At 69.4% G+C, this 55,037-nt stretch carries 54 protein-coding genes and 2 pseudogenes (2 of these 56 cut by a window edge); 23 read left to right on the top strand and 33 right to left on the bottom strand.

Annotation, left to right across the window (positions count from 1 at the left end; genetic code table 11):
• Window positions 1-469, top strand: the 3' portion of a protein-coding gene (locus NKJ07_RS16155) for a 23S rRNA (uridine(2552)-2'-O)-methyltransferase (RefSeq protein ID WP_318567819.1). Its footprint begins 311 nt before the window's first position; only the last 469 of its 780 coding nucleotides appear in the window; its start codon lies off the left edge, out of view; the stop codon is at window positions 467-469.
• Window positions 470-551: 82 nt separating this feature from the next.
• Here NKJ07_RS16155 and NKJ07_RS16150 read toward each other — a convergent pair whose 3' ends face one another.
• The 4 genes from NKJ07_RS16150 to tatC (NKJ07_RS16135) form a co-directional block, all read right to left on the bottom strand.
• Window positions 552-764, bottom strand: a complete 213-nt coding sequence (locus NKJ07_RS16150; RefSeq protein WP_318567818.1) for a hypothetical protein — start codon at window positions 762-764, stop codon at window positions 552-554.
• Window positions 765-872: 108 nt separating this feature from the next.
• A complete protein-coding gene (locus tag NKJ07_RS16145; protein WP_318567817.1) occupies window positions 873-1,583 on the bottom strand; it encodes a queuosine precursor transporter in 711 nt (236 codons plus the stop codon).
• Window positions 1,576-1,749: a ribbon-helix-helix domain-containing protein gene (locus NKJ07_RS16140; protein WP_318567816.1), complete on the bottom strand. Its 174-nt coding sequence runs from the start codon at window positions 1,747-1,749 to the stop codon at window positions 1,576-1,578. Before NKJ07_RS16140 ends, NKJ07_RS16145 begins: the two co-directional genes overlap by 8 nt.
• 108 nt (window positions 1,750-1,857) lie before the next feature.
• The gene (gene tatC, locus NKJ07_RS16135; protein ID WP_318567815.1) at window positions 1,858-4,029 is read right to left on the bottom strand and encodes a twin-arginine translocase subunit TatC; all 2,172 of its coding nucleotides are present in this window, start codon (window positions 4,027-4,029) and stop codon (window positions 1,858-1,860) included.
• Between the two features lie 106 nt (window positions 4,030-4,135).
• Here tatC (NKJ07_RS16135) and tatC (NKJ07_RS16130) point away from each other — a divergent pair, with 106 nt between their 5' ends.
• A complete protein-coding gene (gene tatC, locus NKJ07_RS16130; protein ID WP_318567814.1) occupies window positions 4,136-5,545 on the top strand; it encodes a twin-arginine translocase subunit TatC in 1,410 nt (469 codons plus the stop codon).
• A gap of 182 nt (window positions 5,546-5,727) precedes the next feature.
• Here the strand turns inward: tatC (NKJ07_RS16130) and NKJ07_RS16125 are convergent, their stop codons facing one another.
• Window positions 5,728-6,210, bottom strand: coding sequence for an SRPBCC domain-containing protein (locus NKJ07_RS16125; protein WP_318567813.1), 483 nt, complete (start codon window positions 6,208-6,210; stop codon window positions 5,728-5,730).
• Between the two features lie 103 nt (window positions 6,211-6,313).
• Here NKJ07_RS16125 and NKJ07_RS16120 point away from each other — a divergent pair, with 103 nt between their 5' ends.
• Complete coding sequence (locus NKJ07_RS16120) at window positions 6,314-6,958, top strand: histidine phosphatase family protein (protein WP_318567812.1); 645 nt, start codon at window positions 6,314-6,316, stop codon at window positions 6,956-6,958.
• Window positions 6,959-6,987: 29 nt separating this feature from the next.
• Here NKJ07_RS16120 and larE read toward each other — a convergent pair whose 3' ends face one another.
• Complete coding sequence (larE, locus tag NKJ07_RS16115) at window positions 6,988-7,872, bottom strand: ATP-dependent sacrificial sulfur transferase LarE (RefSeq protein ID WP_318567811.1); 885 nt, start codon at window positions 7,870-7,872, stop codon at window positions 6,988-6,990.
• Window positions 7,873-8,002: 130 nt separating this feature from the next.
• On the opposite strand from larE, the gene NKJ07_RS16110 reads away from it, so the two are divergent.
• Entirely contained in the window at window positions 8,003-9,973 is a 1,971-nt protein-coding gene (locus tag NKJ07_RS16110) for a MutS-related protein (RefSeq protein WP_318567810.1), read from the top strand.
• 36 nt (window positions 9,974-10,009) lie between these two features.
• Here NKJ07_RS16110 and NKJ07_RS16105 read toward each other — a convergent pair whose 3' ends face one another.
• The 3 genes from NKJ07_RS16105 to NKJ07_RS16095 all read right to left on the bottom strand — a co-directional run bounded on the left by NKJ07_RS16105 (window position 10,010) and on the right by NKJ07_RS16095 (window position 12,121).
• On the bottom strand, window positions 10,010-10,342 hold the full coding sequence (locus NKJ07_RS16105) for a DUF7521 family protein (RefSeq protein WP_318567809.1): 333 nt from the start codon (window positions 10,340-10,342) through the stop codon (window positions 10,010-10,012).
• 1 nt (window position 10,343) lies between these two features.
• Window positions 10,344-10,703 (bottom strand): ArsR/SmtB family transcription factor, encoded by a 360-nt coding sequence (locus tag NKJ07_RS16100; protein WP_318567808.1) that lies wholly within the window; start codon window positions 10,701-10,703, stop codon window positions 10,344-10,346.
• 92 nt (window positions 10,704-10,795) lie between these two features.
• Entirely contained in the window at window positions 10,796-12,121 is a 1,326-nt protein-coding gene (locus tag NKJ07_RS16095) for a hypothetical protein (protein WP_318567807.1), read from the bottom strand.
• 193 nt (window positions 12,122-12,314) lie between these two features.
• Between NKJ07_RS16095 and NKJ07_RS16090 the strand changes: the two genes are divergently transcribed.
• Window positions 12,315-13,439, top strand: a complete 1,125-nt coding sequence (locus tag NKJ07_RS16090; protein ID WP_318567806.1) for an ORC1-type DNA replication protein — start codon at window positions 12,315-12,317, stop codon at window positions 13,437-13,439.
• Window positions 13,440-13,709: 270 nt separating this feature from the next.
• Here NKJ07_RS16090 and NKJ07_RS16085 read toward each other — a convergent pair whose 3' ends face one another.
• From NKJ07_RS16085 to NKJ07_RS16075, 3 genes are read right to left on the bottom strand one after another with little or no spacing between them, the layout of a single operon-like run.
• Complete coding sequence (locus NKJ07_RS16085) at window positions 13,710-14,414, bottom strand: SDR family NAD(P)-dependent oxidoreductase (RefSeq protein ID WP_318567805.1); 705 nt, start codon at window positions 14,412-14,414, stop codon at window positions 13,710-13,712.
• Between the two features lie 54 nt (window positions 14,415-14,468).
• Entirely contained in the window at window positions 14,469-14,981 is a 513-nt protein-coding gene (locus tag NKJ07_RS16080) for a DUF7965 family protein (protein ID WP_318567804.1), read from the bottom strand.
• Window positions 14,974-15,489, bottom strand: a complete 516-nt coding sequence (locus NKJ07_RS16075; protein ID WP_318567803.1) for a hypothetical protein — start codon at window positions 15,487-15,489, stop codon at window positions 14,974-14,976. Before NKJ07_RS16075 ends, NKJ07_RS16080 begins: the two co-directional genes overlap by 8 nt.
• Before the next feature lie 93 nt (window positions 15,490-15,582).
• Between NKJ07_RS16075 and rpiA the strand changes: the two genes are divergently transcribed.
• Window positions 15,583-16,266 (top strand): ribose-5-phosphate isomerase RpiA, encoded by a 684-nt coding sequence (rpiA, locus tag NKJ07_RS16070; RefSeq protein WP_318567802.1) that lies wholly within the window; start codon window positions 15,583-15,585, stop codon window positions 16,264-16,266.
• Window positions 16,267-16,323: 57 nt separating this feature from the next.
• Here the strand turns inward: rpiA and NKJ07_RS16065 are convergent, their stop codons facing one another.
• The gene (locus tag NKJ07_RS16065) at window positions 16,324-16,491 is read right to left on the bottom strand and encodes a DUF1931 domain-containing protein (protein ID WP_318567801.1); all 168 of its coding nucleotides are present in this window, start codon (window positions 16,489-16,491) and stop codon (window positions 16,324-16,326) included.
• Window positions 16,492-16,794: 303 nt separating this feature from the next.
• Here NKJ07_RS16065 and larB point away from each other — a divergent pair, with 303 nt between their 5' ends.
• The 6 genes from larB (at window position 16,795) to NKJ07_RS16040 (ending at window position 21,687) form a co-directional block, all read left to right on the top strand.
• Window positions 16,795-17,550, top strand: a complete 756-nt coding sequence (gene larB / locus NKJ07_RS16060) for a nickel pincer cofactor biosynthesis protein LarB (RefSeq protein ID WP_318567800.1) — start codon at window positions 16,795-16,797, stop codon at window positions 17,548-17,550.
• 177 nt (window positions 17,551-17,727) lie between these two features.
• Window positions 17,728-17,877 carry a DUF7563 family protein gene (locus NKJ07_RS24455; protein WP_425504674.1) on the top strand — a complete coding sequence of 50 codons (150 nt, stop codon included), beginning with the start codon at window positions 17,728-17,730 and terminating at the stop codon, window positions 17,875-17,877.
• An 82-nt stretch (window positions 17,878-17,959) separates the two neighbouring features.
• Window positions 17,960-18,241, top strand: coding sequence for a GIY-YIG nuclease family protein (locus NKJ07_RS16055; RefSeq protein WP_318567799.1), 282 nt, complete (start codon window positions 17,960-17,962; stop codon window positions 18,239-18,241).
• A gap of 94 nt (window positions 18,242-18,335) precedes the next feature.
• The gene (locus tag NKJ07_RS16050; protein ID WP_318567798.1) at window positions 18,336-18,500 is read left to right on the top strand and encodes a hypothetical protein; all 165 of its coding nucleotides are present in this window, start codon (window positions 18,336-18,338) and stop codon (window positions 18,498-18,500) included.
• A gap of 100 nt (window positions 18,501-18,600) precedes the next feature.
• On the top strand, window positions 18,601-19,974 hold the full coding sequence (locus NKJ07_RS16045; protein WP_318567797.1) for a phosphoglucomutase/phosphomannomutase family protein: 1,374 nt from the start codon (window positions 18,601-18,603) through the stop codon (window positions 19,972-19,974).
• A 195-nt stretch (window positions 19,975-20,169) separates the two neighbouring features.
• Complete coding sequence (locus NKJ07_RS16040) at window positions 20,170-21,687, top strand: PAS domain-containing response regulator (RefSeq protein ID WP_318567796.1); 1,518 nt, start codon at window positions 20,170-20,172, stop codon at window positions 21,685-21,687.
• An 87-nt stretch (window positions 21,688-21,774) separates the two neighbouring features.
• Here the strand turns inward: NKJ07_RS16040 and NKJ07_RS16035 are convergent, their stop codons facing one another.
• From NKJ07_RS16035 to NKJ07_RS16025, 3 genes are all read right to left on the bottom strand, one after another.
• Entirely contained in the window at window positions 21,775-22,155 is a 381-nt protein-coding gene (locus NKJ07_RS16035; protein WP_318567795.1) for a GNAT family N-acetyltransferase, read from the bottom strand.
• Entirely contained in the window at window positions 22,152-22,811 is a 660-nt protein-coding gene (locus NKJ07_RS16030; RefSeq protein WP_318567794.1) for a class I SAM-dependent methyltransferase, read from the bottom strand. The genes NKJ07_RS16035 and NKJ07_RS16030 overlap by 4 nt, the downstream gene beginning before the upstream one ends.
• Window positions 22,812-22,875: 64 nt before the next feature.
• Window positions 22,876-23,892, bottom strand: a complete 1,017-nt coding sequence (locus NKJ07_RS16025; RefSeq protein WP_425504673.1) for an alcohol dehydrogenase — start codon at window positions 23,890-23,892, stop codon at window positions 22,876-22,878.
• 137 nt (window positions 23,893-24,029) lie between these two features.
• On the opposite strand from NKJ07_RS16025, the gene NKJ07_RS16020 reads away from it, so the two are divergent.
• The gene (locus NKJ07_RS16020) at window positions 24,030-25,205 is read left to right on the top strand and encodes an Ig-like domain-containing protein (protein ID WP_318567793.1); all 1,176 of its coding nucleotides are present in this window, start codon (window positions 24,030-24,032) and stop codon (window positions 25,203-25,205) included.
• Window positions 25,206-25,218: 13 nt separating this feature from the next.
• Here the strand turns inward: NKJ07_RS16020 and NKJ07_RS16015 are convergent, their stop codons facing one another.
• Together NKJ07_RS16015 and samp2 are read right to left on the bottom strand one after the other, a co-directional pair.
• Window positions 25,219-25,596, bottom strand: coding sequence for a CBS domain-containing protein (locus tag NKJ07_RS16015; protein WP_318567792.1), 378 nt, complete (start codon window positions 25,594-25,596; stop codon window positions 25,219-25,221).
• Window positions 25,597-25,905: 309 nt separating this feature from the next.
• Entirely contained in the window at window positions 25,906-26,112 is a 207-nt protein-coding gene (gene samp2 / locus NKJ07_RS16010; protein WP_318567791.1) for a ubiquitin-like small modifier protein SAMP2, read from the bottom strand.
• Window positions 26,113-26,199: 87 nt separating this feature from the next.
• Here samp2 and NKJ07_RS16005 point away from each other — a divergent pair, with 87 nt between their 5' ends.
• Window positions 26,200-27,183, top strand: coding sequence for a replication factor C small subunit (locus NKJ07_RS16005; RefSeq protein ID WP_318567790.1), 984 nt, complete (start codon window positions 26,200-26,202; stop codon window positions 27,181-27,183).
• Window positions 27,184-27,295: 112 nt separating this feature from the next.
• Here the strand turns inward: NKJ07_RS16005 and NKJ07_RS16000 are convergent, their stop codons facing one another.
• The 4 genes from NKJ07_RS16000 to NKJ07_RS15985 form a co-directional block, all read right to left on the bottom strand.
• Window positions 27,296-29,047, bottom strand: coding sequence for a BCCT family transporter (locus NKJ07_RS16000; protein ID WP_318567789.1), 1,752 nt, complete (start codon window positions 29,045-29,047; stop codon window positions 27,296-27,298).
• 581 nt (window positions 29,048-29,628) lie between these two features.
• The gene (locus NKJ07_RS15995) at window positions 29,629-30,180 is read right to left on the bottom strand and encodes a hypothetical protein (protein ID WP_318567788.1); all 552 of its coding nucleotides are present in this window, start codon (window positions 30,178-30,180) and stop codon (window positions 29,629-29,631) included.
• A 90-nt stretch (window positions 30,181-30,270) separates the two neighbouring features.
• The gene (locus NKJ07_RS15990; protein ID WP_318567787.1) at window positions 30,271-33,207 is read right to left on the bottom strand and encodes a PAS domain S-box protein; all 2,937 of its coding nucleotides are present in this window, start codon (window positions 33,205-33,207) and stop codon (window positions 30,271-30,273) included.
• A 318-nt stretch (window positions 33,208-33,525) separates the two neighbouring features.
• Window positions 33,526-36,564 carry a GAF domain-containing protein gene (locus NKJ07_RS15985; protein WP_318567786.1) on the bottom strand — a complete coding sequence of 1,013 codons (3,039 nt, stop codon included), beginning with the start codon at window positions 36,562-36,564 and terminating at the stop codon, window positions 33,526-33,528.
• A gap of 145 nt (window positions 36,565-36,709) precedes the next feature.
• Between NKJ07_RS15985 and alaS the strand changes: the two genes are divergently transcribed.
• Window positions 36,710-39,478 carry an alanine--tRNA ligase gene (alaS, locus tag NKJ07_RS15980; RefSeq protein WP_318567785.1) on the top strand — a complete coding sequence of 923 codons (2,769 nt, stop codon included), beginning with the start codon at window positions 36,710-36,712 and terminating at the stop codon, window positions 39,476-39,478.
• Window positions 39,479-39,489: 11 nt separating this feature from the next.
• Here the strand turns inward: alaS and NKJ07_RS15975 are convergent, their stop codons facing one another.
• Window positions 39,490-39,759 carry an SHOCT domain-containing protein gene (locus NKJ07_RS15975; protein WP_318567784.1) on the bottom strand — a complete coding sequence of 90 codons (270 nt, stop codon included), beginning with the start codon at window positions 39,757-39,759 and terminating at the stop codon, window positions 39,490-39,492.
• 242 nt (window positions 39,760-40,001) lie between these two features.
• Between NKJ07_RS15975 and NKJ07_RS15970 the strand changes: the two genes are divergently transcribed.
• From NKJ07_RS15970 to NKJ07_RS15955, 4 genes are all read left to right on the top strand, one after another.
• Window positions 40,002-40,778: an alpha/beta fold hydrolase gene (locus NKJ07_RS15970; RefSeq protein ID WP_318567783.1), complete on the top strand. Its 777-nt coding sequence runs from the start codon at window positions 40,002-40,004 to the stop codon at window positions 40,776-40,778.
• Window positions 40,779-40,848: 70 nt separating this feature from the next.
• Window positions 40,849-41,553, top strand: coding sequence for a type 1 glutamine amidotransferase (locus NKJ07_RS15965; protein WP_318567782.1), 705 nt, complete (start codon window positions 40,849-40,851; stop codon window positions 41,551-41,553).
• A gap of 50 nt (window positions 41,554-41,603) precedes the next feature.
• Entirely contained in the window at window positions 41,604-42,767 is a 1,164-nt protein-coding gene (locus tag NKJ07_RS15960; protein ID WP_318567781.1) for an acyl-CoA dehydrogenase family protein, read from the top strand.
• A 478-nt stretch (window positions 42,768-43,245) separates the two neighbouring features.
• Window positions 43,246-43,533, top strand: a complete 288-nt coding sequence (locus tag NKJ07_RS15955; RefSeq protein WP_318567780.1) for a DUF7853 family protein — start codon at window positions 43,246-43,248, stop codon at window positions 43,531-43,533.
• Window positions 43,534-43,566: 33 nt separating this feature from the next.
• On the opposite strand, the gene NKJ07_RS15950 is transcribed toward NKJ07_RS15955, so the two are convergent.
• Window positions 43,567-44,064, bottom strand: coding sequence for a cupin domain-containing protein (locus NKJ07_RS15950; RefSeq protein ID WP_318567779.1), 498 nt, complete (start codon window positions 44,062-44,064; stop codon window positions 43,567-43,569).
• A gap of 143 nt (window positions 44,065-44,207) precedes the next feature.
• Here NKJ07_RS15950 and NKJ07_RS15945 point away from each other — a divergent pair, with 143 nt between their 5' ends.
• Both NKJ07_RS15945 and NKJ07_RS15940 read left to right on the top strand, forming a co-directional pair.
• A complete protein-coding gene (locus NKJ07_RS15945; protein ID WP_318567778.1) occupies window positions 44,208-44,660 on the top strand; it encodes a ferritin-like domain-containing protein in 453 nt (150 codons plus the stop codon).
• Window positions 44,661-44,839: 179 nt separating this feature from the next.
• Window positions 44,840-45,022 (top strand): annotated as a pseudogene (locus NKJ07_RS15940) (alcohol dehydrogenase catalytic domain-containing protein); the annotation flags it as partial.
• 51 nt (window positions 45,023-45,073) lie between these two features.
• On the opposite strand, the pseudogene NKJ07_RS15935 reads toward NKJ07_RS15940, so the two are convergent.
• The 6 genes and pseudogenes from NKJ07_RS15935 to NKJ07_RS15910 form a co-directional block, all read right to left on the bottom strand.
• Window positions 45,074-45,352, bottom strand: a pseudogene (locus NKJ07_RS15935) (VOC family protein); the annotation flags it as partial.
• A gap of 44 nt (window positions 45,353-45,396) precedes the next feature.
• Window positions 45,397-47,508 (bottom strand): (Fe-S)-binding protein, encoded by a 2,112-nt coding sequence (locus NKJ07_RS15930; protein WP_318567777.1) that lies wholly within the window; start codon window positions 47,506-47,508, stop codon window positions 45,397-45,399.
• 171 nt (window positions 47,509-47,679) lie between these two features.
• Window positions 47,680-48,354, bottom strand: coding sequence for a helix-turn-helix domain-containing protein (locus NKJ07_RS15925; RefSeq protein ID WP_318567776.1), 675 nt, complete (start codon window positions 48,352-48,354; stop codon window positions 47,680-47,682).
• 75 nt (window positions 48,355-48,429) lie between these two features.
• The gene (locus NKJ07_RS15920; protein ID WP_318567775.1) at window positions 48,430-49,137 is read right to left on the bottom strand and encodes an energy-coupling factor transporter transmembrane component T family protein; all 708 of its coding nucleotides are present in this window, start codon (window positions 49,135-49,137) and stop codon (window positions 48,430-48,432) included.
• Between the two features lie 43 nt (window positions 49,138-49,180).
• Entirely contained in the window at window positions 49,181-49,882 is a 702-nt protein-coding gene (locus tag NKJ07_RS15915; protein WP_318567774.1) for an energy-coupling factor ABC transporter ATP-binding protein, read from the bottom strand.
• A gap of 8 nt (window positions 49,883-49,890) precedes the next feature.
• A complete protein-coding gene (locus NKJ07_RS15910) occupies window positions 49,891-50,475 on the bottom strand; it encodes a biotin transporter BioY (protein WP_318567773.1) in 585 nt (194 codons plus the stop codon).
• Between the two features lie 175 nt (window positions 50,476-50,650).
• Between NKJ07_RS15910 and NKJ07_RS15905 the strand changes: the two genes are divergently transcribed.
• Window positions 50,651-51,253 (top strand): conditioned medium-induced protein 4, encoded by a 603-nt coding sequence (locus NKJ07_RS15905; RefSeq protein WP_318567772.1) that lies wholly within the window; start codon window positions 50,651-50,653, stop codon window positions 51,251-51,253.
• Window positions 51,254-51,278: 25 nt separating this feature from the next.
• On the opposite strand, the gene NKJ07_RS15900 is transcribed toward NKJ07_RS15905, so the two are convergent.
• The 3 genes from NKJ07_RS15900 to NKJ07_RS15890 all read right to left on the bottom strand — a co-directional run bounded on the left by NKJ07_RS15900 (window position 51,279) and on the right by NKJ07_RS15890 (window position 53,256).
• Window positions 51,279-51,401, bottom strand: a complete 123-nt coding sequence (locus tag NKJ07_RS15900) for a hypothetical protein (protein WP_318567771.1) — start codon at window positions 51,399-51,401, stop codon at window positions 51,279-51,281.
• An 81-nt stretch (window positions 51,402-51,482) separates the two neighbouring features.
• On the bottom strand, window positions 51,483-52,013 hold the full coding sequence (locus NKJ07_RS15895; RefSeq protein WP_318567770.1) for a hypothetical protein: 531 nt from the start codon (window positions 52,011-52,013) through the stop codon (window positions 51,483-51,485).
• 64 nt (window positions 52,014-52,077) lie between these two features.
• Window positions 52,078-53,256 carry a pyridoxal-phosphate-dependent aminotransferase family protein gene (locus tag NKJ07_RS15890; protein ID WP_318567769.1) on the bottom strand — a complete coding sequence of 393 codons (1,179 nt, stop codon included), beginning with the start codon at window positions 53,254-53,256 and terminating at the stop codon, window positions 52,078-52,080.
• Window positions 53,257-53,483: 227 nt separating this feature from the next.
• Between NKJ07_RS15890 and ligA the strand changes: the two genes are divergently transcribed.
• Window positions 53,484-55,037, top strand: the 5' portion of a protein-coding gene (ligA, locus tag NKJ07_RS15885; protein WP_318567768.1) for an NAD-dependent DNA ligase LigA. It continues 552 nt past the right edge of the window; 1,554 of the gene's 2,106 nt are visible here — the first part of the coding sequence; its start codon is at window positions 53,484-53,486; its stop codon lies off the right edge, out of view.

Genomic DNA, 55,037 nt, shown 5'->3' with positions numbered 1-55,037 from the left:
CGAGGAGGGCGCCGACGCCGTCGTCTCGGACATGGCACCGAACATGACCGGCGAGTACTCGCTGGACCACGCCCGCTCGGTCTACCTCGCACGACAGGCGTTCGAGACCGCCCTGGAACTGCTCGCGACCGGCGGCGACCTCGCGGTGAAGGTGTTCGACGGCCCCGACGTGGCCGCGCTCAGAGACGAGATGGACGCCGAGTTCCAGTACGTCCGCTCGATCCGTCCCGACGCCTCCCGGGACGCCTCCTCCGAGCAGTACCTCGTCGGCAAGCACCGCATCACCGCACCCGTCCGCGCCGGCGACGAACTCGAGGTCGACATCGAGGACGTCGGGAGCGAGGGCGACGGCGTCGCCAAGGTTGAGGGCTTTACCCTGTTCGTCGACGGGGCGACGGCGGGCGAGACGCTTCGAGTGCGCGTGACGGACGTGAAACCACGGTTCGGCTTCGCCGAACGGATCGACTGATCGGAACGCCGTCCACGCTCCCGACGCTCCCGGGACTGCCAGGAGTTACAGAGACGCATCCGGAGTCGGTATCGAGAACCGGCTACCCGTCGACGTCCACGTCGACCGTCCCGGTGCCGTGTTCGACGACGAGATCGAGCGACAGCCGCGTCCCGCAGGCGGCCGTCCACGCCCCCCGACACCGTTCGGTCGCGAGGATGTCGACGAAGGAGGTGTAGCTCCCGCAGTTCGGACACCGTACCCCGCCTTCCATCGCGTCGCGTTCGGAGAGACGGATCCGATGGCGGTCGGTCATACGTGGCCTACGGTAGCACTGTTCATAAACTAGGACGACTGTGTGGCGACACGACGGCCGAGACCCGATTCGATCACCTGACGGGGCCACAGGGCGACGCGACGGGAGTCACTCGACCGCCCAGGGGTTAGTCGACCCCGCCACCCTGTCGTCGTCCACGAACCGCACCACCGCGTAGACGAACGGGGTGTCGATGAGCGCGATGAGCAGTTTTAGGAGGTACTGCCCGACGATCAGCGCGAGGACGACCGCCACGTCGAGTGGTTGGCCCGTGCCGAGGAGCGTCGGCGCGACGAGGAAGGCGACGGAGACGAAGATGACCGTGTCGAGCGCCTGGGAGGTCGCCGTCGAGCCGATGTTGCGGAGCCACAGATATCGCCCGTTCGTACGCTCGCGGAGCGCGTGGAAGACGAGGACGTCCCAGTTCTGGCTGACGACGTACGCCAGGAGGCTCCCGACGACGATGTTCGTGCTCGACCCGAGCACCGTGGCGAACTGGTCGGGGTCGACGCTGGTCGGGGCCGCGGGCGCGAGGATGGTGCTCCACACCAACGCGAGGAGGACGAAGTTCATCGCGAGGCCGACGTTGACGAGCACCTGCGTCTCGCGTCGCCCGTACAGTTCCGCGTAACAGTCCGAGGCGAAGAACGTGAGCGCGTACGCCAGCGCCGCCCCGGGGAGGAACACGGTCGCACCGACGACCGGAAGCCCGGTCGGGAGCGGGATCGCGAGCACCTTCGACGCCGTCAGCTGGGCGGTGACGAGCGCGGTGACGAACAGCGCGACCAGCGCGATCCGACCGATCTCGCGCCTACTCATCGTCGAGTCGGCCGTGGCGTCTGTCGATCTCGTCGAGGGTGTCGAGCGTCTTCCTGATCGACGCGCGGATCGCGTCCGAGCGGTTGACGAACTTCTTGTCGTCGCCGACGTGTTCGTCGAGGTCCGCGAGGAGTTCGTCGGGGATCTCCACGCTTATCTTGGTCATACTCGGGGGTTCTCACGCGAATACTTACGCCTTTTCAGACCGGGGAACGGGTCGGGCGGCGTGTCGGGGTCGTAACAGCGGGTCGCGCGCTCTGGCGATCACGACGGCTCACACGTCCGCCGTCCGTGGCTTGGCGAGGTTGCGCCGGCCGCCCAGCGTGATGACGAACAGGATCCCGAGGCCGGCGCCGTAGGCGGCCATCAGCGGGACCGTGACGAGGAACATCGTGATGACGTCCGCGGGGGTAAACAGCGCGGCGATCGTGAGGATCCCGACCGTGACCTCCCGCCAGCGGTCGCGCATCGTCCGGTAGCTCACGCCGGCGGTGTTCAGAAGCACCATCAGGACGGGGACGTCGGCGAGGAGGCCGATTCCAGCCGTCGTGAAGAAGATGAGCCAGAAGAAGTTGGTGATGCGGTAGGCGATGATCATGTTCGACTGGACCGCGTCGGCGACGAGGAAGGAGATGATCGTGGGGGCGACGTAGCCGTAGCCGAGGGCGAACCCGCCGAGGAGCCCGGCGGTGAGCGCGCCGGCCCAGCCGAACACCGCCCGGCGGCGGTGACGGACGATGTTGCGCTCGCGCAGTGCGGGCCACGCGTAGTACGCGATCACCGGGAGCGTCACGAGCGCGGCGATCAGGGTCGAGAACTTCACCTCGAAGATCAGCGCCTCCATCGGGTGGAGCGCGACGACGGTGACGTTCTCGTCGGGCGTCACCTGCGCGGGGAGTTGCGAGAGGAACTGGTCGAAGACGTCGCCCATGCCGCCCGTGTAGAGCCAGCCGAACACCGCCGCGAGCGTGATCCCGAAAACGGCGGCGATGCGGAACGACTTGGAGGTGATGGAGTCGAAGACGAACACGATCTCGTCGTAGTAGCCGCCGACGTCGTCCTCGTCTTTCTCGCCCTCCGTGAGTTCCGAGAGGAACGTGCCGGTCGCCCGCTCGGTCCGGTCCGTGACGTCCTCGACCGGGTCCTGGGGGCCCTCGGCTTCCGCGGCCTCACCGCCCTCCCGGTCGGCCTCGGCGGCGTCGAACCGATCGAGGATGGCGCGGGCTTTCTGCTTGTCACCCTCCTGCATCGCCTCGCTCGACAGGCGGAGCGCCTCGTTCTCCTCCATCGCGGCGAACGCTTCCGGTGGGGCCGCCCGTACGCCCGTCGCGTCGAGTGCGCCGACGTCGATGTCCGCCGGGTCGCCGATCGTGCCGGGGGTGGCGCTCCCCGCGAGCGCGATGATGTCGACGTAGACGAAGTACATCGCGGCGAGCACGCCACCGAGCACCCCCGCGACGGCGGCGTAGCCGTACAGGAGCGTCGGTCCCGGGGCGACGGCCCGGTAGTCGGAGCCGAGGGCGACGAGGAGGTCGTTCGCCACCGCGACGCCCCCGTACGAGAAGAAGGCGTAGAGTGCGAGTCCGCCGACGACGGCCGCCCCGGCAAGGAGGTTCCAGCGGGTCGTGAGCGTCCGGCGGAGGTCGAGTCGGTCCGACCCGCGGCGGGCGGTCACGACGACTCGTGCGAGGTACAGCGAGAACCCGTACAACACGATGACGGGCATCGCCCACAGCACCTGCGTGAATGGGTCCGGCGGAGTGAACAGCGCGCCGGCGAGGAAGATGCCGGCGATGGCGTGCCGCCATTTGTCCCGGAACGTCTCGTAGGGGACGATCTCGGCGTACGACAGCCCGGTCATCACCAGCGGGAGCTGGGTGGCGAAACCGAACGAGACGGTGAGGAGGAAGATGAACTGCGCCCACTTGACGATTGAGTACGTCGGGGCGAACCCCGCCGCGATGGCGTTGTTCGCGAGGAAGGCGAACGTGAAGGGGAAGAAGACGAGGTAGCCGTACGCGACCCCGAGGGCGAACAGCACGACCATCCCGAGGAGGAGGACGACGAGTTTCCACACCGGGACCGGCGACTGCGGCCAGAGGTCGCGGGCCCGCAGCGCGTCACGAGAGAAGTAGAGGAACGGGGGCACGGCGAAGATGATCCCGACGACGAGGCCGATCTTCGCCTGGAGGAGGATGACGTCGAACGGCGTCTGGGCGATGATCTCGACGCTCTCGGCCGTGAGCGAGTTCATCTTCGCCTCGGTGATGCCCTTGAAGAAGTCCCAGACGTACAGCCGGAGCGCGTAGAACGTCCCCAGGAAGCCGACGAGGAAGACGATGAACACCTTCTGCATGTCCTTCTGCGCCGCTCGCAGCATCGCACCCGCCGTCTCCCGGCCCTGTGCGATGGTCCGGCGGGTGTCCTCGTCGAGCGCGCTAGACATACGTGATGGGAGTCGGTTAGTCGTTATCAACCTTTTTCATCGTGACTCGTTCTCGGTGAGCCGATGGAAAAAGGCCTATAATGGCCGGGTGGCCTATTCCGAACGAATGGCTGACGATCCGGAGCCGCGCGGGTCTCGATCCGGTGACAACACGGACGTCGCAGCGGACGCCGAGTCCGAGGCGACAGCCGACTCGTCGCCGGACGTTACACGCGGTGACGACCCCGACTCCGACGCCGTAGTCGAAACCGGCGGTGTCGAATCGGGGGACGAGAGCGAAGCCGATGAGCCGGCGAGCGAGAGCGCCGACGGGGACACCGGAACCGACCCCGACGCAACGGGAGCCGACCGGTTCGAGGCCGCGGTCGGCGATCGAGTCGAAGACGGAACACCGGCGGACGGGAGCGGCGACGTCGACATCGACGGCACGGAGGCCGCCACCTCGGAGTTCGAGTTCGGATCGTCAGTGAGCGATGGAACCGCGGCCGACGCCGACACGGACGACGGGGCCGAGACGACTGTCGAGAGCGAGCCGGCCGAGCCAGCCGAGCAGGATCCCGATCCGTCCGGAGGGTTCGTCGACACCGACGCCGCTCGCGTCGACGGCACTGTCGGCCAGGGCGACGAAGCGGCGAACAGCGACACGGCGGCCACCACGACGTCGTCCGACTCCGGGGCGGCCGTCATGGAGTCGCCGGACGTCGACGGGAGTCCGACCGTGAGCGGCGACTTCGCTGACTCGGTGTCAGCCTCTGGGCAGTCGTTCGACGACGACGGCGTCTTCGACGGTCCGGACTCCGACGTTGAGATGCCGCTGGCGGACCACATCGAGGAGATGGTTCGCCGGTTGGGGATCGTCTTCATCCTCGCCGGCGTCGTCGCCGTCGTCGTCTTCCCCATCGCCGACGACCTCGTCAACTTCCTGTGGAACTCGCACATCCCCGGGGCGACGACGATCGAGTCCCGGAGGCCGCGGCTGTACGGCCCGCTCGAACTCATCCTCACCGAGTTCAAAGTCGCCGGCCTCGCCGGGTTCGTCGTCGGCCTCCCCGTCTTCGTCTACCAGACGTATCGGTTCATGCGTCCCGGACTCTACCCCAAAGAGCGGAAGTACTACCTCGCCGCCGTTCCGACGAGTCTGATCCTCGCGTTCGTCGGCGTCGCGTTCGCCCACTTCGTCGTCCTCCCCGCCATCTTCGCGTACTTCACCTCCTACACCATCGGCACCGCCGTCATCGCGTTCGGACTCAAGGAGACGTTCGGCCTCATCCTCGTCCTGATGGGTTACATGGCGCTCGTCTTCCAGATCCCGCTTTTCATCATGCTCGCGATCATGATGAACCTCGTCACGCGACGGTGGCTCACCGAGAAGCGCCTGCTGTTCTGGGGTGGCTTCCTCGGTGTCTCCTTCCTCGTCTCGCCGGATCCGACGGGGATGGCACCGATCATCATCGCCGCGACCATGATCGTGCTGTTCGAGGGGACGCTCCTGTTGTTGCGGTGGGTCAACCGGTGACGCTACGGCACCGTTCGGGCGACACCGCGACCGGCCGGAACGGGCGAGGCTTTATATTCGATCCCGCGGCCACCCCGTCGCGTGAACTGACCGTCACCGTGGAGCGTCAGCGGTCGTGCGACACACCGCTCTGCGGCACGACCCGTGTCGCCTGTTCGCCCCGACGCCGATCGGTAGGCCGGTCAGTGAGTAGACTCGGTTCGTCGTTCGTCGACCCCCTCGTCCACGTCGCCGACCATCGACTCGACGCGACCCTTCAGCGCCGCGTTCATCGCCTCGAAGCCGCGACCGGTCGCATCCCCCACGAGCCGCCAGGCGAGCGGCGTGAGAACTCCTGACACCGACTCCGCGTGGGTCAGAGAGGTTCTGGTCCCGCCGTCGAGCGGGTCGAGCACGAACCGGTGTTCGCCGTCGAAGAGGCCGGTCGTCCAGAGATGACCGAGCCAGCGGAGTTCCCGGTTCGGCTCTGCCCGCGTCACCGTCGGGCGGAAGCGGGTCGCGCGGGACCCCGGCGGGAACAGTTCCACGTGGAGCCGCGCGTCCTCGTTCGCACGCCCGCCGACTCGCATGAACGGGTTCCACTCGTGGTAGCGGTCGAAGTCGGTGAGGACGGTCCAGACTCGTTCGGGTGGCGCGTCGATCTCGACGTGCGTCGTGAGTTCCATACCGGAACGAACGCCGTCTCAGGACGTGAACGTGCCGTCTGGTCGGCGAGTCGATGCGCGCGACCACGGCAATGCTCATTCATCCACGCGATGTAGACCGTCCATGGCGACGGTACTTCTCGCTCGACACGGAGAGACGACGTGGAACCGGAGCGGGCGCGTTCAGGGGTGGGCGCCAACGCCGCTCACGGACCGAGGACACGACCAGGCGGCGGCGCTCGGTGCCGCGCTCGCGTCGACGGCCGACGTCGGCCGACTCGTTTCGTCGGACCTCAGGCGGGCCGTAGAGACCGCGCGGCACGTCGCACGGGCGACCGGCGTCGACCTGGAGACGGACGAGGGGTGGCGCGAACGCGACTTCGGATGCATGCAGGGGCTCTCCGTGACCGACCTGTTCGGCGACCACCCCGAGTACGCGCTCGGGCAGTCGGGTGTCGCGGCGGCGACCGCCCGGCCTGACAGCGGCGAGACGGTGATCGAGTCACGCGACCGCGTCCTCGCCGCGTGGGAACGGCTCCACGCCGACCTGACGCCGGACGAGACGGTCGTCGTCGTCGCACACGGCGGGCCGATCCGGCTGCTCGTCGGCTCGATACGAGGGTACGACGTCGTCGACTCGATCCTCGAGATCGATCAGGACAACTGCGCGATCAACGAGATCGTCGCGTCCGAGCCACGCGTCGTGCGCCAGAACGACACCAGCCACCTCCCCGAGTCGCTCACGGTCGACTCGGAGACGGTCGCGTAGTCGAGTCGGTTCGACCGACGGCTAAAGAGTCACTCGTCGAGCGGATAGCCCCGTTCGAAGACGTCCTCGACGAGCGGTTCGTCGGGGTCGTCGGCCTCGTCGCCGCCGGGGCTCACGCTCCCCGTCCGGTAGCCGGCGAGGTCGAGCGTCACGTGATCGAACCCGATCTCCGAGAGGTGTTCGTGTGCCGCACGGGCGAACTCGGGGTCGAGCGCTCGCTCCAGCTCGTCGACCCCGACCTCGACCCGGGCGAGGCCGTCGTGGTCGCGGACGCGGAACTGGGAAAAGCCCCACTCGCGCAGGAGCGACTCCGCGCGCTCGACGCGGGTGAGTCGCTCCTCCGTGACCTCGATCCCCGTGGGAATCCGCGAGGAGAGACAGGCCATCGCGGGCTTGTCGGCCACCGAGAGCCCGTACGACTCGGCGAGGTCGCGCACCTCTGCTTTGGTGATGTCGTGGGTGAGAAGCGGGGAGAACACCTCCAGTTCCTCGACCGCCCGGAGTCCGGGCCGGTGTCCCTCACCGGGGTCGGAGGCGTTCGTCCCGTCGCAGACCGTCTCGATGCCGAGGTCGCGGGCGACGTCGTACATCCGCCCGAGCCGCATCGTCCGGCAGTGGTAACAGCGGTCGCCGTCGTTCTGCACGAAGTCGGGGTTGTCGAGTTCGGAGAACTCGACGACCTCGTGGCGGATGCCGATCTCGCTTGCGACTCGGCGCGCCTCGTCCAGTTCCGCGTCCGGGAGCGTCTCGCTCTTGGCGGTGCACGCGACGGCGTCGTCGCCGAGGGCGTCGTGCGCGAGCGCGGCGACGACACTGGAGTCGACACCGCCCGAGAAGGCGACCAGGACGCCCGACCGCTCCGCGAGCGCGTCCCGGACCCCGTCGGCCTTCGCTGTCGTCGTGGCCGTCGTCATGCCACCCCGTACCTGGTCGAGGGGCAAAAGCGGCGCGACTCGGCAGTCCGTCGCCTCCGTAGCGCGGCGGAGCGGACGGCACCGAACCGACCCGCAAGGTTTTGTCGGCCGGCGCGATAGCCACACCCGAATGGACCTGACGGCTATCTCGGGGATCGGCGAGAAGACGGCGGCGGCGCTGACGGAACTCGACGACCCCGAGGGGGCGCTCCGCGCCGGCGATGTCGCCACGCTCGCCGAGGCCCCCGGCATCTCCGAGGGTCGCGCCGCCAGCATCGCGCGGGCGGCCATCCGTCACGACCACGGCGACGACGGCGGCTTTCTGGCGACCGACCGCGCGACCGAGGTGTATCGGGGCGTCCTCGGTCTCCTCAAGGAGCGGACGGTCACGGCGTACGCCGGCAAGCGCGTCGAGACGTTCTTCCCCACTGCGTCGGCCTCCCGGATCGACGAGGTCCGAGCGTTCGTCGACCGCGCGGTCGAACAATCCGCAGACGAGACGGTCCGCGCCGCGCTCGGCGGAGTTCGACCCCTCCGGTCACCGCCGGCCGTCCGGGTCCGCGAGCGCTGTCTCGCGACCGTCGACGCGGAGCGGTACACCGAGGCGAAAGAGGCCTTCCCCGAACTCTCCGTCGAGGTCGTTGACGACGCGCGCGGCCTCGCCGAACTCGCCCGGTCGTACTCGACCGTCGTCGCTCTGGACGAGACGTTTGCAGGCGTCGACGTCACGGGCGACGTGCGCGTCCGCCCGGACGCGATCGAGCAGGCCGACGAGATCGTCCCCGAACGCGTGCTCGCCTTCTTCGCGGCCAACCGCGGTCCGATCCTCGCGGCGGCCGACGTCCACGAGGTCGCGGGCGTCGACCCGCCGTGTGACCTCGGCCGCCTCCGTGAGGCGCTTTCACGGCTAGACGACGACGGTACCCCCGTCGGCGACGCCGACCTCGACCGCCTCGTCCGCGCTGTCGACGACCTCGACGCCGCGGTGTCGACGGCCGAGTCCGTCGCCAACGACCGCCTCCGGGAGGCGATCCGCGAGCGCGACGTCACCATCGAGGGGACGGACTTCCTCTCGCTGGTCGAACAGGGTGCCCGCATCGACTCGCTCCTGTCGAGGGAGTTGGCCGACGAGTACGACGACGCCGTCGACGCCGCCCGCGACCACCTCGTCGACGCACTCGACCTCGACGCGGGAGAGACCGAACTCGGGCGGCGCGTCTTCGGCGGCGACCCGACCTTCCCGGTCGGCCGTCGGGACGAGGCGGTCTCCCGACTCAGGACCGAACTGACCGCCGCCCGTGACCAGCGGGCCGAACGGCTGAAGCGCGACCTCGCCGCGGAGCTGTCCGACCTCCGCGCGCCGGTCGAGACCCTGGTGAGAGACGCGCTCGAACTCGACGTCGAACTCGCGGTCGCTCGGTTCGCCGACGACTTCGACTGCGTCGTTCCCGAGTTCGGGGGCGAGGGGTTCGAGATCGAGGGCGGCCGTTCTCTCCTCCTGGACGTGCCCTTCGAGTCGGTCGACCCCGTCGACTACGCCGTCGAGGGCGTGACGCTCCTGTCGGGGGTGAACTCCGGTGGGAAGACATCGACGCTGGATCTGGTCGCACTCGTCGTCGTCCTCGCCCACATGGGGTTTCCCGTCCCCGCCGAGCGGGTCCGACTGGACCGCGTCTCCGAGCTCCACTACTACGCCAAGTCCCAAGGGACGCTCGACGCGGGCGCGTTCGAGTCGACGCTCCGCGACTTCGCGGGTGTCGTCGACGGCGCGTCCGATCGCCTCGTCCTGGTCGACGAACTCGAATCAATCACCGAGCCGGGTGCCTCCGCGAAGATCATCGCCGGCATCCTCGAAGCCCTCGACGCGCAGGACGCGACGGGGGTGTTCGTCTCGCACCTCGCCGGCGAGATCCGCGACGCCGCGGGCTTTGCGGTGGCGGTCGACGGGATCGAGGCGGTCGGCCTCGAAGACGGCGAACTGGTGGTGAACCGCTCGCCGGTGAAAGACCGTCTCGCCCGGTCGACGCCCGAGTTGATCGTCGAGAAACTCGCCGGCGAGGACGACACCGGCTTCTACGCGCGACTGCTGGAGAAGTTCTGACGGAGCGTTTCTGGGCTCGAATTCGGATGTCCGGCCTCAGTTGCCGGTCGCGCGGCCACGCGCGGCCACGCGGAGCGAGTAGGCGATGAGCACGAGCCCCGCGAGCTGGAGCAGGCGGACGAGGAGCCGGAAGACGTCCTGGAACGACAGCGGGGCGACGTGGAACGCGATCATCCCCTGGCCGACGATCGCCAGCAGATAGGTGACGCCGAACAGGAGGACCATCCCGACGGAGAGATATCGCATCGCCGGCTCGTCGTTGCGGCGGAGGCCGCGGTACGCCTGGTAGCCGATGTAGAGGCCGACGGCCGCCGATCCGGTCGCCGCCGCACCCGCGAGCAGACCCACGAACGACCCGTTCCCGAGCATCTCAGAACTTCCCCCAGAGGCGCGTCAGTTCGTCTGCGACGTCGGTCTCTCCCCGCTCGACCGTCCAGTCGAGGTCGCCGTTGCGGACCGAGAGCTCGAACCGTTCGAGCGCCGCCACGTACACCGTGTCGTGGTGGCCGTCGCTCCGCGGCCGCGTCTGCTCGGAGAGCAGGTCGGCGGCGACGAGGCGCTCCACCCGGCGGTAGATCGCGGAGTCGGACACGCCACACCGCTCCGCGAGCTCGGCCGCCGACAGCGGTTCGGCGCTCGTCTCGGTCAGTATCGACCGGACGTGCTCGTCGTCGAGTAGGCCGACGACGGTCGAGAGATCCGGCTGCTCCGCCACGGGTTCGTCACTCATGACACGGCGAAATAAATCGCCCGCCGACGGCTCCCACACCTCCCGGTCCGTCGGCCGCCGGCGCACGCCGTGAACCCCGCCGACCGCGACGGTCACCGTCCCGCCCCCAGCTCGACGCTGAACAGGGTCCGCCCCACGGTGTCGGGCGCGAACCTGAGCTCCAGCCGCGTCGCCGGACGGGAGTCGCCGTTCGCGTACGGGTCGTCGACCTCGGGGTCGACGTCCGCCGGCCGAATCACGGTGACCTCGGGGACGTCGCTGACGTCGACCGTCACCGCGTCGCCTGGGGTGACCCGGTCGAGGTCCGTCGAGAGTAGTCGCCGGACCGGGTCCGACCACCGGCCGTCGGCGCGGGCCACGTCGAACGAGAGGGCGAGGTCGGTGGCGGCGACCGACTCGCCTGCCTCGTGGCGGATGCGCACCGTCTCCGAACCACGACGGGAGCCCCACGTGACGTGGGGCGGATACGAGGGGTCGACCGCCGAGGGCTGGACCCCCTCGCCCGGCGGGATCCGGCCCTCGACGGTGACCAGGCGCCCGTCGATCCGGAAGTCGGTGTCCTCGACCTCCCGGGTGAGGACAGTGCCCGTCTTGCTCCGTCGTCGGAGTTCGTCCTCGGGCGGTGTCTCCCCCTCGGGGTAGCAGAACGTCCGCACGTGGTAGGCGGTGTCGCCGTCGAAGCGAAAGCCCTCGGCGCTCGTCCACGTCCGCACGTCGTTCGGAGGGATGTGCTCGACCATCCGGCTCTCGCCGATCGCGTCGGTCACTCGCTCGAACGCCTCGCGTTCCTCGTGGTACCGCGGGAGGTTCCCCTCGTGGGCGTCGACGAGCGCGGCGACGGTCGGGTGGTCGTGGACGCGGTTGCTCGCCCAGACGACCGCCCCGTCGACCAGCACCGCTCGCCGCGGGGCGTCGGCCCGGGCGAACACGTCGTACCCGGCGTAACTCCCGTCGCGTCGGTAGCCGGTCTCGTCGAGGGTTGCCCTGACGGCCGCCGGATCGAACCCGCCGTCGAGGACGGTTCCGAACGGCGTCCGCAGGAGGCGGTCGTAATCCGCGTAGCCGACGCCGAGGTAGTCGAGATCGGCGACGAGCCGTTTCCGCGGGGTGGTGAACCGCACCGGGGCCGGATAGTCGAGTTCGGTCGGCTGGCGGAGGAGGAACCGGTACTCGGGTGCGTCGAAGCCGTCGATCGAGCCCGGAGCGGGAAGCCAGCGCCGGTAGGTCGGATCGGCCGCGGGCGGGACGTTCACGCGGCCGAAGTGCTGTCTGGCACCGAGCGGCGGCAACGCGGAGGTACAACCGGCCGTGAGCGTGGCCAGGCCGGCCGTCAGCATCCCGGTCCCGGTGCGGAGGAAGGCCCGGCGTGTTCGGTCGCGTGTCGAGGGAGTGTCGTCGGGAACCATCGCTACGATCATCTACGATCCCGTCCGGTATCAGTGGGGGCGACGACTCACGCGCCGGCGCAACCCGACGAAAGCTTCTTGTACATCTACCCTCCCCCGGCGCGGCACCACGGACCCCGTCCGCCGGGCGACGACGACGACCACGACGGCGACTACGGCACCCTGTGGCAAACGATTAAGTACTCACCGAAGCGTGGTGAAAGTGATGAGGGACGACCCCGAGGAGGGGATGCTGTCGTGGGACGAGACGGTGTTCCGCGACGAGCACGTCTTCGAGATCGACTACGTCCCGGAGACGTTCGATCACCGCGAGACGCAACTGGAGAGCCTGAAGTACGCGCTCCGTCCCGCGGTCCGAGGGTCGCGCCCGCTGAACACGATCGTCCGTGGCCCCCCCGGAACGGGGAAGACGACCGCGGTCCAGAAGCTGTTCGGCGAACTCCGCGGGCAGTCCAGCGTGCGCGTCGTGCACGTGAACTGTCAGATGAACTCCACGAGATACGCCGTCTTCTCCAGAGTGTTCGAGGACATCTTCGAGTACGAGCCGCCCTCCTCCGGAATCTCGTTCAAGAAGCTCTTCTCGCAGATCACCGACCGCCTGGTCGAAGCGGACGAGGTGCTCGTGGTCGCGCTCGACGACGTGAACTACCTCTTCTACGAGAACGAGGCGTCGGACGTGCTCTACTCCCTGTTGCGGGCGCACGAGACCCACGCCGGCGCGCGGATCGGCGTGATCGTCATCTCGTCGGACCTCTCGCTGGACGTGATCGAGGAGCTCGACGGCCGCGTCCAGTCGGTGTTCCGCCCCGAGGAGGTGTTCTTCCCCCGGTACGACCAGTCGGAGATCGCCGACATCCTCGGCGAACGGGCGAAACGCGGGTTCCACGACGGCGTCCTCGACGCACCGGGGCTGGACCGCGTGGCCGAGCTGACGGCCGAAAGCGGCGATCTCAGGGTCGGAATCGACCTGCTCCGCCGCGCTGGCCTCCACGCCGAGATGCGCGCCTCCCGGACCATCGACGCCGGGGACGTCGAAGCCGCGTACGACAAGTCGAAGTACGTCCACCTCTCGCGGTCGCTCCGCGGGCTCTCGGAGTCCGAGCGGGCGCTCGTGCGCGTCATCGCCGACCACTCGGGCGAGCAGGCCGGCCCGGTGTACGACGCCTTTCACGAAGAGACCGACCTCGGCTACACGCGCTACTCCGAGATCGTCAACAAACTCGACCAGCTGGGGCTCATCGACGCCGAGTACGCCGACGTCGACGGCCGGGGGCGGTCGCGGTCGCTCACGCTGGAGTACGACGCCGACGCGGTCAGAGAGCGGCTGTGACGACAGCATTGCGGACGGTGGCGCGGCGGTCGCGGCTCCGTTCGCGGCCCCGCCGATGGACGAGGAACGCGGGGCGAGCAGCGCGGGCCGCTCCGCGTCCCGCTGGCCGGGCGGGCGGCTCGTACGTCGCCCGCAGACGAACCGAGACCCGAGTACCGCAGTCGGCTGGGGAGGCCCGTGGATTCACTGCCCTGGCGGCTGCGGCTGCTTCTATCGTGTCAGTCGCCGCTCTCGCGTCGTGCCGGGTAACATCTCCTCTCTGGTGCCCGTTCAGAACGCCTCGACGTGGGGCCTGAGGTCGAGTTCGAGCGTCCACGCGCTCTCGTCCTGTTCGACGAGGTGCCAGTACGAGTCGGCGATGGCGTCGGGGTCGAGATACTCCTCGGGGTTCGAGACGTCGCGACCCGGCGGGCGGATCCCGCCGTCGATGACGACGTGTGCGACGTGGACGCCGGCGGGGCCGAACTCCCGGGCCATCGACTCGGCTAGCCCGCGCACCGCGAACTTCGCGCTCGAGAAGGCGGCGGCCCCACCCCGCCCACGGACCGACGACGTCGCGCCGGTGAAGATGATCGTGCCTCCCGTCGCTGCCTCCTCGTCGTCCCCGACCATGTCGTCGAGCGCCGCCTGCGAGCACTGCAGGCCCGCGCGTGCGCCGACCTGCCAGGCGTGTTCGAACTCCGCGAGCGAGACGTCACGAACGCCCTTCCACGAGCCGCCGCTGGCGTGGTTGACGAGGACGTCGACGGGACCGAACTCGCGTCGGACCGTCGCGAAGGCGTCGTCGACAGCGTCGGGGTCGGTGAGATCCGTCGGCACCGCCAGCGCCGCCTCGCCGAGGTCGGCCGCGAGCCCCTCGACGTACGACGCGGTGCGGGCCAGGAGTGCGACGCGACAGCCCTCGGCGACGAAGCGGCGTGCGATCGACTCACCCAGGCCCGGACCGACGCCGGCGACGACGGCAGTGCGTGTCATGGTCGGTCCTCGGGCGCGAGTGGCAAAACCGTTCGCCAGCCCCCACTCGTGCGCTCACGGGAGCAGCCGGCGCGCGACCCGGGCGAGCGCGAGGTCGACGCCGGCGAGGGTCGCCCCCACGACCGCGCCGACGATCGGGGCGACGACCGCGCCGACGACGGCCAGAAGGCCGGCGAACGTCGGGTTCGTGGCGACCAGGACCGCGAGAACGAGACAGCCGAACAGAGGAAGGCCGGTCACCGTCCCCCACTTCGCAGCCGTCAGGAGCGTCGCGACCACGTCGTCGGCGTCGGACGCCGCGAGGTACCGCCGGTTCGACCACCACGTCGACCCCCAGAGGACGACGAAGAGCGCGACCCCGACGAGGGTGTCGAGATTCGCGAGGATGTCGCCGAGGACGACCGGGGCGACGGCGTGAACGAGCGTCAGCGGAACGACGAGGAGGAGTGTGGCGTGGAACGACGCGAGCGCCCACGCGAGCAGCGGGTCGTCACCGTATCCGTCGGGCGAATCCGGCCGGTCGGTCGTCCGTGTCCGCGTCGGCGCAGGCGCGGGCGCCTCAGCCATGGGCGAGTACCGCCGCCAGGGAGAGCAGTACGACGAGGCCGGCCGCGGTCGCGCCGTACGAGACACGGAGCAGCCGTCCGGCAGTCGGGTGGGGGCGGGTCCGAAGGCGAGCCAGGAGGGTCGCCCGGAGAGCGGAGCCGACGAGCACGACGGCGATCAGCCCGAGTTTCAGGTCGAGCACCGTCCGCCACCGACCGCCGGGGAGGGTCGGGGCGAACGCGCCGACGTTGCCGACGCCGGTCGCCACGAGCGTGCCGACGGCGGCCCAGAAGAGCCACTCGTAGCCGCGGGCGGCGAAGAGGGCGACGTCGAGATCGAGCCGGCCGGCGCGGAGGAGCGCCCACGTCAGGACGCTCCCGCCGACGGCGACCGTCGCGGCGAGGACGTGGAGCCAGCGGACGAGGAGCGTCGGAGAGGCGAGCAGGGGCGTCGACGAGACCGATGGGTGAGGAGCCGTTCCGAGCGCGAACGCGGCGGCAGGCGGTGGGGAGGGGAGCGGAGGGACCATGGACGGCGGTAGTCGGCCGAACGTCATGAGTGTCGGGGACGACCTCGCCGGCGGACGACGCTTTTTTTACGCGTTCGGCGCGGGCGATCGAGTATGAAGACGACCGGCGGAGACGAGGAGGCGAAGCGACGCGCGGGCGAGTCCGCCGCCGCGCTCGTCGAACCGGGGACCGTCGTCGGCCTCGGAACGGGCAGTACAGCGGCGCACGCGATCCGCCGCCTCGGCGAGGCGGTCGCAGAAGGGCTCGACGTCGTCGGCGTCCCGACGTCGTTCCAGTCGCGAGAACTCGCCCGTGAGGTCGGCGTCCCGCTCCGGGCGCTGGACGAGGTCGACGGGATCGACCTCGCGATCGACGGCGCGGATCAGGTGTCGGGGTTCGACCTCGTGAAAGGCGGCGGGGCGGCCCACGCCCGCGAGAAGGTGGTCGACGCGATGGCCGAGCGGTTCGTCGCCGTCGCCGATCCCTCGAAGCGGGTCGACGTCCTCTCACACCCGGTGCCGGTCGAGGTGTTGCCGGACACACACACCGTCGTCGCGCGCACGGTCCGCGACGCGGGCGGCGACCCCACGCTGCGCCGCGCCGAAGGGAAGGACGGGCCGGTGGTCACGGACAACGGCAACCTCGTCCTCGACTGCGACTTCGGGGAGATTCCGGATCCGGGTGCACTCTCGGGGACGCTCGCGACGGTGCCGGGCGTCGTCGAACACGGCCTGTTCGTCGGACTGGCCGACGAGGTACACGTTGGCACCGACACGGGCGTGACGGTGTACGACTGATCGGGGTGGCCGCGGCTCGACGGCGTAATAAATCGAGAACGGTGATCGTCCGGGGAGTTACAGGTCGCGAGGCTGGACCGTCTTGCGGTCGTTCTCTTCGGCCCGGCGAGCGGCGTCGTCGAGCAGTTCTTTCACTTCGGCGTCCAGCGCGTCGTAGAAGTCCGAGGCTACGTTCTTGTCGCTGAGCGCTTCCTTGACAGCGGCCTTGACAATGAGGTCTGCCATACGGATTACCGTACTAGCCCCTTATTAATAAGATTTCCCCAAACGACGGTCTCTGCCGGTGTGTCCGTCGAATATGGCTGTTCCAGGGGCCGTATTTATATATGATGCCGGAGAACGCCATCTTCAGTCCCGATTCGGCACCGATATCGAGGGCGAGTCGACAGCTCTCCGTCAGACGCGTGACAGGGATGTGTTACAACGAGGGCACCGACGCCCCCGGACGCGACCGGGCGCGACCGGGCGGTCACCCGCGAGCGACCGTCGAACGACAGCTATGTGCCGTCCGAGCGTCGAGAGCGGCGTATGCGAGACATCCTCGACGCGGTCGCGGCGGGCGACCTCTCGCCGGCGGCGGCCGAGGCGCGACTGCGCGGTTACGCGACCACGGAGGCGGGGCGGTTCGACGCCGCCCGCGAGACGCGACGCGGCGTGCCCGAGGCGATCCTCGCCGACGGGAAATCGGCCGATGAGACCGCGGATCTGGCCGCGACGAGCGTCGAGACGACGGGGCGGGCCGTCGTCACGCGCGCCGACAGCGAGACGGCGACGACCGTCGCGGCGGGGCTGCCGAGCGCGGTCGACGTCGACCACGACGCCCGCGCCCGGACGGTCGTCGCCCACGCTCCCGACTTCGAGCCGCCGACGCTCGACGCGACCGTCGCGGTCGCCACGGGGGGGACCTCCGACGCGCCGGTCGCCGGCGAGGCGAGCGTCATCGCCCGCGAGATGGGCGCGACCGTCGAGTGGATCGAGGACGTCGGCGTCGCCCACCTGGGACGGGTCGTCGACGTCCTCGACGTGCTCCGGGCCGCCGACGTGGTCGTCGTCGCCGCCGGCCGCGAGGGGGCGCTCCCGACCGTGGTGGCGGGACTCGTCGACACGCCCGTGATCGGGGTCCCCGTCTCGACGGGCTACGGCTTCGGCGGCGACGGCGAGGCGGCCCTCGCCGGCATGCTCCAGTCCTGTACCGTCCTCTCGACCGTGAACGTCGACGCCGGGTTCGTCGCGGGCGCACAGGCCGGCCTCGTCGCCCGCGCGGTCGACGACGGACGGTCGTGAGCGCCGGACCGGCGTTCGGTCGGTCGTCGTTTCTCGGCCGAGATCGATTCTGATCGAACGTCGTGTGAGAATCGCGTTCGGTGAACGTTTGTTAGCCTCCCGCGCGTGCGCGCGAAGGCCTAAGAGTGTAGAGTTCTAACGAGGAGCACCGGCACAGGTGGTTGCCGGGCGCGATCAATGCCAAGTTGCGACCACTGCGGGTCGCACGTCTCCGAGCGCTTCGCGCGCGTGTTCGCCGACGAAGTCGGGCGAGTCCTCGCCTGTCCAAACTGTTCGGCGAACGCGGGTATCGCGGAAGTCGCGCGGAACCGGACCCGCAATGCATGACCGCTGAGTCGCGGACGACCACCACGCGAAGCCAACCTGTCTGAAGCGGAGGGTTAACGCCCTCGCGCGCTGTCGTCCGACCGTGCACTACGCGTACCTCCTGGCCTGTGCGGACGGAACGTACTACGCCGGCTACACGACCGAGCCGCGACGCCGGGAAGCAGAACACGACGCGGGCGAGGGAGCGAAGTACACCCGCGGACGGACGCCCGTGGAACTGGTCCACGTCGAGCGGTTCGAGTCGCGGTCGGCCGCGATGTCCCGCGAGTACGAACTCAAGGAGCTCTCACACGGAGAGAAGGCCCGCCTCGCGGCCGAGACGGACGTCGAACGCGTGCTTGACCGGAGTGCGGACGCGGAGTAGCCACACGGGAGGCCGACCGAGCCAGCGACGCGGTGTGTGGAGTGCCGTCGGGACGATGGAACGACTCATGCGACGGCGGCACGAAGAGAGGGTAATGCTCGGGTTGCGATTCTACGCCTGTGACCGGTGTGGGACCGTCCACGCCGACCTCACGGTCCCGGAACAGTGTCACCGGTGTCACGACGGTCCGTTGCGTGAGATCACGCGGAAGCTGCAGGCCGACAGCTACTTCGCGCCGCCGACCGGAGACGACCCCTGATCGGGTGGGATACGACCAGCCGACCCGCTCGCGTGGCCCCGTCGACCACACGATCTATCGACTGGCATACTTTTTAGCGCAGTCCCACACATGGAGCGGTATGGACGCGATCTCCTTCGGTACGGACGGCTGGCGCGCCACGCTCGACACCTTCACCGACGACCGCGTACGGATCGTCGGGCAGGCCGTCGCTGACTACCTCTCCGAGGAGGGGTTCGACGACCCGGTCGTCGTCGGGTACGACGCCCGCGAGTCGTCGCCGGGCTTCGCCGAGTCGCTCGCGGAGGTCCTCTCGGGGAACGGCTTCGACGTCGTCCTCCCCGAACGGGACTGTCCGACACCCGTCGCGGCGTACAACATCGTCGACCGCGGCTGTTCGGGCGCGCTCATGCTGACCGCGTCGCACAACCCGCCGGAGTACAACGGCGTGAAGTTCATTCCGTCCGACGGCGCGCCCGCCCTCCCCGAGGTCACGGAGCGGATCGAGGCGAACCTCCGCGAACCGGAGTTCCTCCCCGAGGACGAGCGCGGCGCGGTCCGCCGTGAGGACCTGGTCGCCGTCCACGCCGAGCACGCCCGCTCGCTCGTCGACGCCGACCTCTCGGGCGTGACCGTCGTCTACGACGCCATCCACGGCTCCGGCCGCGGCGTCACCGACGCCCTCCTCGAATCGGCCGGCGCGGAGGTGATTCGACTCAGATGCGAGGACGACCCCACGTTCGGCGGCGCGCACCCCGAACCGAGCGCCGAGAACCTCGCCGACCTCGAAGCGGCGGTCGCAGAACACGACGCCGACCTCGGCGTGGCGAACGACGGCGACGCCGACCGGGTCGCGTTCGTCACGCCCGAGCGCGGCAAACTCGACGAGAACCTCTTTTTCGCCGCGCTGTACGACTACCTGCTCCAGTCGGACGCCGGGCCCGCCGTCAGGACCGTCTCGACGACGTTCCTCATCGACCGCATCGCCGAGGCCCACGGGGAAGAAGTGTTCGAGACGCCGGTCGGTTTCAAGTGGGTCGCCCAGGGGATGAAAGAACACGACGCGCTCGTGGGTGGGGAGGAGTCAGGGGGGTTCTCCATCCGCGGGCACATCCGCGAGAAGGACGGCGTCCTGATGGGGCTCTTGGGAGCGGCGATCGCCAGCGAGGAGCCGTTCGACGCCCGCGTCGACCGCCTTCTCGAGGCGCACGGCGACATCGTCGCGGACAAGATTTCGGTCGAGTGTCCGGACTCCGAGAAGGGGCGCGTCCTCTCGGATCTCGAAGAGGAACTGCCCGAGACCGTCGCCGGACGCGAGATCGCGAAGGTCGTCACGCTCGACGGCTTCAAGCTCCTCCTAGAGGACGGGTCGTGGCTCCTCGTCCGCCCGTCGGGTACAGAGCCCGTCCTGCGAGTGTACGCCGAGGCCAGCAGTAAAGAGGGGATCGAGGCGCTCCTGGACGCGGGCCGGGACCTGGTCGAACCGCTCGTCTGAGGCGGTACGGGATCACCGGACGCCGCCGTCCGCCCCGGGTCGTGCCGATGGCGGAGCGGGCACGGGACGGGGTCGCGGTCGACCCCGCGGTCGGGTGCCGCGGGCGTGGACTGCGATCCGGCTCGGTACTCCGAGCGAGACTGTCTCATTGATTTATTACTCACCTTGCCCTACAGATAGAGAGTCAGCTACATCATGGGCGTGACGTTAGATCGGATCCGTGTCCTCCACGTCGACGACGACCCCGAGCTCGCAGACCTGGCCGCGATCTACCTCGAACGCGAAAACGACTGTTTTGACGTCGAGACGACGACAGACCCGCTGGCGGACGTCGACCGGCTCGTCGATTGCGTCGACTGTCTCGTAAGCGACTACGACATGCCCGGGCGGAACGGGATCGAGTTGCTCGAAGCCGTCCGCGAGCGACATCCGGAGCTCCCGTTCGTCCTCTACACCGGGAAAGGGTCGGAGGAGATCGCGGGCGACGCCATCACCGCCGGCGTCACCGAGTACCTCCAGAAGGAACGCGGGACCGGACAGTACGCCGTGCTCGCGAACCGCATCAAGAACGCGGTCAAGCAGTACCGCTCCCAGCGTGAACTCGAAGAGAGCCAGAAACGGCTGTCGCTGTTCATCGAGCAGTCGCCGCTCGGCGTGTTGGAGTACGACGACGAGTTCGAGATCGTCGGACTGAACGACGCCGGCGAGGAGATCCTGGGGTACACCGAAGCGGAGTTGCGGGGAGAGACGTGGGAGGAGATCGTCTCCGACACCAGTTACGAGAACGTCGACGAGGTCACGTCCGCCCTGGCGGCGGCCGAGGGCGGCTACCACAGCATCGACGAGAACGTGCGGAAGGACGGGTCGCACATCGTCTGCGAGTGGCACAACCGGATCGTGACCGACGACGACGGGGAGGTCGTCGCCGTCTTCTCGCAGTTCCAGGACGTCACCGAGCGCGAGCGGCGAAAGGAGCGTCTCGAACGGACCACGGCCCGCCTCGAGGCGCTGTTCGAGAACTCGCCCGACATGATCAACGTTCACGACGCCGAGGGACGGATCATCGACCCGAACTCGCGGCTCGCGACGGCCACCGGCTACAGCCAGGCGGAGCTCGCGGAGATGAGCGTGTGGGAGCTGGACCGGTCGATGGACCCGGCGGAGGCAAAGCGGCTGTGGAACGAGATGGACGTCGGCGACAGACACCGGCTGGGGGGCGTCTACCACCGCCGTGACGGCTCGACGTTCCCGGTCGAGATCCACGTCAGGCGGCTCAACCTCGACGGCGAGGATCGGTTCGTCGTGATCAGCCGGGACGTCTCCGAGCGCGTGGTGCGGGAGACCGAACTCGAGCGGACGAACACGCTGTTGTCGACGCTGTTCGAGACGCTCCCCGTCGGCATCCTCGCCGAAGACGAGTCCCGGAGCGTCCTGGCGGTCAACGGCCGGCTGTTCGAGCTGTTCGATCTCCCCGGGACGCCCGAGGAGGTCGTCGGCGCGGACTGCGAACGGATGGCAGAGGAGGTCAGCGGGACGTTCGTCGACCCCGAGGGGTTCGTCCGACGGACCAACGAGGTGGTGGCGACCGACGAGACGGTGCACGACGAAGAGTGGGCGCTTCGGGACGGGGGAACCCTCGCGCGGAGCCACGAGTCGATCAGTCTGCCCGGCGGAGAGGGCCACCTCTGGATGTACGAAGAGGTAGACGAGTAACGCGGTCGCGGGGCGGGCTCACGGATATCGTCTCCGCCGGCCCCGGCTTCGGCCTCGGCTCCGCCGTCGGTAGCCGCACGCGGCAGGTCAGCGGAGCCGTTCGCCCCAGAGCCGTCCGTCGCGTGCTTCGATCTCGAAGCCGAGCGACTCGTAGAACGGCCGGACCTCGGCGCGGAACGCGGCGGTGAGTCGCCCGGTGTCGGCCAGCGCACGCTCGACGAGCACCCGTCCGACGCCCGACCCGCGCCGGTCCGGATGGACCGCGAGCGCCTCGACGTGGTCGCCGTCGCGGACGAGCGCCCCCACCACCCGCCCGTCGATCTCCGCGACGAGCACCGCCCCCGCCTCCGTCCGGGTGCGGACCTGCGTCGCCCCGACCTCGAGCATGGCCCCTTCGAGCACCCGGAGGACGGCGAGCAGGTCGCTCTCGCGGCCGGGGCGGACCGTCACCGTGTCGGGATCGGTCACGCTGGCCTCCGCCCCGCGGCGACGAACAGCGTCCCGTCGGTGTAGTTCGTCACGGTCACGTCCTCGAACCGGCGTTCGATCGCCGCCGGAACGTCCGCGTCGGGGACCCAGTCCGTCGTCGCCCTGAATAGCGGCACGAGGGCGAGATTCAGGAGACGAAGCGGCCAGTGCTGGAACGGCCGGGCGTCGAGCACGGCGAGTCGGCCGCCCGGGCGGAGCGCGTCGTGGGCCGCGTCGACCGCGGCCACGGGATCGGCCGTCGCGGTGAGCGACATCGCGGCGTACACCGCGTCGAACCCCTCGTCGACGGTCGGAAGCCGGGTCACGTCCCCGCGGACGACGTGGACGTTCTCCCACCCCGTCTCCCGGACGCGACCGGTCGCCCGCCGCGTCATGCCCGTGCTGGCGTCGACACCGACCACGAGGCCATCGGGGCCGACGCGCTCGCGGAGCGGACCGAGGCCGTTGCCCGTTCCCGACCCGAGTTCGAGGACCCGATCGTCGGGCGACAGCGAGAGCGCGTCGGCGGCCTGCCGGCGGAGTCGCGCCTCCCTGCCGAGGAAGACGGCGTCGTAGAACGCACGCAGCAGCCGGGGATGGCGACTCCACCAGTCGTAGACGCCACCGCCCCCGTCGCCGTTCGCGTCGTCGGTCACGCCTGCGCGTTCGACCGGGCGACGGATATACCCGTTGTGCGCGGCGGCGCGGCGTCGTCGCGGGTTACGGCTTTAAGACCGCACGGAACCGCGCCTCGTTGTTCATCATGCGCTCGTAGGCGACGGCGACGTCGTCGAGCGGGAACGTCTCGACCTCGGGGGTGACGTCGCGGAGGGCGCTGAACTCCAGGGTGTCCTGGGAGTCGCGGGCGTGGCCCGACGGCCACCCCGTGACGGCCCCGCGCGTCCCGATGAGGTGCTGGACGTCGACGCCGACTTCCTCGCCCGGGACGCCGACGACCACGGCTTCGCCGTCGACGCCGAGGCCGCCAACGACCGACTCGATGGCGGCCGCCGACGGCGCGGTACAGAGGACGACGCGCGCGCCGCCGAGCGACTGGAGCGCCTCGGCGGGGTCCTCATCGGAGGCGTCGACGAAGTGGTCCGCCCCGAGGTCGGCCGCGAGGTCGCGTTTGTCGGAACTGCGGGACAGGGCGACCGTCTCGAACCCCGCCTCGTGGGCGTACTGGACGCCGAGGTGGCCGAGGCCGCCGATACCCTGGACGGCGACGAGGTCGCCGGGGCGAGCCCCGCTGTTCCGCAGGGCGTTGAACGTCGTGACGCCCGCACAGAGCAGGGGCGCGGCGTCGACGGGCGCGAGCGACTCGGGCATCGCCGCCAGTGCCTCGGCGGGAACCGTGGCGTACTCCGCGTAGCCGCCGTCGAAGGAGATACCCGTCACCGCGGCCTCCTCACACTGGAGGAAGTCCCCGCGACGACAGGGGTCGCAGGTGAAACAGTGCCCGCCGTGCCACCCCGCGCCGACGCGGTCACCCTCGGCCCACGCGGTGACGTCCGCGCCGACGGCGTCGACGGTGCCGGCGATCTCGTGACCCGGGACCCGTGGGTACTCGACGCCGGGGTAGCCGCCCGTCTTGACGAACGCGTCGCTGTGACAGATGCCGCAGGCGTCGACCGCGACGCGGACCTCGTTGGGGCCCGGGTCGGGGATCTCCCGCTCGACGACCTCGAACTCGCCACCCGGTTCGGGTACGACGGCCGCCCGCATGGTGTCGGACATACGTATCGTCTCTCGGACGCCGGAGACAAAACGGGTTCGTTCGACGAGAAACGGTGTCGTCCCGAGCGCGACCGAGCCATCCGTTCGCATGCGCCGATACCTACATCCCGGTCGACTCGAACATCGGGACGAACACGATGCGTCGTCGCTCGGTCCTCCGTGCGCTGGTCGGCACCACCGGCACGAGTGCGCTCGCCGGGTGTAACGCGCTGTCCGGCGGGGACGCCGACTCGACGGCGTCCCCGTCGGGAAGGGGCGGGTCCGCCAGGGGGACAGGGTCGAGCGGGACAGACAGAGCGGAAGCGAGCGGGTCGCCACGGACGTCGTCCCCGGGGCCGTACCGGGCCTCGGACGGACCTCCCCTCGACCGACCGCGCGGCCTGCACGTCCGCAACCTCGGTTCCACGGATCAGTTCTTGACCGCCGTCGTGACCGCCGGAGCGGGCGGCGACGGAACGGAGATACTCGTCGACAGCGTCGCCGTGCCGTCGGGCGAGACGGTGTCGTTCCGCGGCCTGATCGCCACCGAGGGGCGGTACGGCGTGCTCGTCGAGCCGGCCGACGGCGCGCGACGGCGCTACGACTGGGAGCTCGGGCGGGCGTTCGGCGACCTCTGGGTCGATCTGACGCCCGACGTCTCGTTCAGCCGCCCGGTGCTCTGTGGTCCCGACTGTCCGTTCGCGACGGCCGGCGGCGAGCGGACCGTCGCGTACGAGATTCCCCCGGATCTCGCGGTAAGCGACGCGCTGGGTGCGACCCCCGCCCTCGCGGTCGACAACGACACCGGGGGGCGGAGTCGGGCGAGGCTCCACGTCTGGAACCAGGGACGACTCCGGTTCGCGTCGGGGTACCACCTGCCGGCCGACGTCCGGCTGGTCGTCCCCGTGTTCCCCGCCAGCCGCCGGTACAACGTCGTGCTCCGGACGGCAGAGGGCGAGGCCATCTACGACTGGCAGCCGAGCGTCCGGAACACGCTGTACGCCTCGCTGACCGACGGGCCGTCGTTCCGGTGTGGCTACGCCGACCACGACGTCCACGTGCGCAACGAGACCGACGCGCCGCGGACGGTCACCGTCCGGGTGTCGACCGGCGCGGAGACGCTGTTCGAGGGGACGTTCGACGTCGACGCGAACGCGGTCGAGACGGTCCCGGCGGCCGTCGACCCCGCCGGCCCGTTCCGGTTCGTGGTCGAGACGGACGGGACGACGGAGCGGTACAACTGGGTCTGGTGTGCGCCGAACGGTCCCATCACGGTCGCCGTGAGCGACGACGGCGTCTCCGTCTCCGTCCAGCCGACACGCGGGTCGGCGTAGCGGGAGGGGCCGCTCAGGCGAGTTGGGCGGTAACGTCGGTCGACGAGACCATCCCGACGTAGTCGTCGCCCTCGACGACCGGGAGGTGTTTGATGCCGAGGCTGGTCATCATCGCGGCGACTTCCTCGATGAGCAGGTCCGGCGGGACGGACTCGACCGAGGCGGTCATCACCTCGTCGACGCGCGTGTCGGCGGGCGCTCGGCCGTCTGCGACGGCGTCTAAGACGTCGGTGCTGGTGACGATCGACGGCGGACTCGTCGTGACGACGAGCGCGCTGATGTCGTGGTCGCGCATCGTCCGGGCGGCGTCGGCGACCGTCGCCGACGGCGAGATGGTCTCCAGCGGGGTCGACATGACATCGGCGACGGGCGTGCGGCTGTCGCGGTTCATACCGGCCCGACGTGGCCCGCCGGTATTGTCCTTTTCGTCTGTTTCTTTTCTCATCTCCCGGGCAGTCGTGTCGGGTACGCGGCGACCTGATCGGCGTCAGCGTGGTCCGCGTCGGGGAAGCCGGAGGCGCCAAGACCACACGGACGGGCTGGGCGAGTCACGGAACGGAAGCGGTCACTGAGGGATCGTGAGGAGACGACGGTCACTGAGGGAACCACGGAGCGGGGGCGGTCGCCGGGGCGGTGTGACCACACCGCCGGAGCGACGCAGTCGCTCCGAGCCGTCCGTTCTCGGTGTGCGCGGCTCCGCTCACCCGCCCTTGACCAGCCGGAGCACCCGAACGTCCTCGCGGTCGGGGTCGACGGGTTGGTCCTCGGGGACGGGGCGTCCGTCGACGAGGACCGTCACCTCGTGGACGCTGTAGCCGACCGCGCGGACGAGGTCGGCGTACGTCGCCTCCGAGGCGAGTTCGACCCGTCGGGAGTCCTCGCCGACGACGTCGACGGTGACGTACATACCCGTCCGTGGGTGTGCGGCCGCAAAGCGGCTTCGACCGCCGGCCGTCTCGGGGAGTTTATGAGGCGACGCGCCCCTCGCTCACTCATGAGCGAGAGCGCCCAGGGGTCCGGGTCGTCGACGGGCCGCGAGATCTGGATCGAGAAGTACCGACCCCAGACACTCGGCGACATCTACGGGCAGGAGGACACGATCCGACGCCTGCAGTCCTACGTCGACCGCGACGACCTCCCGCATCTCCTCTTCGCGGGGCCGGCCGGGGTGGGCAAGACGACCTCGGCGACCGCCATCGCCCGCGAACTGTACGGCGACGACTGGCGCGGCAACTTCCTCGAACTCAACGCCTCGGACGAGCGCGGGATCGACGTCGTCCGCGACCGGATCAAGAACTTCGCGCGCTCGCAGATGACCCGGAAGTACGACTACCGGCTCATCTTCCTCGACGAGGCCGACTCGCTCACCAGCGATGCCCAGTCCGCGCTCCGCCGCACGATGGAGCAGTTCTCCGACAACACTCGGTTCGTCCTCTCGTGTAACTACTCCTCGAAGATCATCGACCCGATCCAGTCTCGGTGTGCCGTCTTCCGGTTCGCCCCCCTTTCGGATCACGCTGTCCGCCAGCAGATCGAAGACATCGCCGCGGCGGAGGGGATCGAGACGACCGACGACGGGGTCGACGCGCTCGTCTACTACGCTGACGGCGACATGCGCCGCGCGATCAACTCGCTGCAGGCCGCGGCCACGACGGGCGAGGTGGTCGACGAGGAGAACGTCTACACCGTCACCTCGACGGCGCGCCCCGAGGAGATCCGCGAGATGGTCGAGGCCGCGGTCGACGGCGACTTCCCCGCCGCGCGGGCGAGGCTCGCCACGCTCCTCGACGACGTCGGCATGGCCGGCGGCGACGTGATCGACCAGCTCCACCGGTCGGTGTGGGAGTTCGACCTCGGGGAGAGAGAGGCCGCCCGGCTGATGGACCGGATCGGCGAGGCCGACTACCGCATCGCCGAAGGGGCGAACGAACAGGTCCAGCTAGAGGCGCTGCTCGCGTCGCTCGCGCTCAACGACTGATCGAGCCGCGCGACGGCGAAGCGGGGTGACCCGTCGTGAACGGTCGCCCGGCGAGCGCCACGGGTCCGTGTCGATCCGTCACCGTCCACGTCACATCCAAACGGCCTCGCGGTCAGTCGTCGACGACCGTCGAGCTCCCGCTCTCTTGAATCTCCGACACGGCGTCGTCGTCCGCGGCGACGACGACCACCTCTTGCGCCTCGATGCGTTCGATCCACTCGGCGAACTCGTCGGACTCTAGGATCTCGTGCTCGGTGTTCAGCCCAAGGTAGACCGTGTAACACATCAACAGCAGGACGATCGCGAAGGGGAGCCCCGTGGTGATCGACGCGGTCTGGAGCGCGCTCAGTCCACCACCGAGCAACAGTACGGCCGCGACGGCACCCTCGGTCACGGCCCAGAAGACCCGCTGGACGACCGGGACGTCGTGTTTCCCGCCGGAGGTCAGGTGGTCGACCACGAGCGACCCGGAGTCCGAGGACGTGACGAAGAACGTGATCACCAGCGTGACGCCGAGCACCGACAGCAACACCGTCAGCGGGAAAAAGGAGAACAGTTCGAACATCGCCGTCGCCACGTCCGCGTCGACCGCTGCGACCAGCGTCCCGGCCGTCTCCAGTTCGACGAAGAGCGCCGATCCCCCGAAGGTGGACATCCAGAAGAACGAGAAGAGTGAGGGCAGGAGGAGGACGCCGAGCACGAACTCGCGGACGGTCCGACCCTTCGAGATGCGGGCGATGAACATGCCGACGAACGGCGACCACGAGATCCACCACCCCCAGTAGAAGATCGTCCAGCCGCTCTGCCACCCGGCGTCGCCGGGGGTCTCCGTCCAGAACGCCAGTTCGGGGAGCACGCCGATGTAGGTGCCGAGACTCGACACGAAGGTCCCGAGGAGATACAGCGTGGGGCCGACGGCCAGCATCAGGCCCAGCACGCCGAGCATGAGATAGAGGTTGAGTTCGCTGAGACGGCGGACGCCGCCGTCGAGTCCGGCGGCGACCGACAGCGTCGCGATGGCCGTGATGAGTCCGATCAGTGCGACCTGCACCCAGACGGCCTGCGGGATCGTGACCGGAAGGAACTGACTCGACAGGACGGTGAAGCCGGCGTTGACCTGCTGGACGCCGATGCCCAGCGAGGTCGAGAGGCCGAACAGCGTGGCCATGACCGAGAGGACGTCGATGACGTGGCCCGGCCACCCGTAGATCCGTTCGCCGAGCAGCGGCCAGAAGATCGACCGGAAGGTCAGCGGCAGCCCGCGGTTGAACGAGAAGAAAGCCAACCCGAGGCCGACGAGTGCGTAGATCGCCCAGGGGTGGATCCCCCAGTGGAAGAAGGTGGTCGCCATCGCGGCACTGCTGGCCGCGGCCGTGCCGCTCTCGACGCCGCCGAAAAACGGCGGCACGGAGCCGAAGTGTAAGACCGGCTCCGCCACGCTGAAGAACATGAGCCCGATCCCCATGCCGGCGCTGAACAGCATGGCCATCCACGAGAAGTCGCTGAACTCCTCCTCGGCGTGGACGCCGCCGATGCGGATGTTCCCGTACTTGCTGAACGCGAAGTAGAGGATGACGACGATGAAGACGTTCACCGAGAGGACGTAGAACCAGCCCGCGGTCGTGGAGATGGTCGTCTGTATCGCCCCGAAGGCGGCCTCGGCCTGCGGCCTGAAAAACAGAGTGAGGGCGATGAAGACGGCGATCATCAAGCAGGCGATCGGGAACACCCGCGGGTGGACGTCGAACCCCCACTTGCGGATGTTAGTGTCGCCGGGTTTACGTTCGGTGTCCGGGTGGAACAGTTCGACCTGAAGTCCCTCCGAGGTCTCGCCGACGACGTCGTCGTCAGCGTCAACGGCCACTGGCCTCACCCCCGACGAGGCGACCGCGCCGACGCCCCCGATCCGCCGTCGACGGTCGAGGCGTCGCTCCGCCGCTCGTCCGGCGCGGCCGTTCCGGCGCGGTGGGTGGGACGACCGCCGTTTCCGGCACTTCTAGACGTTCAATTGACATGTACAGTGTTATCATCCACCACATATAATAGTTCCCTTCGTCGAGTCCGTCAGGCGTGTCGGTGTAGTGAAACCTCGACAAAGCCGCTGTGTCCACCGATGGAGTATTTAGTACTAATCTAACGTCTAAAAGTATTGAAGTAGACTATAACAAGTATTAAACTCGACAACGAGTGTTACGAGTAATGTCTCGAACGCACATCTGCGTGAGACATACTGCCCCCCGAGCGATCGACTCCCGTCGGAGCTCACGTGCAGAGGACCGAAAGGGACGCCAGTCGGTCGGAAGGGTCGTCGTTGCGGATCCGGAAGCGGTGCCGAGAGGTCGCGTCGTCCCCGAAGCGGACGCGGGTGGCTCCGCGTCGCGGCGTGGGGTCGGACCGTCGAAGGGAAGCCGGACGGGGCGAGGACGGCTCCGACGCCGTCGCCGCTCACTCCGAGGGCCGCCACAGGCCGCCCAGCTCCGCGCGCTGGAAGTCGATGAACCCGCCGTCCTCAAAGACGGTCACACGGCCGGTCTCCTCGCTGAGTGTGACCGCCGCGAGCACCTCCTCGCGGACGGACGACTCGACCGCGCTGAGGTGTTTCGTGCCCATCCAGTCGGCGTATTCGACCTCGTCGTCGTCGATCGTGCCGGCGTTGGGGCTCTTGATCCGGACCATCTGTTCTTGGATCGTCCCGTCCGCGCTGAGGACGACAGCCCCGTCACGCGCGAACGCGACCGATTCGGCCGCGTCGACCAAGGCGTCGAGGTCGTCGGTGACGACCCGGCAAGTCTCGACGGGCCAGACGTTCTCGCCGAGCGGGTCGGCGTAGTCGCCGGTGTGGGTGCCCGAGACGAGGACGAAGTAGAGGCTCGGGCCACGGACGTACGGCTCGTTCCACCGGTCGAAACCGAGGCTGATGCTCTCGACGATGTAGGTGACCAGCTCGATGAGTTCCGGAACCGTGGCGTAGTCCACGTGGAGCGGCTTGGAGACCATTGCCTCGAACGGGGGAGCCGAGCGGTAATGAGACGCCCGCCCCAGACGGGGTAACGAGCGTGGCGCTCGCCCGTCGGCAGTCGCTCACACTCACTCGCGTGCGACGCCCGTGATCGCGAACCGCGCGCCTCCGTCTGCGCCCGTCGTCACGTCGAGTTCCCAGCCGTGCTCGGCGACCACCGCCGAGACGATCGCCAGTCCGAAACCGGTTCCGGCGTCGCTCGTGGAGTAGCCCGGCTCGAACACCTGCTCGCGCTCGGCGTCGGGGATGCCGGGGCCGTCGTCCTCGACGTAGAAGCCGTCGTCGAGGTCACCGACGGTCACCGTGACACCGACGGAGCCGTGCTCGACGGCGTCGTCGGCTTCCGACCGACTGCTCGTGGACCCGTGTTCCACGCCGTCCTCGCGAGCCTGCGAGCGAGGGCTCGTCGAGCCGTGCCCGACGATGTCACCGGACTGCTGTGCAGTCGGGTTGCCTGTGGAACCGTGTTCCACAGCGTTCCGAAAGAGGTTCTCCAGCAGTTGCTGGAGCCGGCTCTCGCTGGCCCGGAGGCGTCGGTCGGCGTCGCAGACGAGGGTGCCGGCAGGCGTCTCGACGTGTCGCCAGGACGCCTCGACCACCGCCGCCAGATCGACCACCGTGGCGTCGCCTGCCGTCTCCCCCTCGCGCGCCAGCGTGAGGAGGTCGTCGATCAGCGCGCCCATCCGGCCGTGGGCGGTCGCCACGGCGTCGAGGTGGTCGCTCTCGCAGTCCTCGTACACCAGCGCAAGCCGGCCCTGGGCCACGTTCAGAGGGTTGCGGAGGTCGTGGCTCACGATCGAGGCGAACTCCTCGAGGCGTTCGTTCTGGCGTTCGAGCAGTCGCTCCCGCTCGCGGAGCCGCTGTTCCCGCTCGGCGCGGTCCAGCGCCGCGGTGAGCGAGTTCGTCAGGATCTCGGCGAGGCTCTTTTCCGTCTCGTCGTAGGCGTTCGGTTCGGCCGCCGAGACGACGAACACCCCGTGCTCTCCCACGGGGTGGATGAGCGCGGTTCCGGCCGGCGTCGGCTCCGTCAACGGCTCGTACGCGCTCGTGTCGTCGATGAGGAGCGGCTCCCCCCGCTCGAACGCGTCCCAGACGAGCGCGGCACAGCTGCCCGGTTCCGCGTCACGAGGATACGACGGAACCGTCTCGAAGACGTCGTCCACGGCGTCGGCCATGACCACCGGTTCGAGCGCGTCGCCGGTGTCGGCCAGCGCGTGGAACCCACTCAGGGGGGCACCGATGACGTCGTTCGCGACGTCGGTCGCGACCTGGGCGGTCTCGGGAACCGTCTCGGTGTACGTCAGCCGTCGCGCCCGCTGGCGGAGCTGATGGAGCTTCCGTTCGTGCGCCCGATCCTCAGTGATGTTCTGCGCGACGGCCATCCCGGAGACGACCGCTCCGTCGGCGTTTCGGAGCGGGATCGTCTGAACGTGGTACTGTCGTCCCTGCCAGTCGTCCTCGAACGAGCGGTGTTCGCCGTCCAGTGCGGCGCGGTAGTGTGCCTCGAGCGTCTCGGCGTTGGCCGGCGGGAACAGCTCCGACGGAGTCCGCCCCTCCATCGCCTCCGGGCTCAGTCCGACGCCGTCGAGTTCGTCGCCGCCGACGGCGGTAAAGCGGAGATCGCTGTCGAAGAGGAAGACCCCCCCGTTCGGGAAGTTCTCGACGAGCGTCCGGTAGCGTTCGCGGCTCCGCTGGAGCTCGCGCTCGGCTCGTCGACGATCCGTGATGTCGCGAGCGATCCCCTGGACCATCACCACCTCGCCGTCGCGTCGGACGGGGCTGGCGCTCACCTCGACGTCGAACGGCTCCCCGTCGTCGTCGAGGACCGTGAGCGCCAGCCCGCGGACCACCTCGCCGCGCAGGATGCGCGCGAACCCGTCGATCGCGTCCTCGTAGCTCGGCTCGGCGACCAGCTGGTGAAAGCCCTCCCCGACGAGTTCGTCCACCGGCCGGCCGAGCAGCGTCCCGGCCGCGGGCGAGAGGTAGGTGAACGTCCCGTCTGTGTCGGCTCTGAAGAGCCCGTCGGGGCTGAGTTCGGCGATCTCACGGAACCGCGCTTCGCTCTTTCGGAGCCGGTCTTCCGTGCGTTGTCGGTCGATCGCGGCTCCGAGGACGTTGGCAACGTTCCTGACGAACGTGACGTCGTTCTCCGTGAACTGGTGTCTGTCCGTCGCGTGCGCCTCCAGTACCCCCCACGGCTCCGCTCCCGCGCCGACGACGACGCTGATCCCGCTCTCGATACCGTGGTCGACGAGGAAGTCGGGCGCGTCGAACCGCTCTTCGGCCCCGAGGTCGGTGACGACGACCGGTGCGGCACCCGCAAGCGCGTGGCTCGCTGGGGAGTCGATCCCGGGTTCGACCGTCGCCGTTCCGAGCAGGTCGTCGTCCCACCCGGCCCCGGCGACGAGCACGAGGTCCGTCTCCGATCCGCCTTCGAGCACCGTCGCGTACGCCGTTCCGAGCCGGTCGGCGACGAGACGGGCAGCCTCGTCGAACAGCGAGGACAGGCCGTCGGCTTCGAGTGCTTGCCGACCGAGGGTCGCGACCGCTTCGTGCTGTCTGGTCCGGCGTTCGAGGTCGGCCTCGGTCCGGTGTTTCTCCGTGACGTTCACGATCCGGTTCGCGAGGACGGTGTACTGGTCGGTGCCGGGTTCCTTCTGGAGGTAGTCCGTCACGCCTGCCGACACCGCGTCGCTCGCGACCTCCTCGGACCCCTTCCCGGTGAAGAGAATGAAGGGGAGGTCGGGGAACTCCGCGCGGACGGCGGCGAGGAACTCGATCCCGTTCCGCCCGGGCATGTCGTAGTCGGAGACGACGCAGTCGACGTCGGTCGACGCAAGCCGGTCGAGCCCGTCGCTCGCGCGGTGTTCCGTGACGACGGAGATGCGCGAATCGTTCCGTTCGAGGAACTCGGCCGTCAGTTCGGCGAAGCCGGGGTCGTCGTCGACGTGGAGCGTGCGGATCGTATGTCCGGACGCCGCGGTGGGCGGCGACTCCGGGCTCATCGCTCGTCCGCGCGGATCGGTGCGGTTTCCGAACGGGAGTCGACGGACGGATCGACCGGGGCGACCGCCCGCCGGAGGGTGACGACTGCCGCGGCCCCGCGAGCCCGCGATCGGCTGGATCGAGTACGTGTCATCGGTGGTGCGTTGGGTCCGTCCCGACGGAGGCGGTACACCGGAGCGACGGTGTCGACGCACCCGGGAGGGGCATCATCGGCTTCCGGAGCGTCGGGGCAGCAACGCACGACTGCGCCCCCGTGTCGGTGACCCAAACTCTCTGTCGAGCCATAACGTGGCTCGGCTGTAAATACCTGCCGTCGATCAGAACCGGATCTCGAAGCGTGCGCCGCCGTCGACCCCGTCGGTGACCGACAGCGACCAGCCGTGCGCCTCGACGATGCGGTTGACGATCGAGAGGCCGTAGCCGATGCCGGCGTCGCTCGTCGTCTCGCCGGGGACGAGGATCGACTCTCGCCGCTCGGCCGGGATGCCCGCACCGTCGTCCTCGACGGCGAAGCCCTCGATCCCGCCGTCCGGTTCGCCGAGCGGCTCGACGCGGACGGTCAGCCCCGCTCCGACGTCGTCGTCAGTCTCGGTTCGATCGCCCGTCGGGCCGTGCTCAGCCGCGTCGTCGGCCTCGGGCCGACTGCTCGTCGGGCCGTGCTCGACGATGTCACCGGACTGCTGTGCAGTCGGGTTGCCTGTGGAACCGTGTTCCACAGCGTTCCGAAAGAGGTTCTCGAACAGTTCGATCAGCCGCCCCTCGTCGCCGTCGGCCGGGAGCGACTCGGGGAGTTCGAGGGTCGCACGGCCAGTGTCGACGCCGGCCCACGCCTGCGTCGCGACGGTCGCGACGTCGAGGGACCGCATCTCGCCGACGACCTGTCCCTTGCGCGCCAGCGACAGGAGGTCCTCGATCAGCCGACCCATGCGGTCGTGCGCCTCCGCGACGCGGTCGAACGCCTCGAGGTCGCCGCTCTCGGCGGCGAGGTCGAGGTAGCCCGTCGCGATCGACAGCGGGTTGCGGAGGTCGTGGCTGACGATGTTGGCGAACTCCTCTAAGCGTTCGTTCTGTCGGCGGAGTTCCCGCTCGCGCTCCTGACGCTCGGTGATGTCGGTGTAGATAGCGTAGCCAGCGACGTTCTCCCGCCCGAGTTCCAGTGGGATTACCTGCAGGATGAACGTCCGGACCCCGTCGGTCGTCCACCGGCGGCACTCAGTGCGGATGCTCTCGCCGCTTTTGAGTCGGGCGTTCAGCCGCGTCGCGGCGCGCGCTTCCTCCCCCGCCGGCGGGACGATGTAGTCGTCGAGGTTCCGTCCGACGAGTTCCTCGCTCGTGAAGCCGAAGACGCGCTCGAACGCCGGGTTCACCGCCCGGACGTACGGCTCGTCGTCGACCAGTTCGTAGGAGACGGCGGCGTCGGGGACGTTCTCGAACAGCGCGCCGAGGCGGTCGCGCTCGCCGCGGAGCTCCGCCTCGGCGCGGAGGCGCTCGCGGGTCGCGGTCACGTGCGAGACGAGCAGTTCGGCGAGTTCGAGGTCGGCTGCGCCGAACGCGTCGGGGTCGCACGACACCGCCTGGAAGACGGCGTCGTCGCCGAGGGGAACACTGATCCCCCCGCCCGACGCCGCCTGGTGGGGCACCGCGGTCTCGGAGGTGTCGAAGTCGCGGACGAGCCGCGCGGTGCCGGTTCGGTACGTCTCGCCCGCGACGCCGTGGTCCAGCGGGATGGCGTCGATCGGGTCGTGGTCGGCGTGGGTGGCCTGTGCGACCGGGACGAGCCGATCGCCGTCGGCGACGAAGACGTACGCGGTGTCGAAGCCGAGCACCGAGCGGGCGGTCTCGACGGTCTCGGCGTACAGTTCCGGGACGTCGTGACAGCCGACCAACCGGACGGTGTGGCCGTGGAGCCGGGCGATCCGTTCGCGCTGGTCGACGAGGTCCGCCTCCGCACGGAGCCGGGAGAACGTCTCCGTGACGTGACCCGCCAGCAGTTCGGCGAGTTCGAGGTCGCCCTCGTCGAAGGCGTGCTCCTCGCAGGAGACCGCCTGAAACACCCCGGCGTCGCCGAGCGGGACGCTGATCCCCGAGCGGTACTCGTCGCGCACCGGCTCGCTCTCCGAGTCGGCGACGCGGTCGACGAGCTGTGGCTCCCCGGTCCGGATGGTCTTCCCGACGAGCCCCTCTGAGACGTGCATCCGGCGGGCCGCGTCGGGCGGCGCGCCTGACGACACGGCGTAGGGGACGACGACGTCGCCCTCGCGCACGCCGACGTAGCAGATGTCGAACGAGAGGATCCGCTCGGCGAGTTCGACGGCCACCTCGGCGGCGGCCTGGATCGTCCCGACCACGGCCAGCGCGGCCGTCCCCTCGTGGAGGTTCTCGATGAGTTCGCGTCGCTCCCGGATGGCGGCGGCCGAGCGGATCCGCGCCAGCGTCCCCTCGGCGTACCGGACGAGGAGCTCGGCGAGGTCGCGGTCGCGGTCGTCGAAGGCCCCCGGCTCGTCCGCGATGACGACGAAGACGCCCACCCCGCCGAGCGGGACGGCGATGCCCGAGCGGTGAGTCGGCCGAATCGGGTCGGCCCGCGGCTCCGCCTGCGTGTCGCGGACGAGGTGCGTCGTTGCAGTCCGATACGTCTCGCCGACAAGCCCGTGATCGATCGGGAGAGGGTCGTCGGCCACGTCGCCGACGCCCGCCCGCTTCGTCAGCAGGCCGTCCTCGGCGACGGCGATGTAACAGCTGTCGAAGTCGAGCAGGCGGCTCGCGATGTCGACGGTCCGCTCGAACAGCTCCGCGGCGGTCGCCGCCTCGATGAGACTCACCGTTCCCTGGTGGAGCGTCGCCAGCCGGTCGTCGTCGTGGTCTGCGTTTCCGTCGTCTGCGTTTCCGTCGTCCGCGTTCCCGTCGCCGCCCCCTGCGGTCCCGCGTTCCCGGTCCGTTCGAGCCCCCGTCCACCCGTCGCAGCCGGTGACCCAGCGGATCTGCTCACAGAGCGCGTCCACGTCGCCGCGCCGTGCGTAGCCCTCGAACCGGCGTCGATCGGAAACGACGCCCGGACCGGGCGCGTAGAGGATCGTCGGGACCCCGTCCGTGCCGTCGCAGTCGGCCGTCGCGTCCGCTGGCCAGTCACTCGGCCCCGCGGCGTCGACGACGAGGCAGTCGACGGTCACGTCGGCGTCGGCATCGGCGTTGTTGTGGTCGGGGGCGGAGTCGGGGTCAGCGTCGCGTGCCGTCGCGTTCGTCACGACGACGCCGCGGGCGATGAGCGTCGCGGCGGTGCCCGCCGGGTCGGCTCCGACGAGGCGGACGCTGGGTGGCGCTGTGTGAGTCGTCGACTGCTCTGTCTCGTTCGACACTGGTGCTCCGTTGGGCGGTAGTCGGTCGGACGCGTCGTGTTCGCCTCCAGTTCGTGACACGGCACTAAAGCCGTATCGCCGGCGTGCCCCCGCATGCGCGCCTTCCCGGAACTGTTTTAGCCGGTCCTTGGCCAAGGGAAGGACAATGAGCGAACTCGAAGAGGAGTACCGCCTCGACTACTTCGAGGAGGAAGGCTTCTACCGGCGGCAGTGTCCGGTGACGGGCGTCTACTTCTGGACGCGCGACCCCGACCGCGAGACGTGCGGGGAGCCGCCCGCCGACGACTACTCGTTCATCGACAACCCCGGGTTCGACCGCGAGTACACGCTGGAGGAGATGCGCGAGGTGTTCCTCTCGTTCTTCGAAGAACGGGGTCACGAACGCATCGATCCCTATCCCGTCGCCGCCAATCGCTGGCGTGACGACGTGCTGTTGACGCAGGCGTCGATCTACGACTTCCAGCCGCTCGTCACCTCGGGGCAGACGCCGCCGCCCGCGAACCCGCTCTGTATCTCTCAGCCCTGCATCCGGATGCAGGACATCGACAACGTGGGCAGGACGGGGCGGCACACGATGGCGTTCGAGATGATGGCCCACCACGCGTTCAACACGCGCGAGGAGGCCGAAGCCGACTACGCCTACGAGGGCGAGGTGTACTGGAAGAACGAGACGGTGCAGTACTGCGACGAGTTCTTCGAGTCGCTGGGGGCGAACCTCGACGAGATCACCTACATCGAGGACCCGTGGGTCGGCGGCGGCAACGCCGGCCCCGCGATCGAGGTGCTGTACAGGGGGGCGGAGCTCGCCACGCTCGTCTTCATGTCGATGGAACAGGACCCCGACGGGGAGTACGAGATGAAAGACGGCAACCGGTACTCGAAGATGGACACGTACATCGTCGACACCGGCTACGGCCTCGAGCGCTGGACGTGGGTCTCACAGGGGACGCCCACGGTGTACGAGGCGGTCTACCCCGAGATGATCGACTTTCTCAAGGGGAACGCCGGGCTTTCACTCACCGACGAGGAGCGCGAGCTCGTCCACCGCGCCGCGAAGCTTTCGGGCTATCTGGACATCGACGAGATCGACGACCTCCGGGGGGCTCGCGCGGAGGTCGCCGACGAACTCGGCGTCGACGCGGACGACCTCACCGCCCTGTTGCGTCCGCTCGAAGACATCTACGCGGTCGCCGACCACTGCCGGGCGCTGGCGTACATGTTCGGCGACGGGATCGTCCCCTCGAACGTCGGGACGGGCTACCTCGCGCGGATGGTCCTCCGGCGGACGAAACGGCTCGTCGACGCCATCGGCGTGGACGCCCCGCTCGACGAACTGGTCGACATGCAGGCCGAACGCCTCGGCTACACGAACCGCGACACGATCCGCGACATCGTCCGCACCGAGGAGCGCAAGTACCGCGAGACGCTCGAACGCGGCTCGCGACGGGTCCAACAGTTGGCAGACGAGTACGCCGAGCGCGGCGAGCCGATCCCCACCGGGGAGCTCATCGAGCTGTACGACTCCCACGGCATTCAGCCGGACATGGTCCGGGAGATCGCCGCCGAACGCGACGCGAGTGTCGAAGTGCCCGACGACTTCTACTCGCTCGTCGCCGCGCGCCACGAGGACACCGACGACGCGGAGGCGGTCACTGAGACGGACGAGCGGCTCTCGAACCTCCCCGCGACGGAGAAACTCTATTACGAGGACCAGGAACGGACGGAGTTCGAGGCGGTCGTCCTCGACGTGTTCGAGCGCGAGTCGGGCTACGACGTCGTCCTCGACCAGACGATGTTCTACCCCGAGGGCGGGGGCCAGCCGGCGGACCACGGCACGCTCTCAACTGAAGATGTCACCGTCGAGGTCGAGGACGTCCAGGTCCGCGACGGCGTCGTCCTCCACCGGACCGACGACGACCCGGGCAAGGGCGAGTTCGTCCGCGGCCAACTCGACGTCGACCGCCGCCGCCGGCTGATGCGCCACCACACGGCGACGCACGTCATCGGCTTCGCCGCCCGGCAGGTGCTGGGCGAGCACGTCCGCCAGGCCGGCGCACAGAAGGGGACCCGCCGCGCCCGCCTCGACGTCCGCCACTACGAGCGGATCACGCGCGAGAAGGTCAAGGAGATCGAACGCGTGGCGAACGAGCTGGTCACGCGGAACGTGACGGTGAAACAGGAGTGGCCCGACAGACACGAGGCCGAAGAGAAACACGGCTTCGACCTCTATCAGGGCGGGATCCCACCCGGGAAGAACATCCGGCTCATCCACGTCGCCGACGACGTCCAGGCCTGCGGTGGCACCCACGTGAGCCGGACGGGCGACATCGGCGCGATCAAGATCCTCTCGACCGAGCCCGTCCAAGACGGCGTCGAGCGCATCGTCTTCGCCGCGGGCGACGCCGCCATCGAAGCCACCCAGCGCACCGAGGACGCGCTTTACGAGGCGGCCGACGTGCTCGACGTCTCCCCGCAGGACGTTCCCGACACGGCCGAGCGCTTCTTCGAGGAGTGGAAGGCGCGCGGCAAGACGGTCGACCGGCTCAAGCGCGAACTCGCGGAGGCACGCGCCGCGGCGGGGAGCGAGGAGATCGACATCGACGGCACCGCGGTCGTCGTCCAGCGGCTCGACGGCGACGCCGACGAACTCCGCGCGACCGCGAACGCCCTCGTCGACGAGGGGAAGGTCGCCGTGCTCGGCTCCGCCGCCGGCGGGAGCGCCCAGTTCGTCGTCGGCGTCCCCGACAGCGTCGGCGTGAACGCGGGCGAGGTCGTCGGCGAACTCGCCGCGAGCGTCGGCGGCGGCGGGGGCGGCCCGGCGGACTTCGCACAGGGCGGCGGCCCGCAGGTCGAGAAACTAGACGACGCGCTCGACGGAGCCCCCGGGGTTCTACGCAAGGTGCTCGACGCCTGAATCAGGTCGGGTCAGGCCGACGGCCCGCCGTCGAGCCGCGTGCGACGCCGTTCGAACTCCTCGTCGTCGATCTCACCGCTGGCGTACCGCGATCTGAGGACGTCCACCGCGTCCTGCTCGGTCGTGGCGCTCGCGTCGAGCCGGTGCACGAGGTATACGGCACCGACGACGAGCGCGAGGGCGATCGCCAGGAGGACGAGCCACCAGAGGAGCCCGAAGCCGGCCCCTCCGGCCGCCCCCCACTGCATCGTTCCGGTGCCGGCTCCACCGTGTGGACCCATCGGTCCGTGCGGTCCGCGGTGCGGGCCCCACTGTAACAGGGTTCCGAGGAGGTCGTGCATCATCTTCCTTCTACCTGAGACGTGACCGTCCATCGGCGTAAGTACCGAAACCGGTTCCAGCACAGTGAGAATCCACACCGTGGGCGGATTCGCCCTTCGAGGCGGGCGGCGGGCGGTCGGGACGGTCGCGGCGGCGGGGTCAGACCGCAACGTAGAGACCGCAGGGAATCGAACGATCGCCCATGCCGACCGCACACAACGACGACGTCTCGATCTACTACGAGTCGGCGGGCGCGGGCGACGAGACGGTCGCGTTCGTCGGCGACGTGGGGTTCGGCGCGTGGCAGTGGGCGTGGCAACACCGCGCCGTCGCCGGCCCGTTTCACACACTCGTGTTCGACCACCGCGGCGTCGGGCGGTCCGACGCTCCGCCGGGGCCGTACTCGATGTCGACCCTCGCGGCCGACGTCGAGTCGGTGCTCGCCGACGCCGGCGTCCGGGGTGCACATCTCGTCGGCAGGGGGCTCGGCGGGCTCGTCGCCCTCGACCTCGCCCACGGGTCTGGGCGGGTCCGAAGCCTCACGCTCCTCGGCAGCGGGCTCGGCGGAACAACGCCGATGGAGGCGTTCGCACCTACCGACGACCGGGCGGCGCTTCGGTCGTCGACCGAGGCGCTCCTCTCGGCGTCGTTCCGCGATACCCACCCCGATGTCGTCGACCGGATCGTCTCGTGGCGGGCGGCCGAGGACGCCCCACGACGGGTGTGGGAGGCGCAGGCGGCCGCCGTCAGCGACTACCGGCCGCCGCCGCTGTACGAGGTGACCGCGCCGACGCTCGTCGTCCACGGGGGCGCCGACGGACAGTGGCCCGTCGACGGCGCGCGGCGGTTGGCCGACGGCCTCCCGCGCGGCGAGTGGCTCCCGTTCGAGGGCGTAGCCCACCTCGTCGGCGTCGAGCGTTCGCGAGTCGTCAACGACCGGCTGGTCGGACTCGTCGAGTCCGAGGCGGCGTCGACGTGACCGAGAGCGCGGCAAACGCTCGTGTGAACACAACGTCTTTGTGATTCCCTCACGTGCGTTCGGATAACCGATGGAGAGACCCCGCTTCGCACTGCTGGACGCGTCTCACGGCGCGACACACACACGCCGCAACTTCCGACGCGAACTCGACGCCGCCCTCGCGGAGTTCGACGTCACCGACGGGGCGCTCCCGGAGACGTACGGCTACGACGGCGTCGTCATCACCGGCTCCCGCGCCTCCGTCTACTGGGACGAGCCGTGGATCCGATCGCTCCTGGGGTGGGTCGAAGGGGCCGCGGACCGGAACCTCCCGATGCTGGGCGTCTGTTACGGGCACCAAGTGCTCGCCGAGGCGCTCGGGGGACGAGTCGAGGACATGGGCGAGTACGAGATCGGCTACCGGACGGTCGAACACCGCGGCGGCGAACTGTTCGAGGGAATCGACGACTCGTTCACCGTCTTCACCACGCACTCCGACGCCGTCGTCGAACTCCCGCCCGGCGCGGAACTGCTCGCGGAGAACGAGTACGGCGTCCACGCCTTCCGGGCGGGCCACGCGTGGGGCGTGCAGTTCCACCCCGAGTACGACCCCGGAACGGCCGAGGAAGTCACGCGCGGCAAGGACGACCAGCTCTCGACGGAACGGATCGAATCGGTCGTCTCGGGCATCACCCCCGAGGCGTACGACGCCGCCTGCGAGGCCAAACAGCTGTTCGAGAACTTCGTCGACTACGCGCGCCGCGTCCGCGACGGCCCGACCGCGGCGGCCGACTGAGCGGACGCGGGCTCACGAAGGCTTTTGCTCGGCGGATCCCGACTGTCTCTATGCTCGACTACGTGGCCCTCGAGGGGGACCTCGCTGACGAGGAACGGATGGTTCGCGACACCGCGCGCCGGTTCGTCGACGAGCAGGTCCGACCGGATATCGGCGAACAGTTCGAGGACGGCACCTTTCCCCTGGAACTCATCCCCGAGATGGGCGACCTCGGCTTTTTCGCACCAAACCTGGAGGGGTACGGCCTGCCGGGCGTGAGCGAGACCGCCTACGGCCTCCTGATGCAGGAGCTCGAAGCGGGCGATTCGGGGGTCCGCTCGGCCGCGAGCGTCCAGGGTGCGCTCGTGATGTACCCCATCCACGCGTACGGCTCCGACGAACAGCGTGAGCGGTGGCTCCCGTCTCTCGGTAGTGGCGAGGCGATCGGCTGTTTTGGCCTCACGGAGCCCGAACACGGCTCCGACCCGGCGAGCATGGAGACGCGCGCGGAGCGGGACGGCGACGGCTACCGCCTGCAGGGGTCGAAGACGTGGATCACGAACGCTCCGGTCGCCGACGTGGCAGTGGTGTGGGCTCGCGACACCTCCTCGGAGGGGAAGCCCGTCCGCGGATTCCTCGTCGAGACCGATCGCGACGGCGTCACGACGAACGAGATCGACGGCAAGCTCTCGATGCGCGCCTCCGTTACCGGTGAGATCGGCCTCTCGAACGCCTGGGTCCCCGAGGAGAGCGTCCTCCCCGGCGTCGAGGGGATGAAAGGGCCGCTGTCCTGTCTGACCCAGGCGCGGTACGGCATCGCCTGGGGGGTGGTCGGCGCGGCCCGCGACTGCTTCGAGACCGCCCGAGAGTACGCGCTCGATCGCGAGCAGTTCGGCGGTCCGATCGCCCGTTTTCAGCTCCAGCAGGAGAAGCTGGCCGACATGGCGACGCGGATCACGACCGCACAGCTGCTCGCACACCGCCTCGCCAAACTGAAAGAACGCGGCGACCTCACGCCACAGCAGGTGTCGATGGCCAAGCGGAACAACGTCGCGATGGCGCGCGAGGTCGCACGGACCGCCCGGGAGATGCTCGGCGGCAACGGGATCACCACCGACTACTCGCCGATGCGGCACCTGGCGAACATCGAGACCGTCTACACGTACGAGGGTACCCACGACATCCACTCGCTCGTCCTGGGGCAGGACCTCACCGGGATCGCGGCCTTCGAGTAGTTCAGCTGCTCGTTCGGGGCGATCGCGGTGAGGAACCGGGGATCGCGGCCTTCGAGTAGTTCGGCTGCTCGTTCGGGGCGATCGCGGTGAGGAACCGGGGATCGCGGCCTTCGAGTAGTTCGGCTGCTCGTTCGGGGGGCTCGCTCGTCGTCCGTCGTGTCGGCGTGCGATACCGTAACAATAATGTGGGATACTTCTCATGTACTACCTGAGGAACTGCGTTGTTACTCCCCTCTCCCCCCCACTTCGTGGTTCCTCTTTTCGAAGCCGACCAGTGGACCCGGTAGCGGAGCGTCCGCGTGGTCAAGGCGCGGGTGGTCGTCGTGTGCGATCGGTCAAGCGGCGAGCGACGCCACCAGGGCTGTCGAAAACGAAGCGTGCGGTCATCAGTAGCTTTCGGTCGTGTGCGTCGCCCCGGCCACCCGCGAACAAGCATTTACGTCTCAGCGCCCTACAAACGGGTAGAGGCACCCTCCAGATGACCACCCCCACTCACAACCGCCCAGCGTCGTTCGACCTGTCGCGCGAGGAGGCGTGGGTCCTCCACGCGGCCCTCACGTCGACGGTCGATCGGGCGCTCGACGCCGACGAGACCCCCCGCTACGCGCGCTCGCTCGTCCTCCGGATCGAAGCGGGCGAGACCGCCTTCGACGCCCCCGAACTCCGCGTGCTCGCGGACGCGCTCGCGACGTACCTCGAGGACGCGCCCGAGCGCGACGAGGCGATCGCCGCGCGGCTGCTCGAACTGGTCCGCACCGAACTCTGAGGCCGTCCTCGGGTCCCCGGCGTCGGCCGCCCGTCACTCCTCGTCGAGCCAGTAGTCGACCGTCGCATCGGCCGGGTAGTAGCCGCTGACGACCCGTTCGTCGGCGTCGCCGCCCGGCGGCGAGCCCGCGTAGACGCCGATCTTCCCCGAGTCGGGGTAGACGGTGACGTCGGGGTCGCGCATGGTCGACAGCGCGAGGAACCGGAGCGGGTCGTCGCCGTCGTTCTCGACCCGGTGAGCGCTCTCCGGACCGGCCGGCAGCGCCACGTAGTCGCCCGCCTGTAAGGAATGGCGCTCGTCGTCCTCGTCGTCGCCGACGCGGAGCGTCCCCGCGCCGGCGAGGACGTAGATCGCCTCCTCGTTGCCCGCGTGGTAGTGGTAGGGCCACGACTTCCCGCCCGGCGGGAGTTCGTAGAGGCTGGCACCGAGCTCCTCGCCACCGGCGGCGTCGGCGAGTCGCTTGCGGCGGAACTCGGTCACGCCCCGTCGAGTCTCGGTCCACTCGAGATCCGACTCGTTGACTGGATCCATAGTCGAAGTGGCCGGAGGGAAGGTCAAAAGGCCACCGGCGGCGTCAGTTCGACCTGCGTAGCGGTGACCGTCTCCTCCGGGCGGAACTCCCCGTCCCTGCCGGCGTCCGTAGCTTCATGTCGTCAGAGAGCGAAGTTCGAACCATGTCCGAAGAGGTCACCCGACTCCTGCGCAAGGCGTACCAGGACGAACACGAGACCGTCTGGAACTACATGACCAACGCGATCGTCCTCGACGGCGTCCGCGCCGAGGAGATCAAGGAGTCCCTCCAGACGGACATCCAGGAGGAACTCGGCCACGCCGAACAGCTGGGCCAGCGCCTGAAGCAACTCGACGAGCGCCCGCCCGCCTCCGCGGAGTTCGAGGCCGCACAGCACTCCCTGCAGCCCCCGGAGGACTCGACGGACGTCCTCTCGGTCATCCGGGGTGTGCTCGACGCCGAGGAGGACGCCATCGCGACCTACCGCGCGCTCATCGACGCCGCGGAGGAGGCGAACGACCCCGTGACCGAGGACCTCGCGGTGACCATCCTCGCCGACGAGGAGGCCCACCGGACGGAGTTCCGCGGCTACAAGAAGGAGTACCAGCGCGAGTAATCCCCCGCGCCCGCCCGTCCGACCACCGAGCGTTACTTCTCGTTCGAGTTGCTCGATTGACAGACACTCACGGTACTTTACAAACATGTTTTCCTAAAATATAATTATTTGTCATTTCAGCCGAAGCACGAAACGCAATGCAAGCAGTCGTACTCGAGGCGTTCAAAGAACCCTGAGAGGTGCAGGAGGCCGACCGTCCGGAGCCCGAACCGCACGGGGCCGTGGCCGAAGTGATCGGCTGTGGCGTGTGTCGGTCCGACTGGCACTGCTGGCAGAGCGACCGGGACTGGTTCGGTTACCGTCCGGACCCGCCGCACACTCTGGGCCACGAGCCCACCGGGAGAATCGTCGCCGTCGGCGACGGAGCCCGAGTAGCCGCCCCAGTCGGTCTCTCTCCCCGGCTGGGTCACCTCGCCGCCGGCGGCGGCGAGTTCGGCGAGGACGCGGTCGACTTCCTCCCGCGAACCGACGTTGTGTGCGAGCGTGACGCCGTCGAATCTCGTCTGGCCGGCGTCGACACCCGCGTCCGCGGCGAGCGCCTCGCGCGGGAAGACCGAGAGCCACGCGCCATCGAGTTCGAAGAACGCGGCGTCGCCCCGGCGGTCGACGGGGAAGCCGAGTTCACGATAGAACTCGACCGCGCGGTCGACGTCGGCGACGCCGAGGGTGACGAGGTTGATGCGGGGCTCCATGTCCTCCTGTCGTGACGCTGGACGGAAGCGTTGTATCCCGTCGTTCAGTCCGCCGCCGTCGGCGTCGTCCCGCCCGTCCCCGCCCGCGCGCGCTCGTCGAGCGCTTCGACGACGAGTTCGCTCACGTCGACGATCTCCAACTGTTCCTCGAAGCCGCCCGTCTTACGGCCGTCCTCGTACATCGTCGCGCACATCGGACAGGCGACGACGAACTGCTCCGGCGTGCGGACGGTGTCCTCCGTCGCCTCTCGCAGCCGTTCCTCGCTCGGCTTCGTGTGCTCGTCGTGGTCCATCCAGAGGCCGCCCCCGCCGCCGCCACAACAGAACGAATCGTCGCGGTTGCGTGGCATCTCGACGAGGTCCGCGCCGGTCGCTTCGACGACCTCGCGGGGCGTCTCGAAGACACCGTTGTACCGACCGAGGTGACAGGGATCGTGGTAGGTGACCGTCCGGTCGACGGTTCCGAGGTCGAGTCGGCCCTCGTCGACGAGCGTCTGCAACAGCTGCGTGTAGTGGAAGACGGGGTAGTCGAAGTCGACGCCGAGGTCGGCCGCCAGCTCGGGGTACTCGTTTTCGAACGTGTTGTACGAGTGGGGATCGGTGCAGACGATCTTCTCGAAGTCGCAGTCGTCCATCGCCCTCGCGTTGTCCTCGACGAGCATCTCGTACAGCCCCTCTTCACCCACTCTTCGGACGTCGTTGCCGTCGTTGGCCTCGTCGTCGTAGAGGATGCCGTAGGAGACGCCGGCCTCGTGGAGGATACGTGCGAGCGCGCGGGCGACCCGCTGGTTGCGCTCGTCGTAGGAGGGGTAGTCGCCGACGTACCAGAGGAACTCCACCGACTCCTCGCGGGCGTCCGGCACCTCGAAGTCCAGCTCCTCGGTCCACGCCGGACGCTTCCGTGCGGGGTCGCCGAAGGCGTTGCCGTTCTGGAAGACGTTCATCATCGCCTCCTGGACCTGCTCCGGTTGCTGGCCCGTCTCCGTGAGCCGGCGGTTCATCTCCGTGAAATGGGTCAGGTGTTCGATGTCGACCGGGCAGGCGTCCATGCAGGCCATGCAGGCCATACACGACTCCATCGACTCCGCCGCGATCACCGGCGAACCGCCGTCCGCCACGATGTCGACCTCCTCGCCGCCCGCGTCGACCGACTCGCGGTACGTCTTCAGGTCGAGGATCACGTCGCGCGGATCGAGGTCGCGTCCGGAAGCCTTCGCGGGACACACGGACGAACACCGGCCACACTTCGTGCAGGCGTCCATGTCGAGCAGTTGTCGCCACGAGAAGTCCGCCACCGAGGTGTAGCCGATCTCGTCGGGCGCGAGGTGTTCGGGGACCCGGGGGAGGCGACGACCCGCCCGTTCATCCCGCGTGACGATGTTCGCAAAGGACGAGAGCATGTGGAACGGTTTCGCGTAGGGGACGGCGGCGACGAACGCGAGCGCCAGGATCGCGTGAGACCACCACGCCCAGGAGTACAGCGTCTCGGCCCCCGCGGCCGAGAGTCCCCCGGCGTCGAGAACGAGCGCGACGAAGTAGCCCACGAACGACACGGTCTCGAAGGAGGGAAAACCGGTGCCGACGATGCGCAGTCCCTCGGTGAGGTAGCCCCCAACGCCGAGGAGAAAGAGCGTCCAGACGAAGGCGTCGTCCTCGAGGCCGGTGTGTTTGCCCCACAGTCGCTCCTCTCTCACCCGGTACCGCCGGTAGATCGCCATGCCGACGCCGACGACGAACAGCAGCCCCAGCGCGTCCATCACCAGCGAGTACGACAGGTAGAAGTCGCCGACGAAGAAGGACGTCCCCGTCAAACGGCGGTAGATGTCGATGTCGATCGCGAGGATTGTGGTGCCGATGAGGAGGGTGAGAAAGCCCCAGACGATGAACGCGTGCATGACCCCCGCGTAGCGGTCGCGGTCGAACTGGGCCTCGTTGGAGACGAGCATGCGCGTGGCGCGGCGGAGTCGTCCCGAGAGGTCGTCGAGGCGGGCGAACGGGTCGTCGGTTCCGCGCGCGTAGCGGGCGAACCGCCCGTAGACGCCGTAGCCGAAGACGAGAACCGCCACCGCGGCGAGGTAGTAAAACACCGCCTCGCCCACCGGACCGATGGTCCAGAACGTCTCGCGCGTCACCGTCTGGAGAACGCCGACCGTCATGGCGCGGCCCCTCTGATCGCGGTACCGCGTCCGGCCGGGTCCCGAGACCGACCCCGGGACGCGACGACCGTCGAACGTTCGAGCGCCGGTGGCCGACAGTGTAGCATACCAGATTCCGGGTCCGGCGTCGTGTTAACCGTTGTGCCGACGCCGTCGACTACGTGCCGGCACTCACTCCGCTGACGGCCCGTCGGCGCTCTCGGTTCCCTCGATCGCCGCCACGAGTAGTCCGGAGATACCGCGCCGGAGCCGCTGGGAGACCGCTGTGTCCGAGACGCCCAACTCGGCAGCGAGTTCGACCAGATTGATTTCCCGGGGGACGTCGAAGTAGCCACGCTCCAGCGCGGTCAACAGCGTCTCACGTTGGGTCTCCGTGAGCCCGGCACCGAGACCGCTCGCCGTCGGGACGCCCGGGTTGTGGAGCTGCTTGAAGTCCAGCCGGATCCCCCGTTCGTGACACCGCCGGTAGAACTCGGTCAGGTCGGTGTGATCGGGAAAGCGGAGGTGAACCCGCCACTCACCGGCCGTGCCGACGGCGTCGAGCAGTTCTCCGCTGGTGGCGTGGATAGTCTCGACGAGCGGCGACGCGTCGGTCGACCAGTTCGCGCGGAGCAACGCCTCCCCGTTGATCCGGTCTAACACGCGGAACGAGTCGATGTCCGGCGCGGATCGGAGGGCAGTCTCGATGGCGTCGACGGAGCCATCGGCCACCCAGAAGTACGGCACGAACCACTCGTCGGAGGGGACCACGCGTTCGAGTTGCACGCGGAGCCCCGAGGGTTCGGAGATGGCCGCTTCGAGAACGAAATGTTCGGCGGCGACATCGAGAGTGGCGATGACGCTCATCGGGGGATTCCATGAGAACGGTGGAGTGTAAAGTGAAAAATACTTCGACGGTCGGGGCCGGTGCCGAGTGTGCCGTCAGAAGAGCGCGGTCAGCGCCAGGAGGACCGCCACGCCCAGCGCGGGGTAATCGCGTCGGGAGAACGACAGCGGGGGGAGCGTCGGGTTCCACGAGAAACAGCGGGCCCGCAACGCCAGCGCCAAGCGGTCGGAGCGCAGGAACACCCGCCGGAGGCCGGTCACGCCGACGAGCCGGATCCGCTCGTGGACGGGAGCGCGGTCGCCGAGTCGTGCGGCCATCGCGGCCCGGATGGTGGCGAGGTCGTGGCGCATCAGCGGGAGGAACCGCAGGACGAGACCGACACCAGCGCCCAGGAGGACGCCGACGCGACCCGGGAGGAGGTGTTGGATCGCAGCACGGGACTCCCGGACGGGCGTCGTCCGGATGTACGCCGTCGACACGAGCAACAGCAACACCACCCGGTAGGAGGCGAGGGCGGGACCGGTGGCGTCGCTCACGACGAACCACGGCGGCCCGAGCGTCGCCCCCTCAACGAGCGGCGCGGCGACGAGGAACGGCAGGAACGATCGGTACGACCGGAGGCTCGCGGCGACCGGCGTCGCAGCGAGAAAGAGCACGACGAGCGTCGCGCCCGAGAGCGCCAGCAAGCCGACGGGCGTCGTGTGGGCGACCGCGGCGACCGCAAAGCCCGCCTGCACGGCGAGTTTGGTCCGCGGGTCGAGGCGGTGGGCGAGCGAGTCGCCCGCGACGAACGAGAGGCTCACCGCCGCGTCCTGACCGTGCGTGAGGTGGGCGGTCGCACGGGGGTCACGGCGGGCGGATCCCTCGCTCGGTCAGTCGGTCGGGGTCGATCTCGTCGGTCGGGGCGTCGAGGGCGATCCGGCCCTGGGTGAGGACGACGACCCGCCCGGCCAGGGCGGCGACGTCCCGGAGGTCGTGCGTGACGACGACGACGCTTTTGCCAGCAGCGTGCAGCGCGTCGAGGCGCTCCAGCACCGCCCGCCGTGCGGGCCAATCCAATCCGGTAAAGGGCTCGTCGAGGACGAGGTGGTCGGGGTCCATGGCGAGCGCGCCCGCGATGGCGACCCGTTCGCGTTCGCCCCCAGAGAGCGCCTCGATCCGCGCGTCGCGCTTCTCCCGGAGACGGACCGCCGCGAGCGCGTCGTCGACGCGGCGTTCAATCTCGTCGTGCGTGAGGCCGAGGTTCTCGGGCCCGAACGCGACGTCCGCACCGACGGTAGCCGCGACGAAGCCGTCGCGAGGATCCTGGAACACCATGCCGACCGCGGTCCGCGCCGCGACGACGTTCTCGGAGATTGCCTCGCCGTTCACTTCCACGATCCCCGAGTCGGGTTCGAGCAGTCCGTTGAAGTGGCGGACGAGCGTGGTCTTCCCCGAGCCGTTCGGTCCGGCGAGGAGGAGGAACTCGCCGTCGTCGATGGAGAGCGAGACGCCGTCGACGGCCACGCTGTCGCCGTACCGGTGGGTGAGGTTCCGGGTGCGGATCACGACCGACCTCAGCGGGCGACGATGGCGTCGCTCCGGACGATGGCGACCGTCACGGCGGCCTTGAGCGCGGCCACCGGCAGGAACGGAACCACGACGGCCGTGACGCTCGCCAGGAGGCCGATCCCCTGGACGAGCGAGAAGCCGACCGACCCGGCCGCGTAGACGACGGCGCTCCCGGCGACGAGCGCGACGGCCAGTCGCGGGACCGGGATCTCGCTCAGTGGGTTGAGGCCGTCTCGCCCGTGCGCCACGAACCCGATGGTGGCGGCCGCCAGGGGGAAGCCGACGAGGAACCCCCCAGTGGGGCCGAGGACGACGCCGAGCCCGGCGTTCGCGCCGGCGAAGACGGGGAGACCGACGACGCCGGCGAGGAGGTAGAGGACGAAGGCGAAGCCGGCCCAGAGCGGCCCCAGGACGATCCCCGAGAGGTAGACCCAGAGCGTCTGGAGGGTGATCGGGACGTTCGGTGCGAGCGGGTGGACGAGGTCGACGGGTGCGGTCGCCGCGGTCGCGGCGGCGAACAGGACGGCGCGGGCCACGTTCCCGACCACCTCGTCGCCGACGAGTTCGACCGACTCTGTGTTCGTCGCCATCTGTGTTCGAGGATGTTCTGTAAACCGCTTTAATCGTTTGGTTGACGAAGGGCGGCGGAGGGCGGTTGCCGTGGGCACCGGCCGTTCCCGTGCTGTCGACATCACCGCCATACGAACTGTCAGCGACGCGTGGCGACAGCAGGCTTTTACCACCGCAGGGTGTAGCCCGGTCGCCATGGACGATAAGACCGAGGAACTCCGTGACATCTTCATCGACGCCACGGGCTCCGATACGGTCACCGAGCGACAGGAGGAGACGCGCGGGTCGCTCGCCGGGGGGGATGACGAAGCCACGGACGAGCGTCTCACGGACCTCGTCGCCACGATGCGCCAGCGGTTCGACTTCCGCTCGACCCTGGTCGACGACGCGCTCGTGACGGTCCTGCGGCGCTTCTTCGACGACGAGACCGACGCCGAGATCGCCGCCGATCTCGGGATCACGGCGCAGGAGGTGTTCGAGGCGCGGATGGACCTCCACCTGGTCACCGACGTCGACCGCGCGACCGACATCGAGATCGTGACCGTCCGTCGGCTGTTCGTCGACGGCGCGGACGTGGAGGCGTGCGTCGAGGCGATCGACGCCGACGCCGAGGCGGTGCGGCGCGCGTACCGCGTCGTCGAGAGCGAGACCGCCGCCGCACGGGCGAGTCACCGCTTCCGCGACGAGTTCGCCGAACTCCTGAGCGACGAAGAACTGTCGACGCGACTCGCGTCGGACGCCAGACGCGACGGGCTGGAGGACGCGACGGAGGATCTCGAGACCGACGTCTCGTTCTGAGTTCGGTCGCCGCTCGCCTGCCCGGCTACTCGCGGTGGCGGAACCGACGAGGGAGGCCGACGGCGCTCGCGACGCGGTCCCGGAAGTACACCGCCACGACGGCGGCGACGGTCCCCGCAGTACCCGCGGGGTGGCCGGCCGTCAGCATGAACGCTGTCGTGTGACCCAGACACAGACACCCACGGGGGGCGCAATAACTCTTCGCACGGCGTGGACCGAGCGATCCACTTTATCGGCGTCGCCACCGTCGGCGGATCCCGAGACCGACGCCGGCCAGAAGCGAGAGCCCACCCAGGGCGGCAGCGACCTGACTACCGAGCCGAACGGCCCGAACCTGCGACGGATCCGCCCGGTGGGTGACCGCGTCCGTCACGAGCGTCCGGTACCGGGTGTCGCCGCCGGCGGTGTCGCGGACGGCGTAACAGCCCTCGCCGCGGGCCTGGTAGTCGCTCGGAAAGGAGAACGGCCCGCCTGGATCGGTCTCGACGACGTACGAGCCGTTCGTCTCGGCGCGGCGGACGTGTCGCCGGACGTCGGTCGGGAGGGCCGTCCGGTCGACGACGAAATCGGCGTCGACGGCGCTGTCGGCGGCCGTCCCCGCGCGGGGCTCGTCGACGGCGTCGGCGCAGAAGCCGTCGGTCGGAGCGCGGTATCGGTAGTCGCGGTCCCAGTCGGCGGTGACGAAATCGACGAACGGGAGGGCGAAGGCCGTCGTGAGCGAGAGGAGGCCGAGGAGGACGAGGCGGGTCGGTCGGCGCATCGCCGAAGGGTCGCCGAGCGTTCGATAAGTGTCTTCGGGGCCCGGGGCGGCGGCGACTCGACGGTTACTCGGCCAACGCCGCCCGCGCCGCCTCGACGCCGGTTTCGGTCTCCACGTCGACGCCGGCGTCGGCCATCGCCTCCCCGACCGTGCGGACGCCACGGAGCACCTGCTCGGACGTGAGGTGACCCATGTTCGACACGCGGAAGATCTGTCCGCCGAGGTGTGCCTGTCCGCCGGAGATGCTGACGTTGCGCTCGGCGACGCCGTCGAAGAAGTCCGGGGCGTCGTCGCCGTACACCTCGTCGGGGAGCGACACCGACGTGACGGTGTTCGAAAGCTCCGTGGGTCCGTCAGCGTTCGCGAACAGTTCCAGGCCCATCGCCTCGAACCCCGCGCGGAACGCGGCGGCCTGTCGCTGGTGGCGGCGGATGCGCGTCGGCATCGTCTCGGCGACGATGTCCTCGACGGCGACCGCGAGCGCGCGGAACAGCGGGACGGCACTGGTAAAGGGCGTCTGGTGGCTCTCCTCCTTCCGGAGGTGCCAGTCGAGGTCCTCGTAGAACGGAGCGGCCTCGCCGTCAAACCGCTCTTCGACGCCGTGTCGGACCCACATCGCGCTAATCCCCGGCGGGGCCGCGAGCGCCTTCTGCGCGTCGGTGATGGCGATGTCGACGTTCCACTCGTCCATGAGGAACTCGTCGCCGCCGATACAGGTCACTCCGTCGACGACGAACGTGGCGTCGTGCTCGCGGGCGATCTCGCCGATCTCCGTGCCCGGATTCAAGAGTCCGGTGGAAGTCTCGTTGTGGACCAGCGTGACGACGTCGGTGTCGTCGGTGACCGCGTCGGCGACCGCCTCGACCGGGATCGACTCCCCCCAGTCGGCCTCGACCCTGGTACAGGAGGCGTAGCGGTCGGCGATCCGCGCGAACCGGCGGCCGAACTTCCCGTTGACCAGCGAGACGACTTCCCCACCCTCGCCGACGAGGTTGGTGATGGCCGCCTCCATCCCCATCGTCGCGGTGCCGTTGAGGACGAGCGACGTCCCCCCCTCGGCGGTCGTCGACTCCCCGGAGAGCGACGAGTGCTCGAACACGTAGTCGAGTCCGTCCTGGGCGCGCTCGTACACCGCCTCGAACTCGGCGGAGCGGTGCGACACCATCGGCTCGGCCATCGACTGGAGCACCTCGTCTGTCACCGGCACGGGACCGGGGTTGAGGAGCAGGAAGTCCTCGGTCATATACCGGCAGTTCATGGTCGCCGGGCATAAGCGTCGCGGAACGCCAGCGTGTCGTGGAGTACGGACGCCTCCGGACGGACGCGGCCGAGCCCGAGCGGAGCACACGGTCCACGGCCGACGCGACGAGCGAAACGAAGCGACGGGCGAGTGCCCGGTCACGAGCGGGACCGATCGACGGGCGACACACATCCCCGATCATTTACCCCCGTGCCACCAACGGGTGACCGATGACAGAGGGCGAACTCGAGTCGGACATGCAGAACCCCTACCTCCGAGAGCCGCCGACGGATTTCGCACCCGTCGACGAACTCTCGCGGGGCGAGGCGGAGACGCAGGCCCGCCTCCTCAGGGAGGCGCTCCACGAGCACGACCGGCGGTACTACGTCGAGGCCGACCCGGTGATCGCCGACCGGACGTACGACGCGTTGTTCGAGCGTCTCGAAGCCCTCGAAGACGCGCTCGACCTCGCGACGCCGGACTCACCCACGCAGCGGGTCGGCGGCGAGCCGGTCGACGAACTCGCGACGGTCGACCACGTCGCGCCGATGCTGTCGATCGACCAGTCGGTCGAGGAGGAGGCGGTGCGGGAGTTCGACCGCCGCGTCCGCAATGCCGTGGGCGACGTCACGTACGTCTGCGAGCCGAAGTTCGACGGGCTCTCGGTCGAGGTCGTCTACGAGGACGGCGAGTTCCAGCGCGCCGCCACCCGCGGCGACGGCGAGGCGGGCGACGACGTGACGGCGCAGGTCCGGACCATCAGGGCAGTGCCGCTCCGCCTGCGCGGGACCCCCCCGGAAGAGCTCGCCGTCCGCGGCGAGGTGTACATGCCCCGGGACGCGTTCACGAGACACAACCGCGAGCGGATCGAAGCCGGCGAGGAGCCCTTCGCCAACCCGCGCAACGCCGCCGCGGGGTCGCTCCGACAGCTCGACCCCGCGGTGGTGGCCGGCCGGCCGCTGGCCTGTTTCTTCTACGACGTGATGGCCGCGAGCGACGGGGACGCGCCCGAGACCCAGACCGAGGCGCTCGCGGCGTTCGAGGAGTGGGGGCTCCCCGTCGCGGGCCGGGTCGACCGCGTCGACGACATCGACGCCGCCGTCGACTACCGGAACCGGCTGATGGACGAGCGCGACGGCCTGAACTACGAGGTCGACGGGACAGTGATCAAGGTCGACAGCCGCTCCGCCCGGGAGGAACTGGGGTCGACCGCCCGCGCGGTCCGGTGGGCGTTCGCCTACAAGTTCCCCGCGCGGACGGAGGCGACGACCGTCGAGGACGTGGTCGTCCAGGTGGGCCGGACCGGGCGACTGACGCCCGTCGCCCTCCTCGATCCGGTCGACGTCGGCGGCGTCACGGTGTCGCGGGCGACGCTCCACAACCCCGACGAGATCGCCGACCTCGGGGTGGACATCGGCGATCGGGTCCGCGTCAAGCGGGCCGGCGACGTCATCCCGCACGTCGACGAGGTCGTCGAAAAACGCTCCGAGGGCGTCTTCTCGTTCCCCGACGCCTGCCCGGTGTGTGGCAGTCCCGTCGAGCGCGACGGCCCCCTCGCGTTCTGTACCGGCGGGCTGACGTGCGAGGCCCAGCTCGAGCGGACGATCGAACACTACGGCTCGCGGAAGGGCCTCGACATCGAGGGGCTCGGCGGCGAGCGCGTCGCACAGCTGGTCGACGCGGACCTCGTGACGGGGCTGGCGGACCTCTACCGACTCGACGTCGACGCGCTCGCGGAACTGGAGGGGTGGGGCCAGCGCAGCGCCGAGAAACTCCTCGGAGAG

Origin of the sequence: Salinigranum marinum (genome assembly GCF_024228675.1) — an archaeon.
Classification (GTDB): Archaea; Halobacteriota; Halobacteria; order Halobacteriales; family Haloferacaceae; genus Salinigranum; species Salinigranum marinum.
This window is presented reverse-complemented; position numbering and strand designations above follow the sequence as displayed.

Bases quoted from the DNA above. Each gene is read 5' to 3' on its own strand.
- NKJ07_RS16150 (WP_318567818.1), bottom strand. From the start codon at position 764: ATGACCGACCGCCATCGGATCCGTCTCTCCGAACGCGACGCGATGGAA.
- NKJ07_RS16145 (WP_318567817.1), bottom strand. From the start codon at position 1,583: ATGAGTAGGCGCGAGATCGGTCGGATCGCGCTGGTCGCGCTGTTCGTC.
- NKJ07_RS16140 (WP_318567816.1), bottom strand. From the start codon at position 1,749: ATGACCAAGATAAGCGTGGAGATCCCCGACGAACTCCTCGCGGACCTC.
- tatC (WP_318567815.1), bottom strand. From the start codon at position 4,029: ATGTCTAGCGCGCTCGACGAGGACACCCGCCGGACCATCGCACAGGGC.
- tatC (WP_318567814.1), top strand. From the start codon at position 4,136: ATGGCTGACGATCCGGAGCCGCGCGGGTCTCGATCCGGTGACAACACG.
- NKJ07_RS16125 (WP_318567813.1), bottom strand. From the start codon at position 6,210: ATGGAACTCACGACGCACGTCGAGATCGACGCGCCACCCGAACGAGTC.
- NKJ07_RS16120 (WP_318567812.1), top strand. From the start codon at position 6,314: ATGGCGACGGTACTTCTCGCTCGACACGGAGAGACGACGTGGAACCGG.
- larE (WP_318567811.1), bottom strand. From the start codon at position 7,872: ATGACGACGGCCACGACGACAGCGAAGGCCGACGGGGTCCGGGACGCG.
- NKJ07_RS16110 (WP_318567810.1), top strand. From the start codon at position 8,003: ATGGACCTGACGGCTATCTCGGGGATCGGCGAGAAGACGGCGGCGGCG.
- NKJ07_RS16105 (WP_318567809.1), bottom strand. From the start codon at position 10,342: ATGCTCGGGAACGGGTCGTTCGTGGGTCTGCTCGCGGGTGCGGCGGCG.
- NKJ07_RS16100 (WP_318567808.1), bottom strand. From the start codon at position 10,703: ATGAGTGACGAACCCGTGGCGGAGCAGCCGGATCTCTCGACCGTCGTC.
- NKJ07_RS16095 (WP_318567807.1), bottom strand. From the start codon at position 12,121: ATGATCGTAGCGATGGTTCCCGACGACACTCCCTCGACACGCGACCGA.
- NKJ07_RS16090 (WP_318567806.1), top strand. From the start codon at position 12,315: ATGAGGGACGACCCCGAGGAGGGGATGCTGTCGTGGGACGAGACGGTG.
- NKJ07_RS16085 (WP_318567805.1), bottom strand. From the start codon at position 14,414: ATGACACGCACTGCCGTCGTCGCCGGCGTCGGTCCGGGCCTGGGTGAG.
- NKJ07_RS16080 (WP_318567804.1), bottom strand. From the start codon at position 14,981: ATGGCTGAGGCGCCCGCGCCTGCGCCGACGCGGACACGGACGACCGAC.
- NKJ07_RS16075 (WP_318567803.1), bottom strand. From the start codon at position 15,489: ATGGTCCCTCCGCTCCCCTCCCCACCGCCTGCCGCCGCGTTCGCGCTC.
- rpiA (WP_318567802.1), top strand. From the start codon at position 15,583: ATGAAGACGACCGGCGGAGACGAGGAGGCGAAGCGACGCGCGGGCGAG.
- NKJ07_RS16065 (WP_318567801.1), bottom strand. From the start codon at position 16,491: ATGGCAGACCTCATTGTCAAGGCCGCTGTCAAGGAAGCGCTCAGCGAC.
- larB (WP_318567800.1), top strand. From the start codon at position 16,795: ATGCGAGACATCCTCGACGCGGTCGCGGCGGGCGACCTCTCGCCGGCG.
- NKJ07_RS24455 (WP_425504674.1), top strand. From the start codon at position 17,728: ATGCCAAGTTGCGACCACTGCGGGTCGCACGTCTCCGAGCGCTTCGCG.
- NKJ07_RS16050 (WP_318567798.1), top strand. From the start codon at position 18,336: ATGCTCGGGTTGCGATTCTACGCCTGTGACCGGTGTGGGACCGTCCAC.
- NKJ07_RS16045 (WP_318567797.1), top strand. From the start codon at position 18,601: ATGGACGCGATCTCCTTCGGTACGGACGGCTGGCGCGCCACGCTCGAC.
- NKJ07_RS16040 (WP_318567796.1), top strand. From the start codon at position 20,170: ATGGGCGTGACGTTAGATCGGATCCGTGTCCTCCACGTCGACGACGAC.
- NKJ07_RS16025 (WP_425504673.1), bottom strand. From the start codon at position 23,892: ATGTCCGACACCATGCGGGCGGCCGTCGTACCCGAACCGGGTGGCGAG.
- NKJ07_RS16020 (WP_318567793.1), top strand. From the start codon at position 24,030: ATGCGTCGTCGCTCGGTCCTCCGTGCGCTGGTCGGCACCACCGGCACG.
- NKJ07_RS16015 (WP_318567792.1), bottom strand. From the start codon at position 25,596: ATGAACCGCGACAGCCGCACGCCCGTCGCCGATGTCATGTCGACCCCG.
- samp2 (WP_318567791.1), bottom strand. From the start codon at position 26,112: ATGTACGTCACCGTCGACGTCGTCGGCGAGGACTCCCGACGGGTCGAA.
- NKJ07_RS16005 (WP_318567790.1), top strand. From the start codon at position 26,200: ATGAGCGAGAGCGCCCAGGGGTCCGGGTCGTCGACGGGCCGCGAGATC.
- NKJ07_RS15995 (WP_318567788.1), bottom strand. From the start codon at position 30,180: ATGGTCTCCAAGCCGCTCCACGTGGACTACGCCACGGTTCCGGAACTC.
- NKJ07_RS15990 (WP_318567787.1), bottom strand. From the start codon at position 33,207: ATGAGCCCGGAGTCGCCGCCCACCGCGGCGTCCGGACATACGATCCGC.
- alaS (WP_318567785.1), top strand. From the start codon at position 36,710: ATGAGCGAACTCGAAGAGGAGTACCGCCTCGACTACTTCGAGGAGGAA.
- NKJ07_RS15975 (WP_318567784.1), bottom strand. From the start codon at position 39,759: ATGGGTCCACACGGTGGAGCCGGCACCGGAACGATGCAGTGGGGGGCG.
- NKJ07_RS15970 (WP_318567783.1), top strand. From the start codon at position 40,002: ATGCCGACCGCACACAACGACGACGTCTCGATCTACTACGAGTCGGCG.
- NKJ07_RS15965 (WP_318567782.1), top strand. From the start codon at position 40,849: ATGGAGAGACCCCGCTTCGCACTGCTGGACGCGTCTCACGGCGCGACA.
- NKJ07_RS15960 (WP_318567781.1), top strand. From the start codon at position 41,604: ATGCTCGACTACGTGGCCCTCGAGGGGGACCTCGCTGACGAGGAACGG.
- NKJ07_RS15955 (WP_318567780.1), top strand. From the start codon at position 43,246: ATGACCACCCCCACTCACAACCGCCCAGCGTCGTTCGACCTGTCGCGC.
- NKJ07_RS15950 (WP_318567779.1), bottom strand. From the start codon at position 44,064: ATGGATCCAGTCAACGAGTCGGATCTCGAGTGGACCGAGACTCGACGG.
- NKJ07_RS15945 (WP_318567778.1), top strand. From the start codon at position 44,208: ATGTCCGAAGAGGTCACCCGACTCCTGCGCAAGGCGTACCAGGACGAA.
- NKJ07_RS15930 (WP_318567777.1), bottom strand. From the start codon at position 47,508: ATGACGGTCGGCGTTCTCCAGACGGTGACGCGCGAGACGTTCTGGACC.
- NKJ07_RS15925 (WP_318567776.1), bottom strand. From the start codon at position 48,354: ATGAGCGTCATCGCCACTCTCGATGTCGCCGCCGAACATTTCGTTCTC.
- NKJ07_RS15910 (WP_318567773.1), bottom strand. From the start codon at position 50,475: ATGGCGACGAACACAGAGTCGGTCGAACTCGTCGGCGACGAGGTGGTC.
- NKJ07_RS15905 (WP_318567772.1), top strand. From the start codon at position 50,651: ATGGACGATAAGACCGAGGAACTCCGTGACATCTTCATCGACGCCACG.
- NKJ07_RS15900 (WP_318567771.1), bottom strand. From the start codon at position 51,401: ATGCTGACGGCCGGCCACCCCGCGGGTACTGCGGGGACCGTCGCCGCC.
- NKJ07_RS15895 (WP_318567770.1), bottom strand. From the start codon at position 52,013: ATGCGCCGACCGACCCGCCTCGTCCTCCTCGGCCTCCTCTCGCTCACG.
- NKJ07_RS15890 (WP_318567769.1), bottom strand. From the start codon at position 53,256: ATGACCGAGGACTTCCTGCTCCTCAACCCCGGTCCCGTGCCGGTGACA.